Annotated in this window: 55 protein-coding genes (2 of these 55 cut by a window edge); 24 read left to right on the top strand and 31 right to left on the bottom strand. The window is 63.7% G+C overall.

The window, feature by feature from the left end:
* Window positions 1–83: the end of a GNAT family N-acetyltransferase gene (locus YUO_RS0109290; protein ID WP_028346996.1), read on the top strand. Its footprint begins 430 nt before the window's first position; only the last 83 of its 513 coding nucleotides appear in the window; its start codon lies off the left edge, out of view; the stop codon is at window positions 81–83.
* 31 nt (window positions 84–114) lie between these two features.
* Here the strand turns inward: YUO_RS0109290 and YUO_RS0109285 are convergent, their stop codons facing one another.
* From YUO_RS0109285 to YUO_RS0109275, 3 genes are all read right to left on the bottom strand, one after another.
* Window positions 115–1,911 carry a cation:proton antiporter domain-containing protein gene (locus YUO_RS0109285; RefSeq protein ID WP_028346995.1) on the bottom strand — a complete coding sequence of 599 codons (1,797 nt, stop codon included), beginning with the start codon at window positions 1,909–1,911 and terminating at the stop codon, window positions 115–117.
* A gap of 133 nt (window positions 1,912–2,044) precedes the next feature.
* Entirely contained in the window at window positions 2,045–4,429 is a 2,385-nt protein-coding gene (locus YUO_RS0109280; protein WP_028346994.1) for a TonB-dependent receptor, read from the bottom strand.
* 106 nt (window positions 4,430–4,535) lie between these two features.
* A complete protein-coding gene (locus YUO_RS0109275; RefSeq protein ID WP_028346993.1) occupies window positions 4,536–4,958 on the bottom strand; it encodes a DUF2946 family protein in 423 nt (140 codons plus the stop codon).
* 317 nt (window positions 4,959–5,275) lie between these two features.
* Here YUO_RS0109275 and zigA point away from each other — a divergent pair, with 317 nt between their 5' ends.
* The gene (gene zigA / locus YUO_RS0109270; RefSeq protein WP_028346992.1) at window positions 5,276–6,484 is read left to right on the top strand and encodes a zinc metallochaperone GTPase ZigA; all 1,209 of its coding nucleotides are present in this window, start codon (window positions 5,276–5,278) and stop codon (window positions 6,482–6,484) included.
* Between the two features lie 19 nt (window positions 6,485–6,503).
* Here zigA and YUO_RS0109265 read toward each other — a convergent pair whose 3' ends face one another.
* The 4 genes from YUO_RS0109265 to YUO_RS0109250 are packed head-to-tail and all read right to left on the bottom strand — an operon-like array spanning window position 6,504 to window position 13,326.
* Entirely contained in the window at window positions 6,504–8,567 is a 2,064-nt protein-coding gene (locus YUO_RS0109265; protein WP_028346991.1) for a membrane protein, read from the bottom strand.
* A 3-nt stretch (window positions 8,568–8,570) separates the two neighbouring features.
* Window positions 8,571–11,381, bottom strand: a complete 2,811-nt coding sequence (locus tag YUO_RS0109260; protein WP_028346990.1) for a DUF4159 domain-containing protein — start codon at window positions 11,379–11,381, stop codon at window positions 8,571–8,573.
* Complete coding sequence (locus YUO_RS0109255) at window positions 11,381–12,325, bottom strand: DUF58 domain-containing protein (protein ID WP_028346989.1); 945 nt, start codon at window positions 12,323–12,325, stop codon at window positions 11,381–11,383. Before YUO_RS0109255 ends, YUO_RS0109260 begins: the two co-directional genes overlap by 1 nt.
* The gene (locus YUO_RS0109250) at window positions 12,325–13,326 is read right to left on the bottom strand and encodes an AAA family ATPase (protein ID WP_028346988.1); all 1,002 of its coding nucleotides are present in this window, start codon (window positions 13,324–13,326) and stop codon (window positions 12,325–12,327) included. Before YUO_RS0109250 ends, YUO_RS0109255 begins: the two co-directional genes overlap by 1 nt.
* Before the next feature lie 261 nt (window positions 13,327–13,587).
* Here YUO_RS0109250 and YUO_RS0109245 point away from each other — a divergent pair, with 261 nt between their 5' ends.
* The 5 genes from YUO_RS0109245 to YUO_RS0109225 are packed head-to-tail and all read left to right on the top strand — an operon-like array spanning window position 13,588 to window position 17,174.
* Complete coding sequence (locus YUO_RS0109245; RefSeq protein ID WP_028346987.1) at window positions 13,588–14,229, top strand: DUF1285 domain-containing protein; 642 nt, start codon at window positions 13,588–13,590, stop codon at window positions 14,227–14,229.
* Window positions 14,230–14,237: 8 nt separating this feature from the next.
* Window positions 14,238–14,900 (top strand): CoA pyrophosphatase, encoded by a 663-nt coding sequence (locus YUO_RS0109240; RefSeq protein WP_430649532.1) that lies wholly within the window; start codon window positions 14,238–14,240, stop codon window positions 14,898–14,900.
* Window positions 14,897–15,160 (top strand): DUF6111 family protein, encoded by a 264-nt coding sequence (locus YUO_RS0109235; RefSeq protein ID WP_028346985.1) that lies wholly within the window; start codon window positions 14,897–14,899, stop codon window positions 15,158–15,160. The genes YUO_RS0109240 and YUO_RS0109235 overlap by 4 nt, the downstream gene beginning before the upstream one ends.
* Window positions 15,157–16,416, top strand: a complete 1,260-nt coding sequence (locus YUO_RS0109230) for a CCA tRNA nucleotidyltransferase (RefSeq protein WP_028346984.1) — start codon at window positions 15,157–15,159, stop codon at window positions 16,414–16,416. The genes YUO_RS0109235 and YUO_RS0109230 overlap by 4 nt, the downstream gene beginning before the upstream one ends.
* On the top strand, window positions 16,413–17,174 hold the full coding sequence (locus YUO_RS0109225; RefSeq protein WP_028346983.1) for a sulfite exporter TauE/SafE family protein: 762 nt from the start codon (window positions 16,413–16,415) through the stop codon (window positions 17,172–17,174). Before YUO_RS0109230 ends, YUO_RS0109225 begins: the two co-directional genes overlap by 4 nt.
* A 6-nt stretch (window positions 17,175–17,180) precedes the next feature.
* On the opposite strand, the gene YUO_RS0109220 is transcribed toward YUO_RS0109225, so the two are convergent.
* From YUO_RS0109220 to YUO_RS0109190, 7 genes are all read right to left on the bottom strand, one after another.
* Window positions 17,181–18,221 (bottom strand): hypothetical protein, encoded by a 1,041-nt coding sequence (locus YUO_RS0109220; protein WP_028346982.1) that lies wholly within the window; start codon window positions 18,219–18,221, stop codon window positions 17,181–17,183.
* A gap of 150 nt (window positions 18,222–18,371) precedes the next feature.
* Window positions 18,372–19,100 (bottom strand): HAD family hydrolase, encoded by a 729-nt coding sequence (locus YUO_RS0109215; protein ID WP_028346981.1) that lies wholly within the window; start codon window positions 19,098–19,100, stop codon window positions 18,372–18,374.
* Between the two features lie 142 nt (window positions 19,101–19,242).
* Window positions 19,243–19,500 carry a YodC family protein gene (locus tag YUO_RS0109210; protein WP_028346980.1) on the bottom strand — a complete coding sequence of 86 codons (258 nt, stop codon included), beginning with the start codon at window positions 19,498–19,500 and terminating at the stop codon, window positions 19,243–19,245.
* A gap of 69 nt (window positions 19,501–19,569) precedes the next feature.
* Window positions 19,570–20,457 (bottom strand): oxygen-dependent coproporphyrinogen oxidase, encoded by an 888-nt coding sequence (hemF, locus tag YUO_RS0109205; RefSeq protein ID WP_028346979.1) that lies wholly within the window; start codon window positions 20,455–20,457, stop codon window positions 19,570–19,572.
* 6 nt (window positions 20,458–20,463) lie between these two features.
* The gene (locus YUO_RS0109200) at window positions 20,464–20,829 is read right to left on the bottom strand and encodes a 6-pyruvoyl trahydropterin synthase family protein (RefSeq protein WP_028346978.1); all 366 of its coding nucleotides are present in this window, start codon (window positions 20,827–20,829) and stop codon (window positions 20,464–20,466) included.
* A gap of 16 nt (window positions 20,830–20,845) precedes the next feature.
* Window positions 20,846–21,478: a 7-carboxy-7-deazaguanine synthase gene (gene queE, locus YUO_RS0109195; RefSeq protein ID WP_028346977.1), complete on the bottom strand. Its 633-nt coding sequence runs from the start codon at window positions 21,476–21,478 to the stop codon at window positions 20,846–20,848.
* Window positions 21,475–21,960, bottom strand: a complete 486-nt coding sequence (locus YUO_RS0109190) for a tRNA (cytidine(34)-2'-O)-methyltransferase (protein ID WP_028346976.1) — start codon at window positions 21,958–21,960, stop codon at window positions 21,475–21,477. The genes queE and YUO_RS0109190 overlap by 4 nt, the downstream gene beginning before the upstream one ends.
* Before the next feature lie 281 nt (window positions 21,961–22,241).
* Between YUO_RS0109190 and petA the strand changes: the two genes are divergently transcribed.
* From petA to YUO_RS0109160, 6 genes are all read left to right on the top strand, one after another.
* Window positions 22,242–22,772, top strand: a complete 531-nt coding sequence (gene petA, locus YUO_RS0109185) for a ubiquinol-cytochrome c reductase iron-sulfur subunit (RefSeq protein ID WP_028346975.1) — start codon at window positions 22,242–22,244, stop codon at window positions 22,770–22,772.
* A gap of 68 nt (window positions 22,773–22,840) precedes the next feature.
* On the top strand, window positions 22,841–24,913 hold the full coding sequence (locus YUO_RS0109180; RefSeq protein WP_028346974.1) for a cytochrome c1: 2,073 nt from the start codon (window positions 22,841–22,843) through the stop codon (window positions 24,911–24,913).
* A gap of 143 nt (window positions 24,914–25,056) precedes the next feature.
* Complete coding sequence (locus YUO_RS0109175; protein ID WP_028346973.1) at window positions 25,057–25,731, top strand: dienelactone hydrolase family protein; 675 nt, start codon at window positions 25,057–25,059, stop codon at window positions 25,729–25,731.
* 33 nt (window positions 25,732–25,764) lie between these two features.
* Entirely contained in the window at window positions 25,765–26,667 is a 903-nt protein-coding gene (locus YUO_RS0109170; protein ID WP_028346972.1) for an NAD-dependent epimerase/dehydratase family protein, read from the top strand.
* A gap of 319 nt (window positions 26,668–26,986) precedes the next feature.
* Window positions 26,987–29,152, top strand: a complete 2,166-nt coding sequence (locus YUO_RS0109165; protein WP_028346971.1) for an anthranilate synthase component I — start codon at window positions 26,987–26,989, stop codon at window positions 29,150–29,152.
* Window positions 29,153–29,168: 16 nt separating this feature from the next.
* On the top strand, window positions 29,169–29,708 hold the full coding sequence (locus YUO_RS0109160; RefSeq protein WP_028346970.1) for an adenine phosphoribosyltransferase: 540 nt from the start codon (window positions 29,169–29,171) through the stop codon (window positions 29,706–29,708).
* Window positions 29,709–29,772: 64 nt separating this feature from the next.
* On the opposite strand, the gene YUO_RS0109155 is transcribed toward YUO_RS0109160, so the two are convergent.
* From YUO_RS0109155 to YUO_RS0109120, 8 genes are all read right to left on the bottom strand, one after another.
* Window positions 29,773–30,441, bottom strand: a complete 669-nt coding sequence (locus YUO_RS0109155) for a P-loop NTPase family protein (protein WP_028346969.1) — start codon at window positions 30,439–30,441, stop codon at window positions 29,773–29,775.
* Between the two features lie 59 nt (window positions 30,442–30,500).
* A complete protein-coding gene (locus YUO_RS0109150; protein ID WP_028346968.1) occupies window positions 30,501–31,250 on the bottom strand; it encodes a P-loop NTPase family protein in 750 nt (249 codons plus the stop codon).
* Window positions 31,251–31,413: 163 nt separating this feature from the next.
* Entirely contained in the window at window positions 31,414–32,601 is a 1,188-nt protein-coding gene (locus YUO_RS0109145; RefSeq protein WP_028346967.1) for a M48 family metalloprotease, read from the bottom strand.
* A 155-nt stretch (window positions 32,602–32,756) separates the two neighbouring features.
* A complete protein-coding gene (locus YUO_RS0109140) occupies window positions 32,757–33,317 on the bottom strand; it encodes a LemA family protein (protein WP_028346966.1) in 561 nt (186 codons plus the stop codon).
* A gap of 275 nt (window positions 33,318–33,592) precedes the next feature.
* Window positions 33,593–34,570 (bottom strand): small ribosomal subunit Rsm22 family protein, encoded by a 978-nt coding sequence (locus YUO_RS0109135; protein ID WP_028346965.1) that lies wholly within the window; start codon window positions 34,568–34,570, stop codon window positions 33,593–33,595.
* A gap of 126 nt (window positions 34,571–34,696) precedes the next feature.
* The gene (gene smc / locus YUO_RS0109130) at window positions 34,697–38,161 is read right to left on the bottom strand and encodes a chromosome segregation protein SMC (RefSeq protein ID WP_028346964.1); all 3,465 of its coding nucleotides are present in this window, start codon (window positions 38,159–38,161) and stop codon (window positions 34,697–34,699) included.
* A 227-nt stretch (window positions 38,162–38,388) separates the two neighbouring features.
* On the bottom strand, window positions 38,389–39,045 hold the full coding sequence (locus tag YUO_RS0109125) for a DsbA family protein (protein ID WP_028346963.1): 657 nt from the start codon (window positions 39,043–39,045) through the stop codon (window positions 38,389–38,391).
* 107 nt (window positions 39,046–39,152) lie between these two features.
* Complete coding sequence (locus tag YUO_RS0109120) at window positions 39,153–39,632, bottom strand: DUF721 domain-containing protein (RefSeq protein ID WP_028346962.1); 480 nt, start codon at window positions 39,630–39,632, stop codon at window positions 39,153–39,155.
* Between the two features lie 171 nt (window positions 39,633–39,803).
* Here YUO_RS0109120 and mutY point away from each other — a divergent pair, with 171 nt between their 5' ends.
* Together mutY and YUO_RS40315 are read left to right on the top strand one after the other, a co-directional pair.
* On the top strand, window positions 39,804–40,904 hold the full coding sequence (gene mutY, locus YUO_RS0109110) for an A/G-specific adenine glycosylase (RefSeq protein WP_028346961.1): 1,101 nt from the start codon (window positions 39,804–39,806) through the stop codon (window positions 40,902–40,904).
* A 74-nt stretch (window positions 40,905–40,978) separates the two neighbouring features.
* Window positions 40,979–41,431, top strand: a complete 453-nt coding sequence (locus YUO_RS40315) for a PaaI family thioesterase (RefSeq protein ID WP_051379341.1) — start codon at window positions 40,979–40,981, stop codon at window positions 41,429–41,431.
* Here YUO_RS40315 and YUO_RS0109100 read toward each other — a convergent pair.
* Both YUO_RS0109100 and YUO_RS0109095 read right to left on the bottom strand, forming a co-directional pair.
* On the bottom strand, window positions 41,400–42,686 hold the full coding sequence (locus YUO_RS0109100; RefSeq protein WP_028346960.1) for a flavin-dependent oxidoreductase: 1,287 nt from the start codon (window positions 42,684–42,686) through the stop codon (window positions 41,400–41,402). The two genes, YUO_RS40315 and YUO_RS0109100, sit on opposite strands and share 32 nt — an antisense overlap.
* A gap of 94 nt (window positions 42,687–42,780) precedes the next feature.
* Window positions 42,781–43,155 (bottom strand): nuclear transport factor 2 family protein, encoded by a 375-nt coding sequence (locus tag YUO_RS0109095; protein ID WP_051379340.1) that lies wholly within the window; start codon window positions 43,153–43,155, stop codon window positions 42,781–42,783.
* Window positions 43,156–43,269: 114 nt separating this feature from the next.
* Between YUO_RS0109095 and YUO_RS0109090 the strand changes: the two genes are divergently transcribed.
* The 3 genes from YUO_RS0109090 (at window position 43,270) to YUO_RS0109080 (ending at window position 45,288) form a co-directional block, all read left to right on the top strand.
* Window positions 43,270–44,130, top strand: coding sequence for a helix-turn-helix domain-containing protein (locus YUO_RS0109090; protein ID WP_051379339.1), 861 nt, complete (start codon window positions 43,270–43,272; stop codon window positions 44,128–44,130).
* Window positions 44,111–44,587 carry a nuclear transport factor 2 family protein gene (locus YUO_RS0109085; protein WP_028346957.1) on the top strand — a complete coding sequence of 159 codons (477 nt, stop codon included), beginning with the start codon at window positions 44,111–44,113 and terminating at the stop codon, window positions 44,585–44,587. The genes YUO_RS0109090 and YUO_RS0109085 overlap by 20 nt, the downstream gene beginning before the upstream one ends.
* A gap of 83 nt (window positions 44,588–44,670) precedes the next feature.
* Complete coding sequence (locus tag YUO_RS0109080) at window positions 44,671–45,288, top strand: glutathione S-transferase family protein (RefSeq protein WP_028346956.1); 618 nt, start codon at window positions 44,671–44,673, stop codon at window positions 45,286–45,288.
* Window positions 45,289–45,492: 204 nt separating this feature from the next.
* Here YUO_RS0109080 and YUO_RS0109075 read toward each other — a convergent pair whose 3' ends face one another.
* On the bottom strand, window positions 45,493–46,413 hold the full coding sequence (locus YUO_RS0109075; RefSeq protein ID WP_028346955.1) for a LysR family transcriptional regulator: 921 nt from the start codon (window positions 46,411–46,413) through the stop codon (window positions 45,493–45,495).
* Between the two features lie 89 nt (window positions 46,414–46,502).
* Here YUO_RS0109075 and YUO_RS0109070 point away from each other — a divergent pair, with 89 nt between their 5' ends.
* Window positions 46,503–46,937: a nuclear transport factor 2 family protein gene (locus YUO_RS0109070; protein ID WP_028346954.1), complete on the top strand. Its 435-nt coding sequence runs from the start codon at window positions 46,503–46,505 to the stop codon at window positions 46,935–46,937.
* 142 nt (window positions 46,938–47,079) lie between these two features.
* Here YUO_RS0109070 and YUO_RS0109065 read toward each other — a convergent pair whose 3' ends face one another.
* The 3 genes from YUO_RS0109065 to YUO_RS0109055 form a co-directional block, all read right to left on the bottom strand.
* Window positions 47,080–47,766: a glutathione S-transferase family protein gene (locus YUO_RS0109065; protein WP_028346953.1), complete on the bottom strand. Its 687-nt coding sequence runs from the start codon at window positions 47,764–47,766 to the stop codon at window positions 47,080–47,082.
* A gap of 136 nt (window positions 47,767–47,902) precedes the next feature.
* Window positions 47,903–48,229: a hypothetical protein gene (locus YUO_RS0109060; protein ID WP_028346952.1), complete on the bottom strand. Its 327-nt coding sequence runs from the start codon at window positions 48,227–48,229 to the stop codon at window positions 47,903–47,905.
* Window positions 48,230–48,471: 242 nt separating this feature from the next.
* A complete protein-coding gene (locus YUO_RS0109055; RefSeq protein WP_028346951.1) occupies window positions 48,472–49,605 on the bottom strand; it encodes a site-specific DNA-methyltransferase in 1,134 nt (377 codons plus the stop codon).
* Window positions 49,606–49,882: 277 nt separating this feature from the next.
* Between YUO_RS0109055 and ypfJ the strand changes: the two genes are divergently transcribed.
* Together ypfJ and moaB are read left to right on the top strand one after the other, a co-directional pair.
* Complete coding sequence (gene ypfJ, locus YUO_RS0109050; protein WP_028346950.1) at window positions 49,883–50,818, top strand: KPN_02809 family neutral zinc metallopeptidase; 936 nt, start codon at window positions 49,883–49,885, stop codon at window positions 50,816–50,818.
* A 149-nt stretch (window positions 50,819–50,967) separates the two neighbouring features.
* Window positions 50,968–51,528 (top strand): molybdenum cofactor biosynthesis protein B, encoded by a 561-nt coding sequence (gene moaB / locus YUO_RS0109045; RefSeq protein WP_028346949.1) that lies wholly within the window; start codon window positions 50,968–50,970, stop codon window positions 51,526–51,528.
* Here moaB and YUO_RS46115 read toward each other — a convergent pair.
* From YUO_RS46115 to YUO_RS0109030, 3 genes are all read right to left on the bottom strand, one after another.
* Window positions 51,503–51,658 carry a hypothetical protein gene (locus YUO_RS46115; protein WP_156908558.1) on the bottom strand — a complete coding sequence of 52 codons (156 nt, stop codon included), beginning with the start codon at window positions 51,656–51,658 and terminating at the stop codon, window positions 51,503–51,505. The genes moaB and YUO_RS46115 overlap by 26 nt on opposite strands.
* Entirely contained in the window at window positions 51,655–52,584 is a 930-nt protein-coding gene (locus YUO_RS0109035; RefSeq protein WP_028346948.1) for a bifunctional helix-turn-helix transcriptional regulator/GNAT family N-acetyltransferase, read from the bottom strand. The genes YUO_RS46115 and YUO_RS0109035 overlap by 4 nt, the downstream gene beginning before the upstream one ends.
* Window positions 52,585–52,724: 140 nt before the next feature.
* Window positions 52,725–53,297 carry a glycosyltransferase family protein gene (locus YUO_RS0109030; protein ID WP_028346947.1) on the bottom strand — a complete coding sequence of 191 codons (573 nt, stop codon included), beginning with the start codon at window positions 53,295–53,297 and terminating at the stop codon, window positions 52,725–52,727.
* A 190-nt stretch (window positions 53,298–53,487) separates the two neighbouring features.
* Between YUO_RS0109030 and YUO_RS0109025 the strand changes: the two genes are divergently transcribed.
* The 3 genes from YUO_RS0109025 to YUO_RS0109015 all read left to right on the top strand — a co-directional run.
* A complete protein-coding gene (locus YUO_RS0109025; RefSeq protein ID WP_028346946.1) occupies window positions 53,488–54,648 on the top strand; it encodes a PA0069 family radical SAM protein in 1,161 nt (386 codons plus the stop codon).
* A 163-nt stretch (window positions 54,649–54,811) separates the two neighbouring features.
* The gene (locus YUO_RS0109020; RefSeq protein WP_028346945.1) at window positions 54,812–55,261 is read left to right on the top strand and encodes a VOC family protein; all 450 of its coding nucleotides are present in this window, start codon (window positions 54,812–54,814) and stop codon (window positions 55,259–55,261) included.
* A gap of 60 nt (window positions 55,262–55,321) precedes the next feature.
* On the top strand, window positions 55,322–55,426 hold the 5' portion of the coding sequence (locus YUO_RS0109015) for a GNAT family N-acetyltransferase (protein ID WP_051379338.1). Its footprint extends 471 nt past the window's final position; the window shows 105 of its 576 coding nt (coding positions 1–105); it begins with the start codon at window positions 55,322–55,324; the stop codon falls past the right edge of the window.

Here is a 55,426-nt window from a genome sequence, read left to right as displayed (position 1 = left end):
GCCTGCTGGTGGCGGAACTGGTCGAGGGCGCGTTCGACGGCGTATCCGGCAATATCCGGCCGGACTGGAGCAAGGCGCGGTAGGGCCGTTGGCGCGCGCCGCCGTCGCGATCCGTCAGAAAAATCGACGCTTCTTAGTACCGCTCGTCTGGATCGGCGCGGATCCTGCGCTGCCCGCGGCCTTCTGCAATTCGTGCCGGAACTCCTCGCGCTTCTCGTGGATGCTGGCGACGACATGACCCATCGCAACCCCGAGCCCGATCAGGGCAGCTTCCGACAGCAGCAAGCTTGCCTCGATGGTCTCCGGCACCGCGTCGGTAACGCCGATCTGGTAGAGATGCCGCGCGTGGTCGGCGTCACGGGCGCGCGAAACCACCAGCAGGTCTTTCCTCAGTGCGCGGACCTGCGCGACAATTTCGTCGATGCCTTCAGGTTGGTTGATGGTGACGATGACGGCGGCGGCTTCCATGAGGCCGCAGCTCTTCAGAAACTCCGGGTTCGTCGCGTCACCGTAAAAGACGGTACGCCCCTGTCTTCGCTGCTCTGGGACGGCCGCGGCATCATAGTCGACCGCAATGTATTTGAACTGGTGCCGGTCCAGCATCGTGCAGACGACCTGTCCCACCCGGCCATGTCCGACGACAATGGCATGGCCGCTCCCGCCGCTTGGCGCAACGGCGAGTTCAGGGTCAATCGGCTTGTCTTCGCGCATCATCGGCGCCAGCCGCCGCGCGACATGAGATAGCGCCGGGGTAAGCATCATGGTCAGCGAGGTCAGTGCGACCGTGAAGCTCGATACGCTGGCATCGATCAGACCAAGCGTCGTCGCCATTCCGATCCCGACGAAAGCGAACTCGCCGCCGGGACCCAGCAGCAGCCCGACTTCGATAGAAGCCGGCCATGAGAGGCGAAACATCCGCGACAGGAAGATGAGGATGACCGACTTTACGGCGATCAGCCCGGCCGCACCCGCGATCAGCCAGACCGGGTCACGCGCGAGCTCGCGGAAATCAATATTCATGCCGACCGTGAAGAAGAACAGGCCAAGCAGGAGGCCCTTGAACGGATCTATGGCGGTCTCGATCGCCTTGCGGAATTCCGTTTCGGCAAGCAGCAGTCCGGCGACAAAGGCGCCGAGCGCCATTGAGAAGCCGGCCACGGCGGCAGCCACTCCCGTTGCGACGATCACGAACAGCGTCGTAGCGACAAACAAGTCGCTCATGCCCACCGATGCCACCAGACGGAACAGGGGGCGCATCACGACGCGGCCGACGATGACGATCACTGCGAGCGCGACGGCAGCGTTGGTGAGTGCGAGAAGGAGCGTCGCAACGATAGAGCCGGACTCGCCCGCGCCAAAAATGGAGATAAAGAGCAGGAGAGGGGCGACTGCCAGGTCTTGTGCCAGTAGCGTCGCGAAGCTTGCCCGGCCTGCGCTTGTGCTGAGTCGTCGTTGCCTGGAAAGGATCTCGACGACAATGGCTGTCGAGGATAGGGCAAGGCAGGCGCCTAGGATCAGCGCCACCGGAGCTTTGTTGCCGACAAGGGCCGCGGCCGCGCCGATTGCCGCCGAGGAGAGTACGATCTGCAAGCTGCCTAACCCAAATATCAGGCGGCGCATTGCCTTCAATCGATCGTAAGATAGCTCCATGCCGATGAGGAAGAGCAGGAACACAACGCCGAGGTTCGCAAGGCCGGAGACGTTTTTGGGATCGACGACCGTGAACCAGTAGAGAAGCGGAAAACTCTCGATGAACGATCCCAATCCGAGAGGGCCCAGGATCGCGCCGGCGCCTAGATAGCCGAGAACGGGATTGAGGCCGAACCGCCGCACCAAGGGAATGACGACGCCCGCGGTGCCGAGCAGAACGAGCGCGTCGCTGTAGACGGGAATATTGATAGGCGCGGTCATCTAGCGGTTGTGCATTTGCTTCCACGGGCTGGAACATGACGATGGATACGCGCGGTATCCACCGTCATTCCAAATGAACGTTAGCTGGTGGCACCAGCTAACGCCACCCCTGGGAAGCCGTACCGCCCGCGCTCTAGAACTTCAGGTTGGCAAATGCGCGCACGCCAATGCCCGGCAGCAAGACTTCGTCCTTGTTGAAGGACGCCGAATTGCGGATGTTCTCGTTCAAGAGGTTGTTGCCGACGAGCCCAACCGTCATTTCCCGCGCGCCGAACCAGGTGGGATCGAGCTTCGTCCTGTAGCTGACCTCCGCCTTCAACAGATTATAACCCGCGGTCGGCGTCTCGCCGACCGGGGCGATATCGTTCTGGGCGAAGGCGTGCAGCAGGTTGATCCGCGTCAGCCAGTTGGCATCGCGCCAGAACAGGCCGCCGCCCACGCGCACGGGTGGGATGCGCGGGACATTGGTGCCGTCGTTGAAGGTTGCGCGCACGACATCGAACTGGTTTTCGATACCCCAGATGCCGCCGTAGAGCGGCCCGACATCCAACTGGCTTTGGAACTCGCCGCCGCGGAAGGTGGCGTCGCGCTGCGAATAGATCGCCTGATTCAGCTCAAGGGGAAAAGCCGGGTCCGCAGGATCGACGCAAGCGACATCCTCGCAGGTGTTGCCGGTGAGACGACGGTAAATGAAGCCATTGAACTTGGTGTAGTACGCAGTTGCTTCGAATCGGAAGGGGCCGGTGGCGCGTCGTAGTCCGATCTCGATCGATTTGGCGGTTTCGATGCCGAGATTGGGATTGCCGATATCGAAGGTGACAGTTGCTTCGTGCGGTCCACGCGAAAACAATTCCGCCGGCTTGGGCGCGCGTTCGACGTATTGGGCGGTGATGCTTGCGACCAGTTGACCTGGAAGATCCTGGATCAAGCCGATGCTCGCGCTCTTCGGCGTAAAGCTGAGGTTGCGGGCTGTCGGCGGACCGATATCGCCGGGATTGGCATTGAGGTCGAACAACTCCGGAATGAATGCCGGCGTCGTTCCGCTGAGGTTAACATGCTCGACCCGGCCGGCGATCTGCGCCTTGGTGGTTTCGGTGAATCTGAGTTCGTTGAAGACGTAGCCGGCGACCCTGTTATTCTTGTTAGGATCAAACAACCCGTTGAGCGGGCTGCCTGGATCGTCCGGGCTCGACCCTGTCAGTTCCTGATGCCCGGCCTGCAGGCCGAAGGCGGTCGTGACGGAGGCAAAGCGCGCGTTGAAGGGCGCCATCTGCACCTCCACGCGTCCTTCCTGCTCCTTGTTGGTAAAGGTCTGCCGCACGCCAAGGGACGAGAAGTCGGCGGGATCGGCGAGCGCGATCTCGTTGTGCTTGTAATCGGTGGCGCCCGCCCAGAACCTGATGGCGTCGATCGCCGCCGCATCCGGCCGATATTCGCCCTTGGCCGTGAATTTGGTTTGGCGCGCGTCGATCCGGGACTGGTGATCGGAGGGCTCAATTCCTGGAATGCGGTACAGCGTGTCGTTCTGCGTGATCGCCGCGCCGATAAATCCGCCGTGGAAGATGTAGGAGCCGCCAATCGATGCACCAGCCGCCTGCATCGCCGAATTGGGCTGCCGGCCGTTGACCGGGCGGGTCTGGTCGAACAAGTACGGATAGCTTGGAATGCTGTAATCGCTGGCCTTGCGGCCATAGGCGTCGGCGTGGAATGCGAAATTGCCGCCGCCGGCATCAATCAGGATGCCGCCATCGACACCGCGGTCAACGGAACTGACGGCCGTTCGGGTTTCGACAGTGACGCAGGAAGGTGACCCCACGTTTGCAAGCGGCGCCTTCGCCGGCAGCCCGTAAGTCTGGAAGGGTGCCGCCGCGCATGAAGGCAAGGCGTCAGGGATGCGGTTGTTGGTTGCGCTGACGACGCCGCCGATCGATGTTGATCCGTACCGCATCGCCGCCGGACCGCGGATGACTTCGACCTGGTTTGTCGCCAGTGGATCGACCGGCACGAAATGGTCTTCGCCGAGATCGGAGGCGCCACCAGCGTTGGTACCGTTCTCGAGGATGCCGACGCGATTGACGTCGAGGCCCCGTATGATCGGCCGGCTCGCGGCACCGGGCGCGAAGGTCGAGCCGGTAATGCCGGGCTTCGAGAACAAGAGATCGCCAAGCTGGGCGGTGCCTTGGCGGCGGATTTCCTCGTTGGGCACGACGGTGACGGTTGCGAACTGGTCGGTTACGACCGGCAGCACGCCCTGCTGGGGCGCGGCGACGACGGGCGCGGCCGGTAGTTCTGGCGCGCGCTCGCGGGTCTGGCCGGGCGCTGCGCGGGTGACACGCACCGGCGTTCGTACGGGCGCGGGTTTGCGCCGCACGATCGGGCTCGGCGCCGTCACGGTGATTTCAGGCAGTTGCGTCGATGCCGGTGACGTGGCCTGTGCCATCGCCCCGTCGGCCATCGCGCATAGCAACAGCCAGCTTGCTCCACCGCAATGGAACGCACGTTTCTTCTTGAATGTCATTGTCCCGATCCTGATTCCGTCGATGTGCGACGGACGATTCCGATTTCTCCTCAGGAACCGCGCCTGACGCGGCAATCCCTTGGGGAGTGCATTGATTCAATCGGCGTCAGGGGGCAGGCGGTGCGCGAGACTGGAACGCGAGATGGGACGAGCGGAGATGCGCGAATCCAGTGCCGGTGGCCAGGTACAGAAGTTCGACAGCCCCCGGCAACTCCAGTACGGGCGGCGTGATGAACAGGAAATTGTTCGCCAGGGAGAGGACGGCGCAGACCGCGCAGACATTGGCCGTGTGCTCATCGTCATCGTGGCCCGCGGGCTGCTGCGGCCGTGCGGCTTCGGGGTGCGCATCTTGTGCGGCAACGGATGTGGCGATCGCAAGATTGGCGACGGTCAGCCCGCTTTGAACGGCTGGCGGGGCCTGCTGCGTGGCTGCCGCGTGAAAATGCCCGCACAACAGCGCAAACTGGATCGCGAGCGCAAACAGCGCCAGCCGCGAGCCGTGCTTGAGGTGCTTTCGGAACCAGTTCACGACGATTGACGCCTTGTCCCCCGGGGCGGCTCAGGCATCTCGCCGTCCCAATGTTACATTATAACGTCGCGAACACCGCGGAGTGTCAATCGACACCGGGCTGCCGTCTTTCCGGAGCCCTGACAATTCCGCCAAGTGTGAGATTCGCGCAACATCGGCGCTTTTGCCCGGCGCGCCGCGTCTGTTTTGCCAATTGACAACCTCTCGGTCTTACGTTGTAATGTTATAACATAATATGATCCGTCGCCAACGGGGCCCTTGCATGCGTCTTCCTCCCCGGTTGGGGCCCCGTGAGCTCAAGAGGCTTTTCGATCTCCATGCGAAAACTCCCCGTCACCGTCTTGTCCGGCTTCCTCGGGGCTGGAAAGACAACTTTGATGAATCACGTGCTCAACAATCGCCAGGGCCTGAAGGTTGCGGTGATTGTGAACGACATGAGCGAGGTCAACATCGACGCAGACCTCGTCCGCGATGGCGGTGCGAATCTCTCGCGGACTGACGAAAAGCTGGTCGAGATGACCAACGGCTGCATCTGCTGCACGCTGCGCGACGATTTGTTGAAGGAAGTGCGGGCGCTCGCCGAGAGCGAACGGTTCGACTATCTGCTGGTCGAATCAACCGGCATCTCCGAGCCGCTGCCGGTCGCGGCGACCTTCGACTTCCGGTCCGAAGACGGAGAAAGCCTGTCCGACGTGGCAAGCCTCGACACGATGGTCACGGTCGTCGATGCCGTCAATCTGCTGAAGAACTATTCCTCTACCGTTTTTCTGGCCGATCGCGGCGAGTCGCTCGGTGAAGGCGACAAGCGCACACTGGTGGATCTGTTGGTCGAGCAGATCGAATTTGCCGATGTGATCGTGCTCAACAAGATCGATGCTGCGTCGCAGGGAGAACGCGACGCCGCCCGAATGATCATCCGATCTCTGAATCCCGAGGCCGATATCATCGAGACCAATTTCTCCAATGCGCCGCTGGAGCGCATTCTCAATACCGGCCGCTTCGATTTCGAGCGCGCGCAGCAACACCCGCTGTGGTTCAAGGAGCTTTATGGCTTTGCAGACCATACGCCCGAGACCGAGGAATACGGCGTCAAGAACTTCGTCTATCGCGCGCGACGGCCGTTCGAGCCTGCGAAATTTCACCAATTCCTGAAAGAAAGCTGGCCTGGCGTCATCCGTGCCAAGGGACATTTCTGGATCGCAACTCGCCCGCAATGGCTCGGCGAGTTGAGCCAGGCCGGCGCGATCGTCCGAACCGAAGGGCTGGGCTTCTGGTGGGCGAATGTGCCGGCAGATCGCTGGCCGGACGATCCGTTCTGGCGACAATCGCTCAAGAAGAACTGGAGCGAGGTGTACGGCGATCGCCGGCAGGAGATCGTCTTCATCGGCACGGATATGGATCAGGACGCGATCACGGCGCGTCTCGATGCGTGCCTTGTTTCAGGAAAGCCGGGAATGCGCGTTGCGGAATGGTCCGGGCTTGCCGATCCATTTCCGAGGTGGCGACGCGCGGACGAGGCTGCGTAGGGCTCATCGACGCGTGCCGTCAGCGCCCCTCGCGCACCCAGGTCGCGGCGAACGCGCCGAGCAGCAGCAATAGCCCGACAAGGCCGGCGAACATCGGCAGCACGCCGACGCCTTTGACGACGCTGGCGTCGCGCATCTTGACGCCCATCCAGCCGTCGCCATGGAAGATGCCGGAGGAACGCACCGGCACAACGCGGGGCAGGTCGACGCTTCCGCCATCGGCGACGCGGCGGGCGTCGCCGCCGGTTGCCTGCGCTAACGGCTTCAGCATTTCGGTCGTCGAGGTGACTTCCGAAAACTCCTTCGGATTGGTCGGCCCGACATTGATCAGCGCCTTGAGCGCGCCATCGGTTGCCTGCCACAGCCCGAGCTCGTTGGCGGGAATGGTCGCGCGCCAGGTGCCGGGTTCGCTGGCCGTCAGCGTCAGCTCCTTGGTGGCGCCGCTCGGCGAGGTCACCGTGACCGGCGGCACGTTGTCGGCCATGGTCTGGCGCAGCACCACGAGGTCCTTGCCCTGGATTTGCAGGCGCAGCGCCTCCTCGTCGAGATCAGGCTGCTTCATCAGCCAGTGCGACATCCGCCGCAGCAGATCCAGATGCGGGCCGCCGCCCTCATAGCCGCGCGCCCACAGCCAGATGTGGTCCGTCAAGAGAAGCGCGACGCGGCCTTCGCCGAAGCGCGACAGCAGCAGCAGCGGTTTTCCGTCGGCGCCGGTCATTACGGGGGAGCCGATCGCGTTGCGCGTATCGACGGTGCGGAAGAAGCGGCTCCAGCGCGGCGGCTCGCTGGCGGAGCCTTCCAGGCCACGCGTTACCGGATGGCGCTTACCGGCGTCGCTCAGATGCGCGTAGAAGGGTTTTTCGGTGACGCCGACGGGCTCGGCCGGTAGCACCGTATCCAGCGGCGTGCGCCAGATACTGGTGGTGGAGGCGTAATCGGGACCGGCCGATACCAGCACCGCGCCGCCGGCGCGAACATAGCGCGCCATGTTGTCGAAATAGGCAATCGGCAGCACGCCCTGGCGGGCGTAACGATCGAAGATGATCAGGTGGAAATCGTTGATCCTCTGCTGGAACAACTCGCGCGTCGGAAACGCGATCAGCGACAATTCGTTGATCGGCGTGCCGTCTTGTTTCTCCGGCGGTCGCAGAATCGTGAAATGCACCAGGTCGATGGCGGCGTCCGACTTCAGTAGATTGCGCCAGGTGCGTTCGCCGGAATGCGGCTCGCCTGATACCAGCAGCACGCGGAGCTTGTCGCGCACGCCCTCGATCGCGACCACGGCGCGGTTGTTGACCGGAGTCAGTTCGTTCTCGAGCGGCGAAGCCTCGATCTCGACGATGTTCGGGCCGGCATGCTTGATGTCGACCTCGACGTTGGCGGTCTGGCCGCTCGAGAGATTGCGCTCATTGATCACCTCGCCGTCGCGGCGCACCACGATCTTGGCGCGCTGGCCGGTAACGCCCTGATCGTCGAGCCGGTAGGTGATGGTCTGCGGCTTTCCGACGATACCGAAACGCGGCGCGGCCGTAATCGCGATGCGGCGATCGCGCTCGTCCTTGCGGCCGGTGATAAGTGCATGCACCGGCGCCTGGAAGCCGAGGGCCGCGGCATTGGCGGGAATGTCATGGACCCGGCCATCGGTGATCAGGAACGCGCCGGCGACGCGGTCGACCGGAACGTCCGACAGCGCCGAGGACAGCGCGCCGAACAGTTTGGTGCCGTCGGTTTCGCCGTCGGCCTGTCCAGCCTCGACGACGCGGACTTCCAGTCCCTTTGTTTTCTTCAGCGTATCGACCAGCGCCTCCTGCGCCTTGGCCGTCTCCTGGTTGCGGGTGCCGAAATTCTGGCTCGGGCTCTTGTCGATCACGACGGCAGCGACGGATGATAACGGCTCGCGCTCCTCGCGGGTGAAGGAGGGGTTGGCGAGCGCCAGCAGGATCAGCGCCAGCGCCGCGACGCGCACCGCGGCGCCGCGCGCGCGGCCGAGCAGCAATAGTGCAGAAATTGCGACGATCGCGGCCAGCGCGATCCAGAGCACGATTGCCGGAACGAGGGGAGTGAACGCGATGCCGTAGTTCATGGCCTATTGCCCCAACCGTTCGATCAGGGCGGGCGCGTGGACCTGGTCGGCCTTGTAGTTGCCGGTCAATGTGTACATCACGATGTTGACGCCGGAGCGGAAGGCAAATTCGCGCTGGCGCGGCTCGTTCGGCGTCAGCGGCAGCATTGGCTGGCCGTCCGGCCGATGCGCCCAGGCGCCGGCGAGATCGTTCGAGGTGATGATGATGGGCGAGACGCCATCGCCGCCGCGCGCCGGGCGCGAGGCCGTATCGTCTTCATCCTCGCGCGGCAAGGTCTCGACCCAGGTCTGGCCCGAGGTGAAGCGGCCGGGAAAATCGCGCAACAGATAAAACGTCTTGGTCAACACATGCTCGCGCGGCACCGGCTCCAGTTCAGGCACGTCGAGGGAGGAGAGAATCTCGCGCAAGGTGCGCATGCCCGAGGTCTGCGACGCGCCGTTCTCGCCCGGCGGCGCCTCGACGGCGTCGCGGGTATCGAACAGCACCGTGCCGCCCTGTTTCATATAGGCGTCGATGCGGTTGATGGCGTCCTGCGGCGGCTTCGGCGCGCCCGGTACCACCGGCCAATAGATCAGCGGGAAAAACGCCAGTTCGTCCTTTGCGGGATCGATGCCGACGGGATCGCCAGCCTCCAGCGCCGTGCGCTGCGCCAGGAACAGCGTCAGTCCGGCCATGCCCGCCTTGACGATGGAATCGACGTCGGCATTTCCGGTGACGACATAGGCAAGGCGCGTCTGCGACACTGACTTGATGGCGAATTCATCGTTTCCCTGGGCAAGCGTCGGCGAAGGCGCGGTCGAGGCCGCGACCAGGATCAAGGCCAATAGAACGGAGGCCGTCGCCGTGCGCCGCCGCCACAAGGCCGCAAGGCCTGCGCCCAGCATCGCAACCACGACCGCGTCGATCAGGAACAGCACCAGCGACGACGACAGCAGGATGCCGCGCAAATCGCGCGGTTCGGCATTGGTGTAGCTGGCGCGCTGCGCGCGCAACGAGGATGTATCGAGTGGCGCGATGCGATCGGCCGAGGCCAGGGTGTTGACCGCGATCGGGCCATCGGCCGGGCCGTAGAAGCCCGGTGGATGTTCTGCTGTGGCGCGATCGCGATAGTCCGCCGGCATCGGCTTGGCGGTCGAGGGCGGCGGCCCGAAGGCGCCGAAACCATCGAGGGTGCGCAGTGGCGCAACCGTCTCGACGTTGGTCGCCTCGCTCGCAACGCCAGCACCGGGCTTCGTCGTATAGCCGGACATGTCGACCAGCCGCCGCAGCATCTCGACGAAGCTGCCGGACATCGGCAAGTCAGACCAGCGCGAGTCGGCGCCGACATGGAACAGGCTGACAATGCCCCTGCCGCGATGCTCGCCCGTCACCAGCGGCGTGCCGTCTTCCAGCGACGCCCAGGTCTTGGTGGCGAGCACCGCATCCGGCTCGGCCAGCACCTGCCGGTTCACGGTGACATCCTTGGGCACGGCGAGGCCCGCGAACGGCGCGTCAGCGGCGAAGGACGCCAGATGCTGCGGCTTTTCCCAGGTCAGGCTGCCGCCGAGGACGCGGCCGCCGCGACGCAATTTCACCGGCACTAGATCGTCATCGGCCTGCGCCAGGCGGGGACCTGCGAAACGCACCAGCACGCCGCCCTGATCGATCCATGCGTTCAGCCGCTCGCGGATTTCGGGCGACAGCGTGCCGACATCGGCGAGCACGATCATCGGCAGCCGCTGATCGAGGAATTGCGCGATCACCTGTTGCGGCGCGCCACGGTCGCCGAGCCGCACGTCGGCGAAAGGCGACAGGGCCCGGGTAAGATAGAAGGTCGATGCCAATAGCGGCTGGGCGGTATCGCTGGTCGCGCCGGTGACGACGCCGACGGCGCGCCGCCGCCATCGCTTGTCGAGCAATTGCACCGCTCCCGCCGATCGTTCACCCGAAATTTCCAGCCGCGAAATGTCGTTGCGCAGTTCGACCGGCAGATCGAATGCCGCTTCGCTTTCGCGGTCCTGCATGCCGAAAGCGTAGCGCGCCTCGCCGATCGGCGAGCCCTTGGCGTCGGTCGCGCGAACCACGCCGGCTGCGACGCCGCCGGTAGTGCGCAACACCTTGACCGTCATCTTCGCCGCGGCGTTTTCGGCGGCGACCAACGCCTGCGTCGGCGCCGCGCCGCCCTCGAACACCGTCAGCTTGCGGTCGCCGATGGTCTTGGCGAGATTTTCGACGAATTCGGCGCCGCGCCCGGTATCGACACCGTCGGACAGCCACGCGATCTCGGCATCACCGGTGGCCTTCAGGAAGCGGTCGAGCGCGCCAAGCGTGTCGACGCGGTCGATCGAATGCGGCTTTGGTGCAATCTGGCGCAGCGCGACGCGCGCGGTGCCGGCCGGCATCAGCGTGATGTCACGTGCGGGCTCGGAGAGCGGAACCAGCGCGACGCCGCGGCGGTCGTTGTCGGCATTGGCGATCAGTTCGTCAGCGGCCTTGATCCGGGTGTCCCAGCTTGCCGCCGCGCTCCAGCCGTCGTCGAGCAGAATCACCAGCGGCGCGTTGCTGCCGCCGACCCCGGTCTGCGGATTCCAGATCGGGCCTGCGGCGGCAAGGATGACCAGCGCCGCGGCGGCGAGACGCAGCGCCGTCAGCCACCACGGCGTCCGCGACGGGGTTTCTTCCCTGGGCCTGATGTCGAACAACAGCCGCGTCGGCGGAAACTCGATCCGTCTCGGCCTCGGCGGCATCACGCGCAGCAGCCACCACAGCACCGGCAGGCTCAACAGGCCCAGCAGAAGCAGCGGCTGCGCAAAGCTTAAGGGGATGCCCGCCATCATGCGCTGCGCCCCGCCTTGACCGTTGAGCCACGCGCGCTTCCTTTGGCTGCCATCATGCCGGAATGCAGGAACAGCAGCAGTTCGGCGGCGGACCGGCTGGTGGTGTGGGTCGAGAACAGCCAGTCGAGCCTGTTGGTCTCGCTGCGGATCTCATCGCGATGCAGCGTGACGCGCGCGACATAGTCGCTGGCCCAGCTCTCGGCGCGGCCGGCGGTGATGACGCCAAAGCCTTCCGGCTCGACGAACTCGATCCGGCCGGCGTACGGAAAGGTCTCTTCGGCAGGATCGACGACCTGAATCAGCGTGCCATGGGCGCCGGAGGCCGAAAGCCCGGCAAGCATCGTCCTGATTTCGCTCATCGGCGACCAGAAGTCGGACAGCACGACAATTTCGGCCAGCGCCGACGGCACGAAGGAGGGCGGCAGGCTGGCGCGCACCGCATCGTCATGCAGCATCGCCTGCGCCATCTTGTCGATCACGTTGCGGCTTGCGGTCGGGGTCATCAGGCCGGGAATGCCGACGCGCTCTCCGCCCGAAACCAGAAGTTCGGCGAGCGCAAAGGTCACGATCAGGCCACGCTCCAGCTTGGAGTCGCGGGCACCCTTGGAAGCAAATGCCATCGACGGCGAACGGTCGGGCCACAGCCAGATCGTATGCGCAGCCTCCCATTCCTGCTCGCGGACATAGAGATGATCGTCGCGCGCCGAGCGCCGCCAATCGACATTCTGCGACGGCTCGCCCGAGACGAAGCGGCGATATTGCCAAAAGCTCTCGCCGGCGCCGGCGCGGCGCCTGCCGTGCAGGCCATGGATGACGTTGGCAGCGATGCGGCGGGCATCGAGCACGAGACGGGGGAGCGATGCGGCGAGCGTTCGGCTTTCGCCATCGGCACGTCGGATCGCAACAATCTCCCTGCTCTCGTGGCTGGTCTCTGCGGCCATCAACCAATCCGCGTCTTCAATTGTCTGATTACGTCGGGAATGGTGCGGCCTTCCGCGCGCGCCGAGAAGGTCAGCGCCATGCGGTGCTTGAGAACGGGTTCGGCGAGATCGAGCACGTCGTCGATCGAGGGCGCAAGGCGGCCGTCGAGCAAGGCGCGGGCACGGACTGCCAGCATCAGCGATTGGCTGGCGCGCGGGCCCGGTCCCCAGGCGATCAGCTTGTCGCCGCCGTCTTCGGTGTTGGGACGTGCAGCGCGTACCAGCGACAGGATCGCCTCAACGACGCTGTCGCCGACCGGCAGGCGCCGCACCAGCCGCTGCGCCGCGATCAGGGTTTCCGCGTCCATCGAGGCCTTGGCAAGTGTCTCTTCCGCGCCCGTGGTCTCGAACAGGATGCGGCGTTCGGCGTCGCGATCGGGATAATCGACGTCGATTTCCATCAGGAAGCGGTCGAGCTGCGCCTCGGGCAGCGGGTAGGTGCCTTCCTGCTCCAGCGGGTTTTGGGTGGCGAGCACGTGGAACGGCTTGGGGAGATCATGCCGCGCGCCTGCAACGGTGATGTGCTGTTCCTGCATGGCTTGCAGCAGCGCCGATTGCGTCCGCGGGCTGGCGCGGTTGATTTCGTCGGCCATCAGGAGCTGCGCAAACACCGGTCCGGAGATGAAACGGAACGACCGCTTGCCGGAATTGCTCTCGTCCAGCACCTCGGCGCCCAGAATGTCCGACGGCATCAGGTCAGGCGTAAACTGGATGCGCTTGGCATCCAGCCCGAGCGTGATGCCCAAGGTTTCGACAAGCTTGGTCTTGGCGAGGCCGGGAACGCCGATCAAGAGCGCGTGGCCGCCGGACAGGATCGTCACCAGGGTATTTTCGATCACCCGAACCTGGCCGAAGATGACGGTGGAGATCGCTTCCTTCGCGGCGCGGATCTGGCCGGCGACCTGCTCGGCCGACCGGACGATCGCGTCCTCGAGTTTCTCGACACCGTCTGCGCTCGCCATGTCTTTCTCCTTCAACAACCTAACCGCTTCATGACGCCGTTGGTTGCGTCGTCATGCCACGAACCTCATGCTAAGCCTGTGCAAAGGCCATGCATTCGTTTGAATTAAACTATCCCCACATTATCGGTATTTCGGGGTATGAACGGCATCACGATATGGCGACTTGATCCGCAATAGTACGGGCACAAATCGTCGGGAACACATATCTCGGTATATGTGCACCAATCGTGCCAATCGACGCGCCGAGACTCAGGGCAAACAATGGCGAAGCAAGGGCAAACCAGCGGCCAACGGCACGAAGGCAACGATTCTGACGGCAAGGGGATCGAAGGGCTGACGGCCGCCGCCAGGGAAGCCGTCAATCGCACGCCGGCCGGGAAGGGACTGCCTCCGGTCCATCTGTGGAATCCGCCGTTCTGCGGCGATCTCGACATGCGAATCGCCGGCGACGGGACGTGGTTCTACATGGGGACGCCAATCGGGCGGCCGGCGCTGGTGCGGCTGTTTTCGACCATTCTCAAGCGCGAGGACGGCAAGCACTTTCTCGTTACCCCGGTTGAGAAGGTCGGCATCCGCGTCGACGATGCGCCGTTCCTGGCAGTGGAGATGCAAAACGAGGCCGGCGATCGCGGGCCGCTGTTGCGCTTCCGCACCAACGTTGACGACTGGGTGCCATGCGATTCCGCCCATCGCCTGCGCTTCGAGACGGCCGCCGATGGCGGGCTGACGCCCTATCTGCACGTCCGTGCGGATCTGTGGGCGAAGGTGACGCGCGCGCTCTATTACGATCTGGTTGACATGGGGGAGGAGCGGATGGTCGATGGTCAGCCGATGTTCGGCATCGAGTCCGGCGGCGAGTTCTTTGCCATGGCGGACGCGAAGCAGGTGAGGGATGCGGTTTGAACGAGCCGATGCTGACGAAGATGGAGGCGGCTCCGATCAGCTCGACGGAATTCTTTGCGCGAAGCAGAACCCGGCTGAATTTCGACGTGCCGCCCGGCCTGGTCGATCCCAATGTCATTCCGAGGACGGGCGATGCGGGCAATGATCGCATGCTCGAGATCGTGGCGCGCGAGCAGCCGGTGCGCCCGGCGGCGGTGCTGATCCCGGTGGTCGATCACCACGAGCCGACTGTGTTGCTGACGCAGCGCTCGCCGCATCTTTCCAGCCACGCCGGCCAGATTTCCTTTCCGGGCGGCAAGATCGACGCAATCGACGCTTCCCCGCTCGATGCCGCCTTGCGCGAGGCAGAGGAGGAAGTCGGCCTCAAGCGCGAGTTCATCGAGCCGATCGGTTATCTCGATCTTTATGGAACCGCCTTCGGGTTTCGCATCCTGCCGACGGTGGCGCGTGTGAAGCCCGGCTTTGAGCTGACGATCAACGAAGGCGAGGTGGTCGACGCCTTCGAGGTGCCGCTGGCGTTCCTGATGAATCCCGAGAACCATCAGATCCATTCCAAGGAATTCCGCGGCATGGAGCGCTCCTATTACGCAATGCCGTTCGCCGAGCGTTACATATGGGGTGCGACCGCGGGGATCCTGCGCGTGCTATATGAGCGGATTTATCTCGCATGATCCGTCCGATCTTGACCGAAATCGCAATATTCCTGATCCCGTTCGTGGCCTACGCGCTGTTCCTGATTGCCACCCGTTCGGGCCTGTTCGCGTCCTCCTCCTGGCCGGCACATCTTATCGCCAAACTTGCGCTGGGATCGCTGCTGCTGGTCGCGATCAGCTTCGTGCTGCTCGCCCAATTCTCCGGCGCGCCGCCGAATTCGACCTACGTTCCCGCGCATCTGGAAGACGGCAAGCTGGTTCACGGGGGAGAGAAATGAGCGAGGCACGCGTGCTGTCGGACGCGCCCTGGCTCAGATCCGGTCCGGCCGCGCGCGTGCTCGCGTTGCTCAATGGCGAGGGCGAGGAAGCCCGCGTGATCGGCGGCGCCGTGCGCAATGCGCTTCTGAAAATTCCTCTCGGCGACATCGATATCGCGACGACGGCGTTGCCCGACGAGGTCGTCCGCCGCGCCAAGGCGGCCGGCATCAAATGCGTCCCGACCGGCATCGACCACGGCACGGTCACGCTGGTCGTCGAATCCCACCCATTTGAGATCACGACCTTGCGCGAGGACACCGAGACCTTTGGCCGCAAGGCCAGAGTTGCGTTCGGGCGCGACTGGGTTCGCGATGCGGAACGGCGCGATTTCACTATCAACGGGCTTTCGGTCGATGCCGAGGGCGTCGTGCATGACCATGTCGGCGGGCTTGCCGATATCCAGGCCAAACGCGTGCGTTTCATCGGCGACGCCGGCCAGCGCATCGCTGAGGATTATTTGCGCATCCTGCGCTTCTTTCGCATGCATGCCGCCTACGGGGCGGGCGAGCCCGACCGTGCCGGATATCTCGCCTGCATCGACGGGCGCGCCGGGCTTTCGAGCCTTTCCGCCGAACGCGTGCGCATGGAGATGTTGAAGCTGTTGATCGCGGAAGGCGCCGCGGTTGCGGTGCAGGCGATGGCGGATGCCGGCCTACTGTTGCTGATCTTCGGCGGCGTCACCTACACGGGGACATTCGCGGCGATGATCGCGGCCGAACGGGCGCTGGGCCTGCCGTCGAGCGCCGTGCGCCGGCTCGCCGCGCTCACGGTCGCCGTCACCGAGGACGCCAGGCGCGTCTCGGCACGGCTTCGGCTTTCCAACGCGGAAGCCAAAGCGCTGGATTCGATGGGCCATCGCTGGTGGCGGCTCGCGAGCAAGGACGACGCGCGGGCGCGACAGCTTCTCTATCGGCTCGGCGAGGATCCGTATCGAGACCGGCTGATGCTGGCGTGGGCGCGGGCAGGCGGCGTCGGTAATGACGCCGCGCGCTGGCATGAACTTGCAACCTTGCCGCAGCGCTGGAGCGCGCCGAAATTTCCGCTGAAGGCGGCCGATTTCATCTCCCGCGGCATTGCCGAAGGTCCCGGTCTCGGTCACGTGCTGGCGCTTGCGGAAGACGCCTGGTTGGCTGCCGATTTTCCGCTTGAACCATCCGCCCTTGCCGCGATCGCCGACCAGGCCGCCGCCCGTTTCACCCGCGATCACCGGCTGTGAATATTCTGGCCGGGTTTGCCGATATTTCGCTCGGTCAACTCGTGCTGGTTGGAGGCATGGCGCTATTGGCTTCCGTGGTCGGCGGGCTTGCCGGCTATGGTACCGGCGCCTTGATGCCGCTGGTCCTCGTGCCGCTCGTCGGCGCCGAGCCCGTGGTGCCGATCATCGCGATCTCGGCAATCTTCACCAATATTAGCCGCTTCGTGGCGTATTTTCGCTATGCCGACCAGCGTCGCGCGCTGATCGTGATCGGCGCCGCCATGCTGACGACGGCGCTCGGCGCGTATGGCTACACGCGGCTGACCAGCGCCGGCGCGGCGCTCGTGATCGGCAGCATGCTGATCCTAAGCGTGCCGCTACGTCGGCTGGCCAAGCACCGCGATATCAAGATCGGCGATACCGGCCTTGGCGTGAGCGCGGTGGGTTATGGCGTGGTGGTCGGCGGCACATCAGGTTCCGGGGTGATCCTGCTGTCGTTGCTGATGGCGTCTGGCCTCGAGGGAGCTGCCGTGATCGCTACCGACGCGGTGATCTCGGTCGTGACCGGTCTCATCAAGATTTCGGTGTTCGGCCTTGCCGGCGCCGTCACTGCGCAGGTGCTTGCCTTCGCGCTCCTGATCGGCGCCATCGCAATTCCCGGCGCGTTCCTCGCCAAGGCGTTCGTTGAACGCATGCCGGTGCACATCCATACTGCGATCCTCGACGCCGCCGTGATTGTCGGCGGCCTCGTCATGATCACCGCGGCGTTGCGGCACTGATTGGGATCAATGCGTGAGCGATGCCGTGCGGATCGGGAAGCAGTTCAAGCTTGATATGTTCCAGACAAAGGGCACGTTGCACCAAAGGCCGGCCGGGCGATATTTCACCCGAATTTGCTCCAACTGATACAGCGCCAGACTGCTGAACGCATTGATCCGGCCAGCCAGATCGTCCAGTTCGGCGTTGATCTCCTTTTCTCCCTGGAGAATATCGCTTTCCTTCGCGGCGTCGCCGACGCTCCCGGCGGCCCATTGCCGCGCTGCCGCCAGCTTGTTGTGCGCGGCCTCGAAGCAGTAATGCATCGTCAGGACATGGTGTTTGGCGCTGTACCAGTAGATTCGCTTTGCTGCCCTGTCTTGAGGGCCGGCGCAGATTCGGATGAATGCGTCTTTCGGTCTGGTCGTATCGTCAACGCCACGCTTTTCGGCCATCGCGCAATATTTGTCGTCGGCAACTTCCTTGGGTGGTGTGTCGTCATCCGGCGCATGCACGTTTCCGAAGGCCGGAAAATTAAACTTGTCGGAACAATCGAAGGCGTAGTCGCGCAACACTCGTCGTGACAGCGGGTCCTCGTCGACGTTACGCTTCTCGGCCGGATCGCGATATGTATTGCTGGCCCAGTCGATGTAGATTTCGGCCTTTCGGGTGAGAAGGTCGATGTTTTCACGGAGTTCGTTCCGTGCTTTCTCATAACTTTCCGAAATCGCCCGCGCGTTGCTGGTGGCCAGCGCCTTGTCGCCGGCATCGGATTTCTCGCCGACGGCGCGCACGAAATCGGTGTAAAGGGTTTGCTGCAACCCCTGCATTTTGGAGAATGCGTGTGAGATCTCGGTGAAAGTTGCGGCGGCCAAGTTCATGTCTTCCTTGGCCTGGCTGCTCACCTTCTCCTGATAGGCGTTGAGATATTGGAAGTAGCCGACCACGAGGCTGCTCAGCACCGTAACCAGCGACAGGCCTTTGACGATGTCGAGCCCGTGATTGAACTTCCAAAGCCACCTGAGCGGGGCGGCTGTCGGTGCGATATCATGCGTGTCGTCGTTCGGCATCGGTGAACCCCCAACCCTTGGACTTCAACCTTGAACCAACCTCGACACAATCTGGGATTGTCGGCCTCGGCACTGTGAGACAACTCACACTACACGCGATCGTGTGATGGGCAGGCAGCGGTCAGGGGCGCGCCGTCAGCTCTTGGGCCGTCAGCCCTGGCGGGGCAGCAGTTCCGTCAGCGAGCGGATGATGCGGTCGGGCTTCACGGTGGAATTCGGCGGCAGGCCGTCGCCATGCACGTCGATCCAGATGGCATAGATGCCGAGCCGCTGCGGCGCCACCACCTCCCATTCCAGATTGTCGCCGATCATCCAGGTCTCGGGCGCGGTGACGCCGAGCGCCTGCATCGCGTGCAGATAAGCGCGCTCGTCCGGCTTGCCGAAACCGTGCTCGCCTTCGATCTGGATGTGATCGAAACGGTGCGACAGCGCGAAGCGTTCGACCTTGGCTCGCTGGGCACCCGCGGCGCCGTTCGTGACCAGCGCCAGCTTCACGCCGCGTGCCTTCAATTCGTCGATGGCGTCATGCGCGCCGGGGAAGACGAACATTTCCTCTTCACGGTAGGAGGTAAAGCGGTCTGCCAACCGTATCGCGAGGTCTTCAGGCAGGACGTGACCATCTTCGGCAAGCGCGGCAAATCCGTTCCTGACGGTGATGCGCCGCGCTTCATCGAGCTTGAGCCGCCATTCGGCTTCGGCAACAGCCCAGAATTTGCGCGCGGAATCCAGAACGGCGGTGGCAACCTGCTGCGAGGTCAGGGGCCCGAACTCGGTGGCGAACTCGGACGTGACATTGTGCCAGGCGATCTCAGGACGTCCATAGGCCGACAGGATGGTGTCGTCCATGTCGATCAGCATCGCGCGGGGCAGGTGGGTCATTGTTTCGCGGCCATCTCACTTCAAGCGTCGTCGGCCGCGGGAAGCAGCCGCGGACTTGCCGCGAATATCAGATCACCCGCACCGGGTCCAATCCCGGAAGCCACGCCGCCGGACCATGGAAGCCCGGCGGCGCAAAAATGCCTCATGCAACCTTGTTGGCGCGGTCGTCCTCTTCCTCGTCCTCGTCCTCGGCTTCCTCTTCGTCCTCGTCTTCTTCTTCGTCTTCGTCTGACGTATCGGCTTCGGCGAGCTCTAGGACGGCAAGCGGCAGCGTCTCGCGGAACAGATCGCCTTCATTGCCCATCCATACGCACGCAACGTTGCCGTCTTTGACCTCCACCACACTGAGAGGATGGCCGCCGGACTTCAGAATGACGACGTCGCCTGGTTTCAAATCCATGATCTACTCCTCGGATTACATGACACGAATCGCACCATAGCGATCAGTCATGACAACCCGATCATGCGATCATGGCCACTTTACCTCCGGCGGCATCGACGAGAGGATGGAATCCACATTGCCGCCAGTCTTTAGCCCAAAGATCGTGCCGCGATCATAGAGCAGGTTGAACTCGACGTAGCGCCCGCGCTGGATCAACTGTTCCTCGCGGTCGGCGGCATTCCAGGGAAGGGCGAAATTGCGGCGGACCAGTTCAGGATAGATTTTCAGGAAGGCGCGGCCGACCTCCTGGGTAAAGGCGAGGTCGGCGTCCCAGTCACCTGAATCGTGCCAGTCGTAGAAGATGCCGCCGATGCCGCGCGCTTCCTTGCGGTGCGGCAGATAGAAATATTCGTCGCACCATTTTTTGTACTTGTCGTAATCGGCGACGCCGTTCGATCCCCTGCAGGCCTCCTTCATCGCCTGATGGAAGGCGAGCGTGTCGGGGTCATCCTGGGTGCGCCGGCGGTCGAGCACCGGCGTCAGATCCGCCCCGCCGCCGAACCAGGCCTTGGTGGTGACCACGAAGCGGGTGTTCATGTGCACCGCCGGCACGTGCGGGTTACGCATGTGCGCAATCAGCGAAATGCCCGACGCCCAGAACCTGGGATCGTCGGCCGCGCCGGGTATCTGCGCGCGGAATTCCGGTGCGAACTCGCCATGCACGGTCGAGCAGTGCACGCCGACCTTCTCGAACAGCCGCCCGCGCATCATCGACATCACCCCGCCGCCGCCGGGCTTGCCGGTGTGGTCGGTGCGGTCCCAGGGCGTGCGCACGAAGCGACCGGCCTCGCCGGGATAGAGGGCGGGCGGCGCGTCGTCTTCCAGCTTTTCGAAGGCCGCACAGATGTCGTTGCGCAGCGCTTCGAACCAAGCTCTCGCGCGTGTCTTGCGATCCTCGATGACTGACATGTCCATTGGCGCTCAGCCCTGCGGCCCGAAATACGTGCAGCTCTCGTTGCAACTGTCGCGATGAACGCTGACGCGGATGACCTGGCCTGCGTGCTGGACCCGCTCGAAGATGTAGCGCGAAATGTTTTCCAGCGTCGGAGTCCCCAGCGCCTCGACCTTGTTGAGGAGCTTGTGGTCGAGTACTTTCCGAACTTCTTCCATGCTGCGTTCGAGCAGGCCGAGATCGAGCACCATGCCGGTTTCCGGGTCGGGCGTGCCGCGCACGCTCACTTCGGCGCGAAACGAGTGGCCGTGAATTTCCTCGCTGGCCGCGCCGAAGGTCGTTCCCTTCAGGGAATGCGCAGCTTCGAAGCGAAACGATTTCGTCAGTTCCCACATCTTGAAAATCTAAATCCTATCTGATGCCAAGTGTCTTGTGCGTCTGCAGGCTGAGCCGCCATTGCGGATGGCGCAGGCAGTAGTCGACCGCACGCGCGGTGTTTTCGAGCACGTCGGGTCCATCCATCGGCTGCAGCGAAAAGCGCTCGAAATCGAGCCTCGCAAAATCTTCCGGCGCCGCGCCCGTCTGCGGATAGACCAGCTTCAATTCGTGGCCGCGGCGCACCACGAGCTCGGCGCCGGCTTTCGGACTGACGCAGACCCAGTCGATCCCTTCGGGCGGTTCGATCGTGCCGTTGGTCTCGATGCCAATGGCGAAGCCGCGCGCATGCAGCGCATCGATGAAGGGGGGATCGACCTGCAGCAGAGGCTCGCCGCCGGTCAGGACCACGTAGCGGTTGGTATTCTCGCCGGTCCATTGCGCGGCGATGGTGTCGGCGAGTTCGTCCGCCGTGGCATAGCGACCGCCGAGCGTGCCGTCGGTGCCGACAAAGTCGGTATCGCAGAACTGGCAGGTGGCGCTCGCGCGGTCCTGTTCGCGGCCGCTCCAGAGGTTGCAGCCGGAAAAACGGCAAAACACGGCCGCGCGGCCGGCATGCGCGCCTTCGCCCTGCAACGTCAGAAATATTTCCTTGACCGCGTAGCTCACACCTTCTCCTTGGACCCGATCTCGCCTGCAATCGGATGACCCGTCTGACGCATCGCCTCGCCTAGTGCCATGGCGGCCGCCATCGCCACATTGAGCGAACGCAAGCCCGGCCTTATCGGGATCGTCACCCGAGCGTCGGCCGCGGAGACGACCTCGTCGGTAACTCCTGCGGATTCCCGCCCGAATAATAGGACGTCGTCACTTCGATAGCGGAAATCCAGATAGGAACCGGCCGCTTTGGTCGTAAACAGCACCAGCCGGGAACCAGCCTCGTTACGCCATTGCTCGAATTTTGGCCATGAGTCATGGCGGGTAAGGACGACGTGATCGAGATAGTCCATTCCCGCGCGGCGGAAATGCCGGTCAGAGGTCGGGAATCCCGCTGGCTCAATGATATGGGCGGCCACGCCCAGGCAGGCACACAGGCGCAGAATCGTCCCGGTGTTCTGGGGGATGTCGGGCTGGAAAAGCGCAATCTGCATGGTGTCAGGCTTTGGTGGCGCGAATGAAATGTTTCGAATAAATCACGGCCGGGCGCCGATTTAGTGCATTGCACGCTATCGAGCCGATAGCGGGCTTGCGCTCTCACGGCAAGGGTGCCAATAGAACGATTCTGGACTGCTTGTTCCGCCGGAATGGGGGGAGGAAAAGCGGTTTTTCTGCCGCCGCGGGGGCCGCGGGCGCCGGCAGCCTCCTCCGGGGCGCGCGTTTGCGCGGGTCCGGGGCGGTTCCGCTGGCTGCAGACAAGAAAGGGCTTGAGATCGTGACGACAGCGTCTTCGGCGGACCATCCGACACGCCGTGATTTTCTTTATGTTGCAACGGGAGCCGTCGCTTCCGTAGGCGCGGCTGCCACGGTGTGGCCGCTGGTTTCCCAGATGAATCCGGATGCCTCCACGGTCGCGGCCGGTGCGCCGATCGAGGTCGACCTGACCCCAATCGCCGAAGGACAGGACATCAAGGTGTTCTGGCGCGGCAAGCCGATCTACATCAGCCACCGGACCAAGAAGCAGATCGAAGAAGCCCGCGCGGTGTCGGTGTCGAGCCTGCCCGATCCGCAGAGCGACGAGGCGCGGGTCAAGCCGGGCCATGACCAGTGGCTGGTCGTCGTCGGCATCTGCACCCACCTCGGCTGCATCCCGATCGCCCATGAGGGCCAGTACGACGGCTTCTTCTGTCCGTGCCACGGTTCGGTGTACGACACGTCGGGCCGGATTCGGCAGGGACCTGCGCCGACCAATCTGGCCGTGCCGCCCTACACCTTCGTTTCCGATACCAAAATCCAGATCGGCTAAGGGCTCGGACGCCAGTCCGAGACCGCCCTTAAGCCGTTGCGTCGTTTTACTTCCTCAGGATCGCATCAATGAGCGGACCATCCGATTTCCAGCCGACCAATCCCGCCTTGAAGTGGATCGAACGGCGCCTCCCAATCATGGGACTCATGCATTCGTCGTTCGTGGCGTATCCGACGCCGCGTAACCTGAACTACTGGTGGACGTTCGGCGCCATCCTTTCGTTCATGCTGGTCGTGCAGATCCTGACCGGCGTGATCCTGGCGATGCACTACACGCCGCATGCCGACATGGCGTTCAAGTCGGTCGAACTCATCGTCCGCGATGTCAATTACGGCTGGCTGCTGCGCAACATCCACGCCAGCGGCGCCTCGATGTTCTTTTTCGCTGTCTACATTCACATGTTCCGCGGCCTTTATTACGGATCGTACAAGGAGCCGCGTGAAGTGCTCTGGATCCTCGGCGTCATCATCTATCTCCTGATGATGGCAACCGGCTTCATGGGCTACGTGCTGCCGTGGGGCCAGATGAGCTTCTGGGGTGCCACCGTGATCACCAACCTGTTCTCGGCCGTGCCCTATTTCGGCGAGAGCATCGTGACGCTGTTGTGGGGCGGCTATGCCGTCGGCAATCCGACGCTGAACCGCTTCTTCTCGCTGCACTACCTGCTGCCGTTCGTGATCGCCGGCGTCGTCGTGTTGCACATCTGGGCACTGCACGTGGCGGGCCAGAACAATCCGGCCGGCGTCGAGGCGAAGACGGAAAAGGACACGGTGCCGTTCACGCCTTACGCGACCATGAAGGACATGTTCGGCGTCTCGTGCTTCCTGCTGTTCTTCGCCTGGTTCATCTTCTACATGCCGAACTATCTCGGCGACGCCGAGAACTACATCCCGGCCAATCCCGCGGTAACGCCCGCCCACATCGTGCCGGAATGGTACTATCTGCCGTTCTACGCGATCCTGCGCTCGATCCCGAACAAGCTTGCCGGCGTCGTGGCGATGTTCGGCGCGATCCTCATCCTGGCGTTCCTGCCCTGGCTCGATAGCGCCAAGACCCGCTCGTCGAAATATCGTCCGCTGGCCAAGCAGTTCTTCTGGATGTTCGTTGTCGTCTGCATCGGGCTCGGCTATCTCGGCGCGCAGCCGCCGGAGGGCATCTACGTCATCGTCGGCCGCATCCTGACCTTCCTCTACTTCGCCTATTTCCTGATCTTGCTGCCGTTGCTAGCTCGGATCGAGAAGCCCCGCCCGGTGCCGAACTCGATCGCGGACGACGTGCTGGCAAAGACGGGCGGCAAGCCGGCGCCGATGGTCTCGACCGTCATCGCGCTGATGGTGGCAGGCGGTCTGCTGCTGGGCGGCGCCGAGAGCGCCCGGGCCGCCGAAGGCAGCACCAAGCCGCCGGCCCAGAAGTGGTCGTTTTCAGGCCCGTTCGGCAAGTTCGACCGCGGCGCCATGCAGCGCGGTCTGAAGGTCTACAAGGAAGTCTGCGCATCCTGCCATGGCCTGTCGTTCGTCGCCTTCCGCAATCTCGCCGAAGCCGGCGGTCCCGGTTACTCGGTGGCGCAGGCCCAGGCGTTCGCCTCCGAATACAAGGTCAAGGACGGCCCGAACGACCAGGGCGAGATGTTCGAGCGGCCGGGTCGGCCCGCCGATTATTTCCCGTCGCCGTTCCCCAACGAGCAGGCGGCGCGCGCGGCCAATGGCGGCGCTTTTCCACCGGACCTGTCGTTGATCACCAAGGCGCGCAGCTACAGCCGTGGCTTCCCGATGTTCCTGATCGACTTCTTCACCCAGTATCAGGAGCAGGGACCGGACTACGTCACGGCGCTGTTGCAGGGCTATGAGGACAAGCCGCCGGCTGGCTTCAATCTGCCGGAAGGGTCCTTCTACAACACCTACTTCCCCGGCCACGCCATCAAGATGCCGAAGCCGTTGAGCGACGGTCAGGTCACCTACGACGACGGCTCGCCGGCCACGGTTGCGCAGTACGCCAAGGACGTCACCCACTTCCTGATGTGGGCCGCAGAGCCGCACATGGAGGCGCGCAAGCAGCTCGGCCTGCAGGTGTTCGTGTTCCTGATCCTGCTCACCGTCTTGCTGTACTTCACCAAGAAGAAGGTCTGGGCCAACGCCCACTGAGCTTCATTGAAGCGTCATGAATTCGGAAAGGCCCCTTCGGGGGCTTTTTTGTTGGGCCCAGCAATGCGCCGGCGGGCGATTGCGTCCCAATCCCGCAGCGGCCAAAATGGCTGCAACCGATCGAGAAGTCAGCGGAGGAACCCATGGGCACCCACATCACCTTCAAGCGTCCGGACGGCAAGGAAACCGCCGGCTTTCTCGCCAATGCCGCGCGCGGCAACGCGCCGGGCGTGGTGGTGGTGCAGGAATGGTGGGGCCTGTCGGAGAACATCAAGGGCCTGTGCGACCGCTTTGCGGTAGCCGGCTTCGATGCGCTGGCGCCCGATCTCTACAAGGGCGTCGTGGTGCCGTATCACGATACGGACGCGGCCAACGCGCAGATGAACTCGCTGGATTTCATGGACGCCACTACCCAAAATGTACGTGGCGCCGCGCAATATCTCGCACGCAACGGCGCCAAGGTGGGACTCACCGGCTTCTGCCTCGGCGGCGCCGTAACCATCATCGGCGCGACCAAGATTCCGGAGTTCGCGGCGGGCGTCGTATTCTACGGTATCCCGCCGGAGCAGGCCGCCAAACCTGCCGACGTGAAAATCCCGCTGCAGGCGCATTTCGCCAACAAGGACGACTGGTGCACGCCGGCCGCGGTCGACGCCTTCGAAAAGGCGATGAAGGACGCCGGCAAGTCGCTTGAGCTGTTCCGCTACGATGCCGAACATGCCTTCGTGAACGAGCAGCGCATGGCCGTGCATGACCGCCAGGCCGCCGAGCTTGCCTGGGGCCGGGCGACGGAATTTTTCAGGAAGCATCTTGGCTAAGTTGAGCGCATCTCGGCGAAGGGTTGGCCGCGCATGAAAATCTTCTGCACGGGTGCATCGGGCTATATCGGCGGTTCGGTTGCGGCTCATCTCATTGCCGCCGGACATCAGGTGACCGGATTGGTTCGCTCGCCTGAAAAAGCCGAAGCGGTTCGCGCGCGAGGCGTCCAGCCCTTGCTTGGAACGCTCGACGACAGGGAAATCCTGGCGCAAGCCGCGCAGGCCGCCGAAATTGTCGTCAATGCGGCGAGCGCGGATCACAGAGGCGCGGTCGAAAGCCTGCTCGGCGCACTCGCCGGAAGCGGCAAGCCGTTCATCCACACATCGGGATCGAGCATCGTGGGCACCCGCGCCAAGGGCCAGCGATCGGATGCGACCTTCGACGAAGACACGCCGATTACGCCATCGCCCGCGCGCGCAGCGCGGGTCGCGCTGAACGAGTTCATTCTGTCCCATCGCGATAACGAATGTCGGCCGGTGATCATCTGTCCGAGCCTGATCTATGGCAGAGGCCTTGGCGCTGGGCGAGACAGCGTGCAGGTGCCGTTGCTGATCAATCTCGCAAAAAAGCGCGGCAACGCCGCACATGCCGGGCCCGGCGAGAACATCTGGTCGAACGTGCATATCGACGATCTCGTGACGCTCTACGCGCTTGCCATCGAGAAGGCGCCGACAGGCAGCTTCTATTTCGCCGAGAACGGCGAGAATTCGATGCATGAAGCGTGCGAGGCCATCAACCGCATGCTGGGTTTTGCAGGGCCGCCGACGGCGATGTCGATGGCCGAAGCCGCCGCCGAATGGGGCGAGGGCACGGCCGAGGACACGATGGCGTCGAACAGCAGGGTGCGGGCAAAACGCGCGCGACAGGAGCTTGGTTGGCAGCCGAAGGCGCGGGGACTGATCGAGGAGATCGAGAGCGGGTGTTATCGGGAGTAGCGCCGCAAACCCAACTGTCGTCCCTGCGAAACGCAGGGACGACGCGGTTTGTTGGGCGACACATCTGACCGCTAACCACCCAAAGTTGGGTCTGGGGCGGGCTTCCTGGCCCATCCCTCCCTTGACATCGCCTCCGCCGGATGGTGATTAGGTTCCCATGAGCACTGTTGTTGCCCCCTGCCGTCTCTGGTGGCGCACCTCCTAAGAGGTGGCCGGTGCGATTTCATTTTTTCAATCGTCGAAGGTCGCCATCGCAGTGCGACGGTTCCTTCGTTTGTCCTGTGTGGCGCGCCCTCCCGAGGTTTCGTAAGAGGATCACATGAACAGGACAGCCTTCTCCCTGCCGGAGCACAGCGAATACCGGACCAGCGGCGGTCTGGCGATTTTGCGCGCCGTCGAGCAGTTCACCGGCAACGCCAAGCGCCTTGACGACCTGATCGAGCTGCTCGATCGCCGCCGTGGCGTGGTGCTGTCCTCCGGCACCACGGTGCCGGGACGTTACGAAAGCTTTGACCTCGGCTTTGCCGATCCACCGCTGGTGCTGGAAACGGCCGGCTCGAATTTCTCGCTCCAAGCGCTGAACGCGCGCGGTGAGGTGCTGATCGCCTTCCTCGGCGATGTGTTGCGCGAGCCCTGCGTCGTCATTTCGGAGCGGAGCGAGCGGCGATTGGCCGGCCACATCATCCGCGGCGCCGCGCCGGTCGAGGAAGACCAGCGCACCCGCCGTGCCAGCGTGATGTCGCTGGTGCGCGATCTCGTCGCCGCCTTCACCGCAAACGACGATCCGCTGCTCGGCCTGTTCGGCGCCTTCGCCTACGACCTCGTGTTCCAGATCGAGGACCTCGTGCAGAAGCGGGCGCGGGAGGCTGACCAGCGCGATATCGTGCTCTACGTGCCGGATCGCCTTCTGGCCTACGACCGTGCCACCGGCCGTGGCGTGGTGTTGAGCTACGATTTCTCCTGGAAGGGAAGGTCCACCCAGGGCCTGCCGCGCGACACCGACGAGAGCGTTTACGCCAAAACACCGCGGCAGGGATTTGCCGATCATGCGCCCGGCGAATATCAGGCAACGGTCGAGGTCGCGCGTGCGGCGTTCGCGCGCGGCGACCTGTTCGAGGCGGTGCCGGGGCAACTCTTCGCCGAGCCCTGCGAGCGTTCGCCGGCGGAGGTGTTCCAGCGGCTGTGCCGCATCAACCCGTCGCCCTATGGCGCGCTGATGAATCTCGGAGACGGCGAATTTTTGGTGTCGGCCTCGCCGGAAATGTTCGTGCGCTCCGACGGCCGCCGGGTCGAGACCTGCCCGATTTCGGGCACGATTGCGCGCGGCGTCGATGCGATCGGCGATGCCGAGCAAATCAGGCAATTGCTGAACTCGGAAAAGGACGAGTTCGAGCTCAACATGTGCACCGACGTTGACCGCAACGACAAGGCGCGCGTCTGCATCCCCGGCACGATCAAGGTGCTGGCGCGGCGGCAGATCGAAACCTATTCGAAGCTGTTCCACACCGTGGACCACGTCGAAGGCATGCTGCGCCCGGGCTTCGATGCGCTGGATGCCTTCCTGACGCACGCCTGGGCGGTTACCGTGACCGGTGCGCCGAAATTGTGGGCCATGCAGTTCGTCGAGGACAATGAGCGTTCGTCGCGGCGCTGGTATGCCGGCGCCATCGGCGCCGTGAATTTCGACGGCAGCATCAACACCGGGCTGACCATCCGTACCATCCGCATGAAGGATGGGCTGGCCGAAGTGCGCGTCGGCGCCACTTGCCTGTTCGATTCCGATCCGGCCGCGGAAGATCGCGAGTGCCAGGTGAAGGCGGCTGCGCTGTTCCAGGCACTGCGGGGCGACGCGCCGAAGCCGCTGTCGACCTTTGCGCCCGACGCGACCGGCTCGGGCCGCAAGGTGCTCTTGATCGACCACGACGACAGTTTTGTTCATATGCTGGCGGATTATTTCCGGCAGGTCGGCGCAAGCGTAACCGTGGTCCGGCACGTGCATGCACAGGAGATGCTGAAGCGGAAGGGCTGGGATCTCCTGGTCTTGTCGCCGGGCCCGGGTCGTCCGGAGGATTTTGGAATCTCGAAGACCATTGGAACGGCGCTGGACCGAAAACTGCCGATCTTCGGTGTCTGCCTCGGCGTGCAGGCGATCGGCGAGTATTTTGGCGGCCAGCTCGGTCAGCTCACTCAGCCGGCGCATGGACGGCCGTCGCGGGTTCAGGTGCGCGGCGGACGGCTGATGCAGAACCTGCCGAATCAGATCGTGATCGGCCGCTATCATTCGCTCTATGTCGAGCGCGACACCGTGCCCGATGTTCTCGAGGTCACCGCGACCACCGAGGACGGCGTCGCGATGGCGATCGAGCACAAGACCTTGCCGGTCGGCGGCGTGCAGTTTCACCCGGAGTCGCTGATGTCGCTCGGCGGCGAGGTGGGACTGCGTATCGTCGAGAATGCCTTTCGTCTGAATGCGCCCGTCACTTGAGGATTGCGAGATACCGATGACATTCGATCACGACATCAAGGCCACCGTCCGCACCATTCCGGACTACCCGAAAAAGGGCATCCTGTTTCGCGACATCACGACCCTGCTGGCGGACGCGCGCGCCTTTCGCCGCGCCGTCGACGAGTTGGTGCAACCGTGGGCTGGATTGAAGATCGACAAGGTCGCCGGCATCGAGGCGAGGGGCTTCATCCTCGGTGGCGCGGTGGCGCATCAGGTTTCCGCAGGCTTCGTGCCGATCCGGAAAAAAGGCAAGCTGCCGCACACCACCGTGCGGATCGCCTATTCGCTGGAATACGGCCTTGATGAGATGGAAATGCATGCCGACGCGATCCATCCCGGCGAGCGCGTCATCCTGGTCGACGATCTCATCGCCACCGGCGGCACCGCGGAAGGCGCGGTGAAATTGCTGCGCCAGATCGGCGCCAACGTGGTCGCGGCCTGCTTCATTATCGATCTGCCCGATCTAGGCGGCGCCGCCAAGCTGCGCGCGATGGAAGTGCCGGTGCGCACGCTGATGGCTTTCGAGGGGCATTAGAGGAGGTACTAGCTAACAGGCTGTCCGCCCAGTGTAAATATTACCCGGGTAATATCTGGCTTCGTCACGGCCGCTGCGGGAGCAGGCTGAACTCGAGCTCGCGAAAACCGGTGTAGTTCCTGCGGATCCACTGATGCAGCTCGGTCGACGAGTCCCGCTCGTTGCGCAGGTAGTTAGTGAAGGAAAAGGTCAGCCGGTCGATATAGGTTTTCAGGAACGAGGGCAGCGCCGATATGCGCAGCACCCGCCCCAAGCCCATCGCCTCGGGCAGTTCGCCACGCACCACATACTCGTTGTCGACCGTGATCAGCGCTTTCAGCGGGATCTGCTCCCGTAACGTCGAATAAGCGCGCGCTGAAACGCGGTCGGTATCCGCCACGAACAGGATGATCGGCGCCACGCCACGCCGTGCGGCCTCCTTCAGGAATCCGATCTCGTTGATCATCTTGAAGAACTCGTCGAACGCATGAAAGCCGAGGTCGATCACCTTGGCGACGCCGTCGTTGACGATCAGGCGGTCCATGAGCTGCATCTTGCCGTAGGTGTCCATCACGTCGGCCGTCTCGGTGATGCGCGGCAGATATTCGAGCAGCGATGGTTCCTTCAGGTTGATGTCGAAGGAAGATACCGTCCCATCCTTCAGCAGCAGGAACTCGCTCAACAGGCGCGCGAGCAGCGTCTTGCCGACCAGCGGCCGGGGCGAGCAGATGATGTAGACAGGCGTGGAGCTCATCACCCGCTATATCAAAGGAATTTTCCGCCTAATCCAGCCCCGCCGCGGCGGCTATCCGACTATTTTTCGCCGCCGCGCACGCCAGGCTTGGCACCGACGAGATCGGTCAACTTGATGCGGTCGAACTCGCTCCAGACGTTTGCGAGCCAGTGCCGGACATAGCCGCGCAGCACGAACGAATAGTTCGCGGCCTCGTCGTCCTTGCCCTTGTTGGCGACGAATTTGAGGAACGGCACCGAGGAAACCTCGACCTGCTCATAGGCCATCTCATTGAGTTTGGGGATCGTGAGGTCGGTGGCGTCCTTGATGCGGTGAAAGTAGGAGTTGTAGGTCGACTGATCCCACTGGAAGAACTGGGTGTCGTTGATGAAGTTCTTGACCAGGAAATATTTGGCGCCCTGCATGAAGTTCGCGGTCTCGGCGATTTCGTCCAGCGAGGCGATCGAGGGGCCCAGTATATGGAATACGGCAAAGGTGATCTGCCCGGCCTTTGCGGCATCGAGAAAGCCGATGTCACGCAGCGAAGCCAGTGCTGGCGACAGCAGTCCGGCGCGGACGTCGATCACGGTCACCGAAGGCCCGGCACTCAGCGTATCGAAGATCTTCATCTGATCCGATGTCGTCGTCATGTCGACGATCTCGGTGATGTCAGGGTGGAAGCGCTTCAGGGTGCCGCGCGGCGATTCGGTATCGAATGCCCGGGTCGGCACGTTATTGGCGCTAAAATAGTCCAGGAGCGTCCGCGACACGGTCGTCTTGCCGACCCCGCCCTTGTCCGCGCCCACCACAATCACGACTGGCTTTGCCATGGAATTCCCTTGAACAGCAGTTCCGACCGCGGGAGCGGCCGGCTTGCCCCAACCCTGCTTTGGGCGCGAACATGGCAGAAACAAGGGAGAATTCAATTCATTAGACGGCCGTCGCCATTATTCCGCACGGAATTCGTTAATCCCGCGCGTCGGCGGGCGCTGTTTAGCGATGCGGGCCCCAAGGGCCGTCCAGGGGGCCGGAGCGGGCGCCCGGAACGCCGGCGGGCTCGCTGGCGTCGCTCCACGGGCCGCGGGGAACCGGCGGTTGGAGTTGCTCCGTGGCCGATTCCTCCGATTCGGGTTCATCCGCCGTATCCGACGGGAGGGCGAGCGGGCCGGGATCGCGGCCACCGGCAAACTGCACCAGCGCCTTGACGCGCCTGTCGACCGACGGATGGGTCGCAAACAGGTCGGCAAACCCTTCGCGCGGATTGTCGACACAGAGCTCCATCACAGCAGACGTCGCGCCGGGCAGCTCGCCGCGATTTTCGATCTTGCGCAGCGCCGTGATCATGGCGTCGGGGTTCTTGGTCAGTTCGACCGAACCGGCGTCGGCCAATAGTTCGCGCGACCGCGACAGCGCCAGCTTGATGACTTGCGACAACAGCCAGGCCAGCAGGATCAGCACGACCGCGATAATGATCGCCATGACGGCGCCGCCGCCCTTGCCGCGGTCGGACGACGAAGAGGAGGAGGACGATGAGGAAGATGACGAGGACGACCAATCGCTGCCGGTGGAGTTCCACGACAGGTTGGTAAACGTTCGAAAGAACAGTTCGCCGAAGAAGCCGACCACGCCGGCGATGATCATGGCGATCACCATCAACTGCACGTCGCCGTTGCGGATGTGCGTGAGCTCGTGGCCGAGCACGGCCTCGATCTCCTGGTCGTTGAGCGCCTGCAGAAGGCCCGAGGTCACCGTGATGGAATATTGCCGCTGGTTGAGCCCGGTGGCGAAGGCGTTCAGCGCCGGGCTGTCCATCACCTTTAGCTTCGGCATCGTGATGCCGCGCGAGATGCAGAGGTTTTCCAGCAGATTATAGAGCCGCGGCTGCTGCTGCCGCGTTACGCTCTCGCCGCCGGTCACGGCGTCGATCATGTTCTGGTGGAAGAAATAGGCGATCACGATCCACAAGGCGGCGATGATTGTCGCATAGGGGAAGGCTGCGATCAGGTCTCGCGAGGCGCGCGTCAGATAGTAATTGAGTGAAGCATCGCTATTGAGCACCACTTCCGCAACCAGCGCGCCGGCAAAGACCAGCACGTAGATCAGCAGAAACAGGCCGGCGAGCAGCAGCATCGAACGAAACTTGTTCGATGCGATATGCGTGTAGAGACCATACGCGGCCATGATGCGTTACCACGCGTCATTCCGGGGCGCCGCGAAGCGGCGAACCCGGAATCTCATCGCACGCAAACTTCTCGAGATTCTAAGGTACGCAATTGCGCACCTGAGTTCACGCCGTTGGCGTGCCCCGGAATGACGGTCGTGGTGGAACGCCATATTTAGAACTTCACGCTCGGCACCGTCTCGACTTCGGTGCGGCTGGTGCCGAGATCGAAGAATTCCTTGCGGGTGAAGCCGAACATGCCGGCAAACAGCGCCGCCGGAAGCTGCTGAATGCCGGTGTTGTATTCCTGGACGGCGTTGTTGAAGAAGCGGCGGCTGGCCGCGATCTTGTTTTCGAGGTCGGAGAGTTCGCTGGCAAGCTGCTGGAAATTCGCGTTGGCCTTGAGGTCCGGATAGGCCTCCGACAGCGCGATCAGCCGGCCGAGCGCGCCGCTCAACTGGTTCTCCGCCGCCGATACCTGCGCCGGCCCTTGCGCCGACATCGCGGAATTGCGGGCCTTGATGACGTCGTCGAGCGTGCCGCGCTCGTGCGAGGCGTAGCCCTTCACGGTCTCGACCAGGTTCGGGATCAGGTCGTGGCGCTGCTTGAGCTGGACGTCGATGTCGGCAAAGGCCTGGCCGACGCGCTGGCTGAGCGCGACCAGGCGGTTATACGCAGCGAACGCAAACAGCACGATAATGACGATGACGCCGAGAACGATCCAGCCGGTCGACATGACGGAGAACTCCTAAATGGGGCGAAAGACAGCGAACCTAGACGAAAACCGGGGCGTGCGGCAGCCCGCCCGGAAGGTGGGGCATGGCGTTAGTCGGAAGTGGGGCGGGATAAGTTCATTCGCTCGTGTCCCGGACGCGGTGCAGAGTCTCTCGACGGTGTACCGCAGAGCCGGGACCCATCGCCGCCGGAGAGATGGGCTCCGGATCAGCAGCGCACCACGCCGCGAGTGCGGCGCGCGGCGCAGCATCCGGGGCACGGAGACCGATGTCCAGATCAGCTTTCGTCCTTCACCGCATCGCCCCACCGCCAGCGCCGGGCGCTGGCATACTCGGCCTTGGCACGGCGGGGCACTCTCGTGAAGCTGAGACCTTCCGGCGTGCACAGCTTGGCCGTTACCTCGACCTTGGTGACGATTGGTTGCGCCAGTACCCGCGACGGGCGCTGTTCCACCGCCGCGCGTGTCAACGCGACATAGGAGAATTTCTCGTCCTCGTATGGCAGCTCCGCGCCCTTGATCTGCTTGTGCGCGCGTGAGCGCTGCAGGCGCTGGGTGAAATGGCACCAGTCTGGTGCTTGAAGCGGGCATTGGCTGTCGTGCGGGCAGGGGGCAGCGACGTGCGCGTCCAGGCCGATCAAGTGGGCGCGGAGCGCGATGATCCGGGCATAGCCCGCCGGAGTGCCGGGTTCGACCACGAGCAGCGTGTCGTGGGTCTTCTGCCACAATAGTTCGGCGAGCGCGCGTTGCGCCGCTTCGCCGATCTCGCCGATCATGTAGCTCGCTACGACGAGGTCTGCCGTATCCGCTTTGGCCAGCGCGGCGCGGGCCTCGCCGAGCTGGTAGCCGATGCCGCGCAGCCGGGTGCTGTCGTGCGCCAGATCCAGCGCCAGCGTGCGCAACGCCGCGTTGGCGTCCAGCAGCGTGAAATCTCTTAGCGACGGGAATGCTTCGGCAGCTGCCCATGCGGCCGTGCCCGGCCCGGCGCCGACGTCGAGCAGTCTCTTTGGAGCGAAGTCAGGTCTGTTCTCGACGAGTGCCTTCAGGCTGGCCGTGACTGCGGCATAGGTTGCAGGCATCCGCGCCAGCGCATAGGCGAGCGCGTCCGTCTCTGAGCGGATGGTCGTGGAGCCGCCGCCTTCACGGTAGTTCTTCGAGATGGCGGCTGCGCGGCCCGCGGCGTCGCTGCGCGAAAAGCCCCGCAGCTTGCCGTCGAGCGCGGCTTTCAGTTCAGCGGGGAGGTCGGGTGAGGTCATCTCTTTGTCATGCTCGCGAAGGCGGGCATCCAGTACGCCGAGGCGGCTGTGACAATCATGGACAGCGCTGGATCATCCGCCTTCGCGGATGATGACATCATCGGTTGGGGTGACGAAAGCGTAATCTCACGCCACGTTTTGGTCGAGGATCTTCACGGCGTCGTCGAGGCCGACCGAGACCAGTTGTGACACGCCGCGTTCGGCCATGGTGACGCCGAACAGCCGGTTCATCCGCGCCATCGTGATCGGATTGTGCGTGATGATGATGAAGCGGGTTTCCGTCGACGAGGTCATTTCGTGCAGCAGGTTGCAGAACCGCTCCACATTGTGGTCGTCGAGCGGCGCGTCGACTTCGTCCAGCACGCAGATCGGCGACGGGTTGGTGAGGAACACTGCGAAGATCAGTGCCAGCGCCGTCAGCGCCTGCTCGCCGCCCGAAAGCAGCGACAGCGTCTGCGGCTTCTTGCCGGGCGGTTTTGCGATGATTTCGAGGCCGGCTTCCAGCGGATCGTCGCTCTCAATCAGGTGAAGCGCCGCTTCGCCGCCGCCGAACAGTTCGACGAACAGCCGCTTGAAGTGCTCGTTGACGGTCTCGAACGAGGTCAGCAGCCGCTCGCGGGCTTCCTTGTTGAGGCTCTGGATGCCTTGGCGCAGCCGCTTGATGGCTTCGACCAGATCGTCGCGTTCGGTGGTTAGCGCCGTGTGCTGGGTCTCGACCTCGCGCAATTCTTCCTCGGCGCGCAGATTGACGGCGCCAAGGCGCTCGCGGTCGCGGCGCAGCTTTTCGAGGCTTTCCTCGATTTCGGAAAGCGGCGGCAATTCCGCGCCGGGCCCGATCTCGGCGAGCGCCGCTACCGCATGCGGCTCGACTTCGAGCATGTCGTGGATCTCTCGCTCGATGTCGGAAAGCCGGCGCTTGGTGCCCTCCATGCGTTCCTCGGCGCGGGCGCAGGCCTCGCGGGAAGAGGAGAGCGCTTCCAGCGACGCCTTGGCCGCGCGATCGGTCTCCGCCATCAGGCTTTCGGCGGCGGCCAATGCGTCGGCGGCGATGCGGCGGCCGCCTTCGGCGGATTCGATTTCGTTGATCAGCGCGCGGCGCTTTTCGGCAAACACGGCCGGTGCATTTTCAAGCTCGGCCCGCTCGGCCGTTACTTCGGTGATGCGCGCTTCGACGGTGGCGACCTGTGAGGCCGAGCTTTGCTTGCGGTTCTGCCATTCGGTGCGTTCGGCCGTGATCGCCTGCACGCGCTTGTCGGCCAATTCAGCTTCGCGCGCCAGCGCCTGGGCTTCGGCCCGCACCTGCGCGGCAAAGCGGCGGTGTCCGTCGATCTCGGTGCGAACGGCGCTCAGTTTCGCTTCCGTCTCATCCGTCGGCGGCAGTTCGGTCAGCGCGGCAGTGGCGCTCTCATGCGCGGCCTCAGCCTCGCTGCGGTCGGCGGCAAGACGGGTATGGGCTTCGGTCAGCGCGGATTTGCGCGCGGCATGGCGATTGATCTCGCGCTCGGTCGCGGCATGGCGTTCGCGCGCCGCATCGGCTTCGCGCTGCGCGGCCCGCCAGGCCTCGCGGGCGGCGGTTTCGGCGGCGGATGCCGCCTTCAGTTCCGCCTCGGCGTCTTCCAGGGCCTGCCGCTTGGCAGCGGCATCGGCGCGGGCCTGTTCCAGCTCGTGTTCGATGTCGACCAGGCGGGCGCGTTCGGCCAAACGCCGAGCGGCACCGGTCGGCGCATGCGCGGCGGCGACAAAGCCGTCCCAGCGCCAGACGTCGCCTTCCAGTGAGACCAACCGCTGGCCGGTCTTCAATTGCGAAACGAACTCCGCGCCGCGCTCCTTTGGCACGACGCCGATTTGCGCGAGACGGCGCGCCAGTTCGGCCGGCGCCTCGACGTGGGCGGCCAACGCATCCACGCCATCAGGCAGGGCCGGATCGTCGAAGCTTGCACCGGCATTGGTCCAGCGCATCGGCGCGGAGGGATCGACGGGCGCGTCGAGATCGTCGCCGAGGACGGCGCCGAGCGCTTTCTCATAGCCCTTGGCGACGGTGACGCCGTCGATGATCGGCGGCCACAGATTCTTGGTCTCGACATTGACCAGCTTTGAAATCGTGCGCGCTTCGGTCTCGAGCCGCTGCACGCGCTTTTCGGCCTCGGTGAGCGGGGCGCGGGAAGCTTCGAGCTTCTGCCGTGCGGCGATGTGGCCGGTCTCGCTGGCTTGCGCTGCCGCTTCGGATACGGCCAGCGTTTCCTGCGCGGTCTCCATGGCGGCGGCGAGCGCGTCGAGGTCGCCGAGATTGCCGGTCTCGTCGCTGAGCTTCTGCTCATCGGCCGCAACGCTGGCAATTTCCTGGTCGAGCCGGGCCAGCCGGTCGCGATGGGTGCGCACGCCGGCCTCTAACTGGTTGCGCTTGGCCGTGAGGTCGGCGAGCGCCGTGGTCAGTTCGCCGAACATGCGCTCGGCCGCGGCCAGTGTCGCTTCCGCTTCCGACACGCGCTCGTCGACGCCAGAACGCTTTTCGACGCGTGACTTGATCTCTTCCTTCAGCTCGGCGTCCTCGGTGTCGAGGCGCTGCAGCGCGATTTCGGCATCGGAGGTCTGCTGCTGTTCGCGTGCGATGTCGGCGGCGAACTGATTCAGCCGCCGGTCGAGCTCGGCGACGCGCTCCTTGGCGCGCTCTTCCTCGCGGTCGAGCTGCTCGCGGGCGTTGGTGAGGCGCTGCAGTCCCGCCGCGGCGCGGGCTTCGCCTTCGCGCAAGGCCGGCAATTCGGAAGCGCGGATCGCCTGGATTCGCGCCGCTTCGGCCTGCTCGCGGGTACGCTCCGCCATCTCGCGCACGTTGACGTCGTGCGTATGCGCGGCTTCCGCGACGTCGGCATTGGCCTCGAGCCAGCGCAGGTGGAACAGCGTGGCCTCGGCCTTGCGCACCTTGGCCGCAACTTCGCGGAAGCGAATGGCTTGGCGGGCCTGCTTCTTCAACCCTTCCATCTGGCCGGACAACTGTCCGATCACGTCCTCGACGCGGGTGAGGTTGGTTTCGGCAGCCCTCAGCCGCAGCTCGGCTTCGTGACGGCGGGCGTGGAGGCCGGCGACGCCGGCGGCGTCTTCCAGCACGCGGCGGCGCTGCTCGGGCTTGGCCTGAATGATCTCGCCGATCTTGCCCTGGTGGACCAGCGCCGGCGACCGCGCGCCGGTGGCGGCGTCGGCAAACAGGATCTGCACGTCGCGGGCGCGGACGTCGCGGCCGTTGATGCGATAGACCGAACCTGCCTCGCGCTCGATGCGGCGGGAGATTTCCAGCACCTGGCTGTCATTGACGGCGGCCGGCGCCGTGCGATCGGCATTGTCGATCGTCATCGTCACTTCGGCGTGGTTGCGCGCCGGACGGTTGCCGGAACCGGCAAAGATCACCGCATCCATGTCGGCGGCGCGCAGCGATTTGTGCGAAGTTTCGCCCATCGCCCAGCGCAAGGCTTCGACCAGGTTCGACTTGCCGCAGCCATTCGGTCCGACCACGCCGGTGAGGCCGGGTTCGATCATGAAATCAGTGGGTTCGACGAACGACTTGAAACCGTGGAGGCGGAGGCGCGTGAGTTTCATGAACACAAATCTCTGTTGGCCGGGCGCGAATCTCCCTGCCGTGACAATACCATAGAAGGCAATGTCAGTGTGGATGAGCCGCCCGTTGCGGCGCTTATGAGCCGCGACAATGGCGAGGCCGAGGCCGGAGAGCAACGCCCCCGCGGGGCTTTTCCCAAGGGATTTGAGGCGCTTGTGTGGCGCCTTTTGCTGGACTTATGAGCGCGAATGAATCCGGTTCGCGCGAATCAGCTCTTCAGCATCGCATTGATGCGCTTTGCGAACTCCTCGAAGCTCTGCTCGCCCTTGATCATCTCGCCGTTGATGAAGAAGGTCGGCGTCGACTGCACCTTCAGCACCTCGGCGGCATATTTCTGGTCGGCGGCGATCTTGTCGAGCAGCGCCTGATCCTTCAGGCAATCCTCGACCTGCGTTTGCGTGAGCCCGGCCTGCTTGCCGATCCGGATCAGCGTCTCCGTGGTATTCTTCACCACCCAGTCGTTCTGCTGCTTGAACAGGAGATCGATGACGGCGAAATATTTCGGGGCGTCGTCCTTGGCGATGCAACGGGCCAGCATCGATCCGGCGGCGGCCTTGATGTCGAGCGGAAATTCACGGAACACGTAGCGTATCTTGCCGCTGTCGATGAATTCCGACTTGATCTTCGGGAATACTTTTTCGCCGAACGCGGCGCAATGCGGGCATGTCATCGAGGCGTATTCGGTGATGGTCACGGTCGCGTTGGCGGGCCCGAGCGCCATGTCGGGCAGCGACTGCGGCTTGGCGACGTCAGCGGGACTCTGCGCCATCGCATCGGTGATCAGGCGCAGCGGCGAGAAGCCGGCGAGCAGGCCAAGCCCGGTCAGCGAGAGAGCGGTGGTGAAGGCGCGGCGCCTGATCATCAAAGTCTGCTCCCGAATGGCGCGTTCACGCCCGAAAGAACTGCGAAAAAGAAGCCTTCGCTAGCTTGAAACGCCAGTTGTGGCAATGGCGGTCGCGCCGTGCTGCGGGCTCAATTTCGCTTGATCGAGGCGCCAAGCCGGGCCAGCGCTGCGCGCAGTTCCTCATCCTCCACGGCGGACAGGGTTTCGGCCACCTTCGCGACCGATTTCGGGTCGGGCGCGCGGCGCGGCGCGGGGCGATTTCGGCGCGACAGCGGAGCCTGCCGCAGCGCCAGCCGGCCGACCGCGCTCCAGCCGAAAAAGCGGTTGACCCGTTGCAGGATCACGTCGGACGAATGCTGGATCTCCAGCGCCATCGGACCCTCCACCCGCAGCACCAGGGTTGCCGGTTCCTGCGGCTGCCCCTCCACCGGCCGCGGCCATTGCATCTTGAGCGGCTCGGAATGGGCGGCGATCTCGGAGCCGGCGATTTCAGCCCAGCGCGTCACCAGTTCGCGTGCGGCAAATCCCTGCTTGGCATAGGCGTCGGAAAAGACGTCGCTGAGCAGGACGGAAAGCGGTTTCGCCGAGATCGGGCCGGGTTTGGACATGGGGCTCTATAACACGGCGCCAATTGCGGTAGAAATCGCCAGTGCAACCTCGTCATGGCCGGGCTTGACCCGGCCGTCCACGTATCGGATCAACGCAAGAAAGACGTGGATGCCCGGGACAAGCCCGCGCATGACGTGGAGAGCTTTGCGTTCCGGCACTAAAGTAGGTGGATGACGTCTTCCGCGGCCGCAAAAATCAAGCGACAGGCAGTACCTGCCGGAAGCGCCTCCCGCCCCGCGCTGCTGCTCGACTGGTACGACCGTCATCGCCGTCGCTTGCCGTGGCGGGCGGCAGCGGGCGAGCGGGCCGATCCGTATCGGGTCTGGCTGTCGGAAATCATGCTGCAGCAGACCGGCGTCAAAACGGTCGGGCCGTATTTCGAGAAGTTTCTGGCGCGCTGGCCCGATGTCGCCGCGCTCGGTCGCGCCTCGCTGGATGACGTGCTGCGGATGTGGGCCGGGCTCGGCTACTATTCGCGCGCACGCAATCTGCATGCCTGTGCGGTCGCCGTGCTGCGCGACCATGGCGGGATATTTCCCGATACCGAGGAAGGCCTGCGCCAGTTGCCCGGGATCGGGCCTTACACGGCAAAGGCGATCGCAGCGATCGCGTTCGATGCCCGAACCATGCCGGTCGACGGCAATATCGAGCGCGTGGTGTCGCGGCTTTACGCGGTCGAGGAGCCATTGCCGCAGGCGAAGCCACGCATCCAGGAATTGGCATCGACACTATTGGGAGAATCCCGTGCGGGCGACAGCGCGCAAGCGCTGATGGATCTGGGCTCCTCGATCTGCACGCCAAAGAAGCCCGCTTGTGCGCTGTGCCCGCTGAATGATGATTGCGCCGCTTGCCTGCGCGGCGATCAGGAGACCTTTCCGCGCAAGGCGCCGAAGAAAGCGGGAACGCTGCGCCGCGGGGCCGCCTTCATCGTCACCCGCGGCGATGAACTCCTCGTTCGCACCCGGGCGGAAAAGGGCCTGCTCGGCGGCATGACCGAAGTGCCGGGCTCAGATTGGCTGGCCGGACAGGACGACAAGATGGCGCTGAAGCAGGCGCCTGAGGTCAACGGCGTGACGCGTTGGCACCGCCGGGCGGGCGTCGTCACTCACGTATTCACGCATTTTCCGCTCGAACTCGTGATCTACACCGCCGATGTCGCCGCGCGCACGCGCCCACCTGCGGGCATGCGGTGGGTGCCGATTGCAACGCTTGCCGACGAGGCGTTGCCCAATGTGATGCGCAAGGCGATTGCCCACGGGCTGGACATTTGAAGATGGAGGCTGCTCGCTGCTGACACCATGCTGGCAGCAGGGCCACGTTAGGAAGGAGCCTCACGGAGGTTCCCATGATCGCGACCGCTCTCGATAATCTCACCGCGCCGCCATCCTCCAGACTGCTCGGTTGGCGCCTGCTGGACGCGCGGCCGAAGGACGGCTGGATCCGCATCGGCTTCGACGGCAAGCGGGATTTCTGTAACCCGGCGGGCTTCGTGCAGGGCGGCATTCTCTCGGCGATGCTCGACGACACCATGGGGCCTGCGGTGTTCGCCATGACCGAAGGCAGGCTCTACACCGCAACCATCACCATGACGGTGAATTTTCTGGCGCCGGCGAGGCCAGGGCCGATCACGGGCGAGGCGAAAGTCACCCAGCTCGGCAAGACCGTCGCTTTTGTCGAGGGACGGCTGATGGCCGAGGATGGCACGCTGCTGGCGACCGCCTCGACCAGCGCGCGGCTGGTCGAGACGGCGAAGGCGATTGCCTCGGCTAGATCGCAGCCCGCGGCGCTTCCCGCATGATCTGAACAATCGGCGGCTTAGCGTTGAGGCCCTCGACCTGGAAGCCGGCAACGCGCTTGTAATTGGCGGCGATGTCCTCCAGCTCTTGCTGCGACAGCACGTCGGTGACGACACCAAAGCCATCAGGCGCGCGTTCCTCGACCATCTGCATCACCTGCTCGGGGCCGTTGCGGCGGTTGAGCGTCACGAGGTCGGTCGTGGCGGGGCGGCGCTCGGCTTCATACGCTGATAACGCGGCGCTGGTCGCGCCTTTCGCGAGGATCTCGCGGGCGATGACGCGCGCGTCCAGAATTGCCTGCGACGCACCGTTGGAGCCGATCGGGTACATCGGATGCGCGGCATCGCCCATCAGCGTGACGCGGCCGAATGTCCATTGCGGGATCGGATCGCGATCGACCAGCGGATATTCGTAGGCGTGCGGGCAGTGTTCGATCAGGCCGGGCACGTCGAGCCAGTCGAACTTCCAGTCCTTGAACCAGGGCAGAAACTCTTCGAGTTTTGCGGTGCGGTTGTAGTCCTCGCGCCGCCACTGGTAGGTCGGCGGCATGTGCCGCTCGGCCACCCAATTGATCCGGAACTTGCCGGCGCCGTCGGCCTGCTTCGAAATCGGATAGCAGACGAATTTCAGGATCTCGTGGCCGGCCATGATCATGGTGCGGCCGGACAGGAAGGCGTCGCTGTCGGTGATGCCGCGCCACAGGATGCGTCCATTCCAGATCGGCGGGCCTTCGTTGGGATAGAGCTTCTCCCGAACCGCCGAATGGATGCCGTCGGCCGCGACCAGCAGCGCGCCATCGTGAGCGCCTTTCGATTTGCCGGTCGCCTTGTCGATGAATTCGGCGCGGACGCCATTCTCCGTCTCAGACCAGCCGGAGAGGTGATGGCTGGTCAGGATGTTCTCTCTTCCCAACCGTTCGATGGCAGCATCGAGTAAAATCTGCTGCAGCGTGCCGCGATGGATCGAGAATTGCGGCCATTTGTAACCGGCCTCGATGCCGCGCGGCTCGCTCCAGATCGGCTTGCCGTGCTTGGAAAAATACGCAAGCTCCTTGGTGCGGACGGCGGCCGCGTCAAGCGCATCATGTAGGCCGAGCTCGATCAGCTCGCGCACCGCATGCGGCAGCACGTTGACGCCGACACCGAGCGGCCGCAGTTCGGGCACGCTCTCGAAAATTTTGGCTGATACGCCGATCTGATGCAGGCTGAGCGCCAGCGTCAGGCCGCCGATACCGCCGCCCGCGATGAGAACAGTCATGGTACGCCCCTGTTGCTTTCCGGGCGTCATGGCATGAGGGGCGGCAGGGGGCAACTGCGAAGGCCCGTCGGATGTCCCTCGCAGCCCCTGAGGTTTATGGCAGAGGAGGGGCCGGCCCGAAGAACCCGACGATCTTGACCAGCCGGCCATCGGGGCCAATTTCGCCGAAGTCGATTGAAATATCGCCGTAGGTTCCGTCCGCGCGCACCAGCCGCCAAAGAAAGCGAACCACGTTGTGATGGATATCGATACCGCTCATGAACTCCAGCCGCGCGCCAGGCCGGCTGGCCAGCACCTCGCCGATCTTCTCCGCCAACGCGTCGCGTCCGGCCAGCGAGACGTTCGGATCGAGATAGACGCCGCTGTCGCTCCAGCATTGCGCGAGCAGGGCGCGTCTGGCCGCATCGTCCGGCTCGTTCCATGCCGCCATATATTGCGTCAGGGTTTTCGCGATTGCGCTTTTGTCCATCAATGCTGTCCTTCAACTTCTCTCCCCATGGGGTTCACTTTGCAAGGAATTGCGGAGCTCGTCACTTACATCAGAGGTAATTGCCGTCCTGATGCGATGCTCTAGATTGTTGGCATGGGTGTTTCAGACACGAACTCGCACGAAATCCCGGCTGGACATTTCAGCCGCCTGCTGAAGCACTGGCGCAGCGTTCGCCGGCTGACCCAGATCGAACTGGCGGCGGACGCAAACGTGTCGGCCCGGCATCTATGCTTTCTGGAGACCGGCCGGTCGCAGCCGAGCCGCGAGATGGTGCAGCTACTCGGCAGCGCACTCGACCTGCCGCTGGAGGAGCGCAATGCCCTGCATGTCGCCGCGGGTTTCGTGCCGCCCTATGGCAACAAGGGGCTGGCGGCCGAAAATCTGCAGCCGGTGCGGCAGGCGCTGGATTTCATTCTCCGGCAACAGGAGCCGTATCCGGCGATCGTAATCGACGGGCACTGGGACGTTCGCATCCGCAATCAGGCTTCGGCGCGCCTGCTCAGGGTGTTTCGCGATTCATACGAGTTGGAAAACGGTCTTGCGGACAATGCCATGCATGTTGTTTTTCATCCAAAGGGCCTGCGGCAGTTCATGGTGAACTGGGACGAGTTCGCGCGGCAGTTGATCCAGATTCTGCATCGCGACGTCGCGCAAGGCAGCCGGGCCGCGGCGCAACTGCTTGATGAAATCATGGCCTATCCCGGCCTGTCGGCCGAATGGCGGCTGCCGCGTCATCCGCAGGCGGCATCACCGGTCATGACGATGCAGCTCGCCAAGGGCGAATATCGCTTGGCCTTCTTTTCCACCTTCACGACGCTGGCAATGCCGATGGACGCGGCGCTGCAGCAGATCAAGATCGAATGCTTCTTCCCGGCTGATAATGCGACCGCCGAGAAGGCGCGCCAGATGGCCCTTCAAACTCCGGGAGATCGAGATGCAACATGCCCTGCGTGATCATCAATCGGCCGCGACGATGGACGAACTGCGCGCGCTGAACGCCCGCTTCATCCATAATTTCGTCACCTGCGACGTGGCTTCGCACGACGCCATTCTTCACCCGCGTTTCATCAACATCTGGCCGACAGGCCAGCGATGGGATCGCGCGACTTATCTCAAATATTGGGCGACGGCCTTTGACCCAAAGGTGATCGTCTATTGGGACGTCCGGGATGAACTCATCACCGTGGTCGGAGACGTGGCGCTTGTGCGTTCCACCAGCAAGCACACCCGCCGCCGCGATGGCAATGAAGTGACGGGCATGACCACGTACACCGACACCTATCTGTTCGAGAACGGCGCGTGGAAATGCATCCAGGCCCAGCTCACGGCGGTGGCGCCCGAGCATTATCCCGCCGACGATACCATCGTCAGCGTCTATATTGAGGGAACGCTTCAGCCGCGACCGAGTTGAACCGCGAGCGGGTACTCCACCCACCGGGGATGGACGGCGCGGGGGCATGCCGTTAACGTCCGGCTTTCCTCATGAGGACCGCCATGTTCAAGCTCTACTACGCCCCTGGCACCTGCGCGCTCGCTTCGCATATCACGCTGGAAGAGGTTGGCGCGCCCTACAGCGCCGAACGGCTGAACTTCAAAGAGAACCAGCAGAACAGTCCGGACTATCTCAAGATCAACCCCAAGGGTCGGGTGCCCACGCTGGTGACGGACAATGGGGTGCTGACCGAGACGCCGGCGATCCTTGCGTTCATTGCGCACAGCTTTCCAGACGCGAAGCTCGTGCCGCAGGACCCCTTTGCATTCGCGCAAGTGCAGTCGATCAGCAGCTATCTCTGTTCCACGGTGCATGTCGCGCACGCGCACAAGATGCGCGGCGCCCGCTGGGCGACCGAGGAGACTTCGTTCGCCGACATGAAGCGCAAGGTACCGGAGACGATGACAGCGTGCTTTGCGCTGATCGAGCGCGACATGCTGAAGGGGCCGTGGGTGATGGGCGAGCAGTACACGATCTGCGACCCCTATCTGTATACGATCGGGCTCTGGCTGGAAGGCGACGGTGTCGATGTTGCGACGCTGCCCAAGGTGATCGCTCACCGCAAGCGGATGTCGGAGCGTCCGGCCGTGCAGAAGGTCATGGCGGAAGAGAAGGCGTAAGCTCATACGCCAGACCTCATCCTGAGGAGCGCGAAGCGCGTCTCGAAGGATGAATGGCGCCAGCGGAGCCGCATGGTTCGAGACGACGCTAAGCGTCTCCTCACCATGAGGGTTTGGTTTCGTAGGGTGGGCAAAGCGAAGCGTGCCCACCATTCATGCGAGCGGATAGATGGTGGGCACGGCGCAAGCGCGCCTTTGCCCGTCCTACGCCGCCTTTTTCGCGCGCTCCATCTCGCGGCCGATGCCGAGCATGATGTTGCGCAGCCAGATCGAGCCGGGGTCCATCTGGGCGCGGGTCGGATAGAACATGAATTGCTCGTCGATTCCGGGATCGAGCGGCGGCGCGACGGCTGAAAGCGACAGTTGCTTCGACAGCGCACCGATCAGCCGGCGCGGCACGAAGGCGACGAGATCGGTGCGCGCGGCGACGTGCAGCGCCTCGATATAGCCCGGCACGACCAGCGCGATCCGCCGCTCGATGCCTTTGGGGCGCAACCACATGTCGATCAGGTCCTCGCTCTGGCCGCGGATCACGACCGCGACATGGCGCGCGTGGAGAAAGCTTTCGATCCGCTTCAGTCGCGCGCCGGCCGGATGACCGCGCCGGACTGCAAGCGCGTCGCTGTCGGTGTAGAGACGTTGCCGATGAAATCCGGTGAAGGCGTTGCCGATCGAGATCACGAGATCGATGGTGCGAGCGAATTCGGCGGTGAAGATCGCCGGCCCGCGCCATGGTACCACGTCGATCCGGACGTTCGGCGCAGCCTTGGTAATCTTCTCCATCAGCGGCGGCATCAGAAGCTCGACCGCCAGATCCGGCATCATCAGACGAAACTGGCGCTCGCTTCGTGCGGCGTCGAATTCATCGGCGATGAACAGCGAGCGTACCTGATCGAGCGCCTGCGCCAGCGGCGCGCGCAACGCCTGTGCGCGCGGCGTCAGCTCCATGCGCGCGCCATTGCGTACCAGAAGTGGATCGCCGATCAGGTCGCGCAGCCGCTGCAGCGCGTGGCTCGCCGCCGGCTGCGACAGCCCGATCCGCATCGCCGCGCGGCTGACGCTGGTTTCCCTCAAGAGCGCGTCAAGCGCCACCAGCAGATTGAGGTCAAGCGAATTCAAATTCATGGAGTGAATATATATCATATTCTCTATTGATTGGAAGAATGCCGCGCGGCGCGCGATGATGTCGATACTGGATCAAAGGAGAAGCCGCCATGAGCGCAGCAGCGAACAAGAAATTAGTGCAGCAGGTCTACACGGATTCCGCCAACCGGAGCGGGACGACATTTCTCGACAACCTTGCCGAGGACGCAACCTGGATCGTTACCGGTCAGTATTCGTGGTCGCACGAATTTAGGGGGCGCGATGCGATCAATAACGGACTGATGGGTCATTTGCGCTCACGCCTCGCTACCGCACGCCCGCGCACGGTGGCCTTCAACTTCATCGCGGAAGGCGATTACGTTGTCGTCGAAGCGCGGGGCGACAACATCACCAAGGACGGCATCCGCTACGACAATCAATATTGCATGGTCTGGCGCATCGAGGACGGCAAGATCAAGGAGATCAAGGAATATTGCGACTCCGCGCTGGTCGAGCGTGTGCTCGGGCCGTTCCCGGCAGAGCGGAAGCTTGTTGTTGCGGTTTGAGGCTTGGAGGTACGGCGGAGCTCGGCTTGTAGGGTGGGCAGAGCGAAGCGTGCCCACCATTCTCAAGACATGCTTCAAAAAGAACGGTGGGCACGGCGCAATTGCGCCTTTGCCCACCCTACAGGTTTCGGTGCCAGCCTGCTCAAGCGGCCTTCACCGACAGATGCTTGAACATGTTGCTGCGGGCCTCGTCGTCCATCTCGGCCTTGAACTTGAAATTATCCTTCAGCGCGATCGCCTTGGCCGCTGCCGGACGTGCCGAGATCTCGTCGACCAGCCGTTTGACGTTGGGATATTTTGCGGCCGCTTCTTCGCCGAGAACGAAGGGCATCATGCGTGCCCAGCCCCACACGTCCATGTCTACGATGGTGTAGGTGTCGCCGACCATGTAGCGACGCTTGGCCAGATGGTCGTTGAGAATGCCGAAATGTCGCTGCGCCTCGAACTGGTAGCGGTTGTGGGCGTAGTCGATCTTTTCGGGCGCAAAATGCTTGAAGTGGACGGCCTGGCCGGAGAACGGTCCGACGCCGGTGGCGACGAACATCAGCCATGACAGCAGTTCACCGCGGTTGGCTGGCGTGTTCGAGGGCAGAAACTTGCCGGTCTTTTCCGCCAGATAAAGCAGGATGGCGTTGCTGTCGAACACTGTGACGCCGTCGTCGTCGATGGCGGGCACCTTGGCGTTCGGATTGATGGCGAGATATTCCGGCTTGAACTGGTCGCCCTTGCGGGTGTCGATGGCGACCGGCTGATACGCGATGCCGGCTTCCTCGAGAAAGAGCGCGACCTTGGTCGGGTTGGGCGAGCCGTTGAAATAGAACTTGAGCATTTGGAATTCTCCTCCATTGCTTCTTGCAAGGAAAACTTGGGCGGCGAGCGGCGCATTACCGCCGGGCGCCACGTCCATGCTCAAATTTTTGCGGGATGCGCAAGCGACGAGTTTGTGACCGGCCGGGGCCGGACCCTTACAATAGCGCCAGACCGCCTATGCCGGCGACGGCCAGGCCCGCACCGGCAGCGATCATAACGGATGCGAAGCGCACTTCCGAACGCAGTGCCGTTCGTTGTCCTGCGCGTTCCGATCCTCGCGCATAGCCGTGGACGATGATCTGCTCGCTGAAAGCGCCGCTGGCGTCGAGAATGTCGGTTAGACCTGCGCAGGCGACCAGAATGCCGAGGATGATCAGTCCAGCCGGACCCAGCAAGCTCAACAGCAGCATCGGAAACAGGCCGATCAGGAAGATCGGCAGCAGCGGCAGCACAATGAAGGACTCGGAGCCTCGTGTGCGCATGGGAGTAATCTCGCAATGGGAAAATGAATATAGCTTATTTATCTTCAAATAGGGGCGAAAAGGCACAACGCCACCTGCAAGCGTGGCACGGCTGCCATGCCGGCCAATCACGCTGGCTGCGCATGGTCTGGGCAAGCCGCATTTTGAGCCATGTCGGCCCGCAAACCGTACGCATGTTACGGTGCTTTGGCGCGGCCCTGCCATCGGACCGCACCCCCGGACGCGATGTGGTGAACCAGGCCTTAATCCGCCGCCATCCCGGAACGGATTTCGGCGCGCAATTCGTCGATCAGCTTGAGGCCGTTCTTGGTCTCGACATGCCAGAAGGTCCAGCCGTTGCAGGCGCCGGAGCCCTGCGCGACCGCGCCGATGCGGTGGATCGAGCCGACCTTGTCGCCGAGCATGATGGCGCCGTCGGCGCGAACCAGCGCGCCGTGGCGCTTCTTGGAATCGACCAGTTTGGTGCCGGGCGGAATCATGCCGCGCTCGATCAGTTCGGAGAACGCCACGCGCGGGGCGTCGCGCGCGGTCATGAACGGCGCTAGCGTCGCCTCGGGCAGCGGTTCGACCGCTGCGATGCGTTCTTCGGCGGCCTTCGCATAGGTCTTGTCGCGCTCGAAGCCAATGTAGCGGCGACCGAGACGCTTTGCCACGGCGCCTGTCGTGCCGGTGCCGTTGAAGGGGTCGATCACGAGATCGCCGGGTTTTGACGACGACAGCAGCACGCGCGCCAGCAACCCTTCGGGCTTCTGGGTCGGGTGCACCTTCTTGCCGTCGGCGCCCTTAAGGCGCTCTTCGCCGGTGCAAAGCGGGATCAGCCAGTCGGAACGCGCCTGCACGTCCTCATTGGCGGCCTTCAGGGCCTCATAATTGAACGTATAGCCCTTCGCCTTCTCGTCGCGCGCCGCCCAGATCATGGTCTCGTGCGCATTGGTGAAGCGGCGGCCGCGGAAATTCGGCATCGGGTTGGTCTTGCGCCAGACGATGTCGTTGAGGACCCAGAAGCCGAGGTCCTGCATGATCGCGCCGACGCGGAAAATGTTGTGGTAGGAGCCGATCACCCACAGGGTTGCCGACGGTTTCATGACGCGGCGGCAGGCGAGCAGCCAGGCGCGGGTGAAATCATCGTAAGCGGCGAAGGATGAAAACTTGTCCCAGTCGTCGTTTACGGCATCGACATGAGATTCATCGGGGCGCTTCAGATCGCCCTTGAGCTGCAGGTTGTACGGCGGATCTGCGAACACCAGATCGACCGAACCGGCCGGAAGCTTCGACATCTCGGCGACGCAATCGCCGACGACGATACGCACGCTTGAGCCAGACTCAAATTTAGTGCGGGGCGCCCTTGCAGACGCCCCGCGACGCGACACAACCATGACTCAATTACTCTGACTCAGGCGACGCTGTCGGCGACGCGGGACTAAACAACCGACTGGCGATACATTGACCGGGCAAAGTAAAAATCGACTTAACCAAGAAAGTTATCGACGCAGAATGCGAAGAGAGATCATCGGCAACATTACCAGCAGAGATTGCGGCGGCTTGCGCACTAGGCAATTTTTGCCGGGCGGGCTATTGATTAATGAAATGGAAATTTTACGTGATTGCCGCGTTGAAGATCGGGCCGACAGCCGGGGATGAGGAAATAGCGCCATGCGTTACGATGATTTCCGTCGCAGCGACGACATCGAAGACCGTCGCGACCAGGGCGGCGGCGGAACGGGCGGCGGTGGCGGCTTTGGCCTGCCGATGGGCGGCGGCGGGCTCGGCATCGGCACCATCATCGTGCTCGGCCTCGTCGGCTACGCCTTCGGCATCGATCCACGTATCCTGATCGGCGGCGCCGAAATCCTGACCGGCGGCGGTCAGGCGCCGACGTATCAAACCGATCGCCGGTCGGGACCGGCCAAGACCGGCGCGCCGAAGGATGAAGTCGGCAGCATGATCGCCGGCATTCTCGGCGAGATCGACGACCGCTGGAGCGAGATCTTCCAGTCCAGCGGCCAAAATTACACCGGTCCCCGCATCGTGCTGTTTCGCAACGCCACCAATGGCGGCCGCTGCGGCATGGCGCAGTCGGCGATGGGACCGTTCTACTGTCCGCCGGACAAGCAGATCTTCCTCGACACCAGTTTCTTCCGCGAAGTCGAGACGCGCTTCCGCGGCTGTTCGGGCAGCGCCTGCAAGTTCACGGCCGCCTACATCATCGCGCATGAAGCAGGACATCACATCCAGAACCTGCTCGGCATCCTGCCGCGCGTGCAGCGGTTGCAGCAGCAGGCCGGCAGCAAGGCGGAAGCCAATGCGCTGCAGGTCAAGGTCGAACTGCAGGCGGATTGTCTTTCCGGCGTCTGGGTCAATCGCGAAGAGAAGAAGCGTCCGGGCTTCATCGAGCCCGGCGATATCGATGCGGCACTGAAGACAGCAACCGCGATCGGCGATGACACGCTGCAGCGGCAGTCGACGGGCAGGGTGGTGCCCGACAGCTTCACCCACGGCTCGGCAGCGCAGCGCAAGCAGTGGTTCATGACCGGCTACCAGCAGGGCACGGTGCAGGCCTGCAACACGTTTGCGGCGGGAGCGTTGTAGCTTGAGCAGAAGTAATTCGTCATGGCCGGGCATAGCCGTCTGAAGGACGGCGTCGCTGTCGCTCGCCTATGCCCGGCCAAGCACGTCTTACTTCCAGGAATTGAAACGATGCCCGGGACAAGCCCAGGCATGACGAGAAAAAAGCAGTCATGTCCATCGATGAAACCAAACAATTCGTGCCGCTGAACATCGCGGTGTTGACGATCTCGGATACCCGCTCGCTGGCGGACGACAAATCCGGCGCCACGCTGGCCGACCGGCTGACGGCGGCCGGCCATCATCTTGCCGCGCGCGAGATCAGCGTCGACGACATCGATGCGATCCGCGTCGTCGTCAAGCGCTGGATCGCCGATCCTGGCGTCGATGCGATCATCACCACAGGCGGCACCGGTTTCACCGGCCGTGACGTGACGCCGGAGGCAGTCGAGCCGCTGTTCGAAAAGCGGATGGATGGTTTTTCCATCGCCTTTCACATGCTGAGCCATGCCAAGATCGGCGCGTCGACGGTGCAGAGCCGCGCCACCGCCGGCGTGGCGGGGGCGACCTTCATCTTCTGCCTGCCGGGATCGCCGGGCGCTTGCCGCGATGCATGGGACGGCATTCTTGCCGCCCAGCTCGATTACCGCACGCGCCCGTGCAATTTCGTCGAGATCATGCCGCGGCTGGATGAGCACCTGCGGCGGCCTAAAGCCCAAGGCGCTTCAGCCTGACCAGCAACGCCCATAGCGCACGCCACATGTTGTGCCAGGCCTCGACGCGCAATTGACGTGCGCGCTTGACATGGAAGTCGATCAGTTCGGGCGTGACGCGTCGCGGACGATCGCGACGCGCGGGCTTCACAGGTCCAGCTCCCAGGTTTCGCCGACAAGATCGACGCCAAAGCTATGGTGCGGCTCTTCCTTGATGCGACGGAAGCCCGCGGCCTGATAGATGCCGCGCGCGGCGACTAGGATGCTTTGGGTCCACAGCGTCATTTTCTTGTAGCCTTTCTCGCGCGCCGCGCGGACGCATTGCTCGACGAGCGCTCGGCCGACGCCGAGCCCGCGCGCCTTTCTCTCCACCAGCAACAGCCGCAGCTTTGCGACGTCATCGCCGCCCTTCACCAGAAAGATCGAGCCGACCGGCTCGCCGCCTGCTTCCGCGATCCAGCAATGCTCGCGCGAAGCATCATAGTTTTTGATGAACTGCGCGCAGATCTCGGCGACCAGCGCCTCGTAGCTGATGTCCCAGCCATACTCCTCGGCATAGGCCTTTGCCTGGCTCGAGATCACCCAGCCGATGTCGCCAGGTCGATGGCTGCGCAAGAGAAAGGCGGCCGGCTTCGCCGTCGGGCGCTCCAGCGTCTGTTCGATTGTCGTCATCGCGCGGACGACGGCGTTGCGCTGATTGTCGTCCAGCACAGCGAGCAGGCTTCCAACTTCCTCGCGCGCGCGGCGCTCGAGCTCGGCCTGGGCGGAGCGCCCCTTCGCGGTGAGCGAGAGTTCGTTGACGCGACCGTCGTCCTTTGAAGGCTTTCGCGTCACGATCTGGCGGCGCTGTAGCCCCTGCAAGGTCCGGCTCAGGAAGCCGGGATCGAGGCCGAGGTCACGGGTGAGGTCGGTGGCAGTGCAGGCCGGGCGATGCCTGATCTCGTACATGATGCGCGCTTCCTGCAGCGTGAACGGGCTGTGCAGAAGCTTCGGCTCGATGATGCCGAGCTTGCGGGTATAGAAGCGGTTGAAGGCGCGAACGGCCGCGACTTCTTGTTCGGAATTCATCTGAGACATCGGGCACCTCGATATTTGCTATTGTCAAAGATATATTTGATTTTAGCAAGTATATTTCCGGCCGCGGCATCCGGCAAAGGCGCGCCAGCGCCCGTTCTACTTTGCATGGGGTTGTTTTCGATATTTTGTGTTGGGCCGCCCTAGGCGACGACCATGATCCGGCTGCGCAACTGGGTGCGCGCCGAGCGACCAAGCTGGCGCAGCAACCGCGTCTCGGAGCGGCGGGCATCCGGCCGGTAGCCGCCAAGCCGCTCATAATGATCGCGGGCGATCAGGAGCCCCTGTTCCGCCGATGGCCCGGCGACCATGCGGGCGACGAATTTGAAGCCGTCGCGCAGCCGCGTCTCGGCATAGGGCGAGCGGGCATAGCGAAATACGCCGGCGCGCGGCCGGCCGCTGAGCGATACGTTCTGGATGAATTGCGTGGTCTCGTCGATCCAGCCGCTGTCGAGCACCGCGCCGGCGTGCAGGAACATCAGCCATGGCGAGCGCGCCGCCCGCGCCCCGGCGGCCAGCGCCGCTGCGCGCGTCCCCTCGAACTTGAGAAAGCGGCAACCGGCCACATCGGCCACCCGTTCGATCACGCCGTTGCCGGCCCTGTCGACCAGCAGCACTTCGCGGATGACGCCGGCTGCGGCTCCCGGCACGAGTGCCGCCAGCGTGGCGACGGCGGGCTGTTCTACCCCTTCGGTCGGAATGATCACGCTCAACATGAGTGCGGTTTTCGATGGCTCAAACGGTGAAAAACGCTGCACAGTTATCATCTTGTCACAATCAAAACAGCCGCTTGCGTGCAGATTTTTGCGGCATCGGGCGCTGGCTCCGTTTCCGTTGTCTGCGCTGCCGGTGAATTGTTGTCGATGATGTTCTTGATTTGTTCTCCGTGCGTGCTATGTTCGCTTCATGAGCCGAGCATCCTCTCATGCCCTCAAGCACCCGCCGGTCACGGCGCCCTCCGATCCGGCGGGTGCGACACCTTTTCCCGAGCTCGCGGTCGCCATCGAACGCCAGCGGCGGCGCGGCCGCGGCGCGCAGTCCAACGACAGCGGCCGGTTCGAAGCCGAGGCGCGAGTCGCCTTCGACGATGGCTGGCAGAGCCTGGACGACCTGCCGCCGTTCAAGACCACGGTCTCGCTGGATACCTCGCGCAAGGTCATCACCCGCAACGACTCGCCCGACATCGGTTTCGACCGCTCGATCAATCCCTACCGCGGCTGCGAGCATGGCTGCGTCTACTGCTTCGCGCGGCCGACCCACGCCTTTCTCGGCCTGTCGCCGGGACTCGATTTCGAATCCAAATTGCTCGCCAAGCCTGACGCGCCGGAATTGCTTGAGAAAGAATTGGCGGCGCCCGGTTACGAGCCGCGCATGATCGCGATCGGCACCAATACCGATCCCTATCAGCCGATCGAGCGCGAGCACAAGATCATGCGCGGCATTCTCGAGGTCCTCGATCGGGCCGGTCATCCCGTCGGCATCGTCACCAAATCGGCGCTGGTGACGCGCGACATCGATATTCTGCAGCGAATGGCAAAGCGTAATTTGGCAAAGGTCGCGATTTCCGTGACCACTCTCGACCCCAAACTCGCCCGCACGATGGAGCCGCGCGCCTCGACTCCGCCGAAGCGGCTGGAGGCGCTGCGGCAATTGTCGCAGGCCGGCATCCCCGCCACCGTGATGGTCGCACCCATTATTCCCGCGCTGAACGATTCCGAGATCGAACGCATTCTCGATGCCGCGGCTCACGCAGGCGTCAAGGAAGCGAGCTACGTGCTGCTGCGGCTGCCGCTCGAGGTGCGCGACCTCTTTCGCGAATGGCTGATGGCGAATTATCCCGACCGTTACCGTCACGTCTTCACCCTGATCCGCGACATGCGTGGCGGGCGCGACTATGACTCGCAATGGGGTACTCGGATGAAGGGCACCGGCCCGATGGCCTGGATGATCGGGCGGCGGTTCGAAATCGCCTGCGAGAAGCTCGGCCTCAACAAGCGGCGTTCGAAACTGACGACCGATCATTTCGTCAAGCCGAAGCGGAACGGACAGCAGTTGAGTTTGTTCTGATCGTCATTGCGAGCCGTCGCGCGAACACGCGCCAGATGACAGGCTCCGCGACGCAATCCATCGCGCCCAAGCAAGGAAGAATGGATTGCTTCCGCCTTAGCTCTCCGAGCTACGGCGGACACGTCGTCGCTTCCGCTTCTCGCAATGACGGATGGAGATTTGCATGAGCACTGACAGGCCAATCCCCCGGTTCACGGTCATCACGCTCGGCGTCAGCGACATGCGCGCCAGCATCGCCTTTTATGAGGCGCTCGGTTTTGCAAGAAAAATGCGCGCAACCGGTGAGGCCGTCGCTTTCTTCGACACTGGCGGCACGGTGATTGCGCTCTACCCGTGGGATCAACTCGCCGGCGACGCCAAGCTGCCGGATCAGCCGCGGCCGAAGACGTTTCGCGGCACGACGCTCGCCTGGAATTGCAGCTCTACCAAGGAGGTGGACGCTGCGCTCGAGTTCGCCATCTCCTGCGGCGCGTCGCTGTTGAAGCCCGCGGACAAGACTGAATACGGCGGCTATTCCGGCTATTTCGCCGATCCCGACGACCACATTTGGGAAGTCGTGGTGGCGCCCGGCATCGAGGTCGGCGACGACCGGCGGGTGCATCTGCCGGATTAATCGCGCGACGTTGCGGCAGCGCCACTTCTCCCGGCCGGTGAATTGCCGTATTGCGGTTTGATGAACCAGCAGCCCGCGCCAGCGTCGGAAGAGCAGCCGCTCGTCATTCTGACAACGCCGCGCCTGATTCTGCGCGCTGCGGTTGAAACGGACATACCGGTCCTG

It is taken from the genome of Bradyrhizobium murdochi (genome assembly GCF_000472965.1).
GTDB classification, from domain to species: Bacteria; Pseudomonadota; Alphaproteobacteria; order Rhizobiales; family Xanthobacteraceae; genus Bradyrhizobium; species Bradyrhizobium murdochi.
The sequence above is the reverse complement of the archived record's forward strand: the minus strand, read 5'-3'. Positions and strand labels throughout refer to the sequence as shown.

Excerpts from the sequence above, each read along its gene's own strand:
- YUO_RS0109170 (WP_028346972.1), top strand. The coding sequence starts at position 25,765 with ATGAAAATCTTCTGCACGGGTGCATCGGGCTATATCGGCGGTTCGGTT.
- YUO_RS0109030 (WP_028346947.1), bottom strand. The coding sequence starts at position 53,297 with ATGTTGAGCGTGATCATTCCGACCGAAGGGGTAGAACAGCCCGCCGTC.
- YUO_RS0109220 (WP_028346982.1), bottom strand. The coding sequence starts at position 18,221 with ATGCCGAACGACGACACGCATGATATCGCACCGACAGCCGCCCCGCTC.
- hemF (WP_028346979.1), bottom strand. The coding sequence starts at position 20,457 with ATGGACATGTCAGTCATCGAGGATCGCAAGACACGCGCGAGAGCTTGG.
- YUO_RS0109260 (WP_028346990.1), bottom strand. The coding sequence starts at position 11,381 with ATGGCGGGCATCCCCTTAAGCTTTGCGCAGCCGCTGCTTCTGCTGGGC.
- YUO_RS0109180 (WP_028346974.1), top strand. The coding sequence starts at position 22,841 with ATGAGCGGACCATCCGATTTCCAGCCGACCAATCCCGCCTTGAAGTGG.
- YUO_RS0109025 (WP_028346946.1), top strand. The coding sequence starts at position 53,488 with ATGAGCCGAGCATCCTCTCATGCCCTCAAGCACCCGCCGGTCACGGCG.
- YUO_RS0109120 (WP_028346962.1), bottom strand. The coding sequence starts at position 39,632 with ATGTCCAAACCCGGCCCGATCTCGGCGAAACCGCTTTCCGTCCTGCTC.
- smc (WP_028346964.1), bottom strand. The coding sequence starts at position 38,161 with ATGAAACTCACGCGCCTCCGCCTCCACGGTTTCAAGTCGTTCGTCGAA.
- YUO_RS0109245 (WP_028346987.1), top strand. The coding sequence starts at position 13,588 with ATGGCGAAGCAAGGGCAAACCAGCGGCCAACGGCACGAAGGCAACGAT.
- YUO_RS0109155 (WP_028346969.1), bottom strand. The coding sequence starts at position 30,441 with ATGAGCTCCACGCCTGTCTACATCATCTGCTCGCCCCGGCCGCTGGTC.
- YUO_RS0109255 (WP_028346989.1), bottom strand. The coding sequence starts at position 12,325 with ATGGCCGCAGAGACCAGCCACGAGAGCAGGGAGATTGTTGCGATCCGA.
- YUO_RS0109250 (WP_028346988.1), bottom strand. The coding sequence starts at position 13,326 with ATGGCGAGCGCAGACGGTGTCGAGAAACTCGAGGACGCGATCGTCCGG.
- YUO_RS0109175 (WP_028346973.1), top strand. The coding sequence starts at position 25,057 with ATGGGCACCCACATCACCTTCAAGCGTCCGGACGGCAAGGAAACCGCC.
- YUO_RS0109200 (WP_028346978.1), bottom strand. The coding sequence starts at position 20,829 with ATGTGGGAACTGACGAAATCGTTTCGCTTCGAAGCTGCGCATTCCCTG.
- YUO_RS0109085 (WP_028346957.1), top strand. The coding sequence starts at position 44,111 with ATGCAACATGCCCTGCGTGATCATCAATCGGCCGCGACGATGGACGAA.
- YUO_RS0109145 (WP_028346967.1), bottom strand. The coding sequence starts at position 32,601 with ATGGCCGCGTATGGTCTCTACACGCATATCGCATCGAACAAGTTTCGT.
- YUO_RS0109095 (WP_051379340.1), bottom strand. The coding sequence starts at position 43,155 with ATGGACAAAAGCGCAATCGCGAAAACCCTGACGCAATATATGGCGGCA.
- YUO_RS0109035 (WP_028346948.1), bottom strand. The coding sequence starts at position 52,584 with ATGTCTCAGATGAATTCCGAACAAGAAGTCGCGGCCGTTCGCGCCTTC.
- YUO_RS0109055 (WP_028346951.1), bottom strand. The coding sequence starts at position 49,605 with ATGGTTGTGTCGCGTCGCGGGGCGTCTGCAAGGGCGCCCCGCACTAAA.
- mutY (WP_028346961.1), top strand. The coding sequence starts at position 39,804 with ATGACGTCTTCCGCGGCCGCAAAAATCAAGCGACAGGCAGTACCTGCC.
- YUO_RS0109240 (WP_430649532.1), top strand. The coding sequence starts at position 14,238 with ATGCTGACGAAGATGGAGGCGGCTCCGATCAGCTCGACGGAATTCTTT.
- YUO_RS0109090 (WP_051379339.1), top strand. The coding sequence starts at position 43,270 with ATGGGTGTTTCAGACACGAACTCGCACGAAATCCCGGCTGGACATTTC.
- YUO_RS0109215 (WP_028346981.1), bottom strand. The coding sequence starts at position 19,100 with ATGACCCACCTGCCCCGCGCGATGCTGATCGACATGGACGACACCATC.
- YUO_RS0109020 (WP_028346945.1), top strand. The coding sequence starts at position 54,812 with ATGAGCACTGACAGGCCAATCCCCCGGTTCACGGTCATCACGCTCGGC.
- YUO_RS0109235 (WP_028346985.1), top strand. The coding sequence starts at position 14,897 with ATGATCCGTCCGATCTTGACCGAAATCGCAATATTCCTGATCCCGTTC.
- ypfJ (WP_028346950.1), top strand. The coding sequence starts at position 49,883 with ATGCGTTACGATGATTTCCGTCGCAGCGACGACATCGAAGACCGTCGC.
- YUO_RS0109190 (WP_028346976.1), bottom strand. The coding sequence starts at position 21,960 with ATGCAGATTGCGCTTTTCCAGCCCGACATCCCCCAGAACACCGGGACG.
- zigA (WP_028346992.1), top strand. The coding sequence starts at position 5,276 with ATGCGAAAACTCCCCGTCACCGTCTTGTCCGGCTTCCTCGGGGCTGGA.
- YUO_RS0109160 (WP_028346970.1), top strand. The coding sequence starts at position 29,169 with ATGACATTCGATCACGACATCAAGGCCACCGTCCGCACCATTCCGGAC.
- YUO_RS40315 (WP_051379341.1), top strand. The coding sequence starts at position 40,979 with ATGATCGCGACCGCTCTCGATAATCTCACCGCGCCGCCATCCTCCAGA.
- YUO_RS0109080 (WP_028346956.1), top strand. The coding sequence starts at position 44,671 with ATGTTCAAGCTCTACTACGCCCCTGGCACCTGCGCGCTCGCTTCGCAT.
- YUO_RS0109150 (WP_028346968.1), bottom strand. The coding sequence starts at position 31,250 with ATGGCAAAGCCAGTCGTGATTGTGGTGGGCGCGGACAAGGGCGGGGTC.
- YUO_RS0109100 (WP_028346960.1), bottom strand. The coding sequence starts at position 42,686 with ATGACTGTTCTCATCGCGGGCGGCGGTATCGGCGGCCTGACGCTGGCG.
- YUO_RS0109070 (WP_028346954.1), top strand. The coding sequence starts at position 46,503 with ATGAGCGCAGCAGCGAACAAGAAATTAGTGCAGCAGGTCTACACGGAT.
- YUO_RS0109135 (WP_028346965.1), bottom strand. The coding sequence starts at position 34,570 with ATGACCTCACCCGACCTCCCCGCTGAACTGAAAGCCGCGCTCGACGGC.
- YUO_RS0109060 (WP_028346952.1), bottom strand. The coding sequence starts at position 48,229 with ATGCGCACACGAGGCTCCGAGTCCTTCATTGTGCTGCCGCTGCTGCCG.
- YUO_RS0109140 (WP_028346966.1), bottom strand. The coding sequence starts at position 33,317 with ATGTCGACCGGCTGGATCGTTCTCGGCGTCATCGTCATTATCGTGCTG.
- YUO_RS0109280 (WP_028346994.1), bottom strand. The coding sequence starts at position 4,429 with ATGACATTCAAGAAGAAACGTGCGTTCCATTGCGGTGGAGCAAGCTGG.
- moaB (WP_028346949.1), top strand. The coding sequence starts at position 50,968 with ATGTCCATCGATGAAACCAAACAATTCGTGCCGCTGAACATCGCGGTG.
- YUO_RS0109265 (WP_028346991.1), bottom strand. The coding sequence starts at position 8,567 with ATGAACTACGGCATCGCGTTCACTCCCCTCGTTCCGGCAATCGTGCTC.
- YUO_RS0109210 (WP_028346980.1), bottom strand. The coding sequence starts at position 19,500 with ATGGATTTGAAACCAGGCGACGTCGTCATTCTGAAGTCCGGCGGCCAT.
- YUO_RS0109165 (WP_028346971.1), top strand. The coding sequence starts at position 26,987 with ATGAACAGGACAGCCTTCTCCCTGCCGGAGCACAGCGAATACCGGACC.
- YUO_RS0109230 (WP_028346984.1), top strand. The coding sequence starts at position 15,157 with ATGAGCGAGGCACGCGTGCTGTCGGACGCGCCCTGGCTCAGATCCGGT.
- YUO_RS0109285 (WP_028346995.1), bottom strand. The coding sequence starts at position 1,911 with ATGACCGCGCCTATCAATATTCCCGTCTACAGCGACGCGCTCGTTCTG.
- YUO_RS0109075 (WP_028346955.1), bottom strand. The coding sequence starts at position 46,413 with ATGAATTTGAATTCGCTTGACCTCAATCTGCTGGTGGCGCTTGACGCG.
- YUO_RS0109065 (WP_028346953.1), bottom strand. The coding sequence starts at position 47,766 with ATGCTCAAGTTCTATTTCAACGGCTCGCCCAACCCGACCAAGGTCGCG.